The sequence below is a fragment of the Glutamicibacter sp. AGC46 genome (assembly GCF_053543715.1).
In genome coordinates this window covers 123,247-177,662 of the sequence record NZ_JBLVOJ010000012.1, presented here as the reverse complement: position 1 = coordinate 177,662, position 54,416 = coordinate 123,247, and the positions used below count along the sequence as shown (strand labels likewise).

General features: G+C 61.0%; 47 protein-coding genes, 2 pseudogenes and 1 riboswitch. Of the genes and pseudogenes, 29 read left to right on the top strand and 20 right to left on the bottom strand.

The annotated features are described in order from the left end of the window. The 6 genes and pseudogenes from ACNPM8_RS09010 to ACNPM8_RS08985 all read left to right on the top strand — a co-directional run. A pseudogene (locus ACNPM8_RS09010) lies at window positions 1-1,664 on the top strand (hypothetical protein); the annotation flags it as partial. A 90-nt stretch (window positions 1,665-1,754) separates the two neighbouring features. Continuing rightward, window positions 1,755-2,345 (top strand): annotated as a pseudogene (gene recR, locus ACNPM8_RS09005) (recombination mediator RecR); the annotation flags it as partial. A 409-nt stretch (window positions 2,346-2,754) separates the two neighbouring features. Further along, on the top strand, window positions 2,755-4,377 hold the full coding sequence (locus tag ACNPM8_RS09000; RefSeq protein WP_448939700.1) for an MFS transporter: 1,623 nt from the start codon (window positions 2,755-2,757) through the stop codon (window positions 4,375-4,377). An 8-nt stretch (window positions 4,378-4,385) separates the two neighbouring features. After that, a complete protein-coding gene (locus ACNPM8_RS08995; RefSeq protein ID WP_105657995.1) occupies window positions 4,386-4,862 on the top strand; it encodes a MarR family winged helix-turn-helix transcriptional regulator in 477 nt (158 codons plus the stop codon). Between the two features lie 416 nt (window positions 4,863-5,278). After that, window positions 5,279-5,830: a hypothetical protein gene (locus tag ACNPM8_RS08990; protein WP_133834345.1), complete on the top strand. Its 552-nt coding sequence runs from the start codon at window positions 5,279-5,281 to the stop codon at window positions 5,828-5,830. Window positions 5,831-6,011: 181 nt separating this feature from the next. Next, entirely contained in the window at window positions 6,012-7,298 is a 1,287-nt protein-coding gene (locus ACNPM8_RS08985; protein WP_105657993.1) for an aspartate kinase, read from the top strand. A 71-nt stretch (window positions 7,299-7,369) separates the two neighbouring features. Here the strand turns inward: ACNPM8_RS08985 and ACNPM8_RS08980 are convergent, their stop codons facing one another. Then, entirely contained in the window at window positions 7,370-8,977 is a 1,608-nt protein-coding gene (locus ACNPM8_RS08980) for an alkaline phosphatase D family protein (protein ID WP_133834344.1), read from the bottom strand. Between the two features lie 139 nt (window positions 8,978-9,116). On the opposite strand from ACNPM8_RS08980, the gene ACNPM8_RS08975 reads away from it, so the two are divergent. Beyond that, window positions 9,117-9,872: an aminoglycoside 3'-phosphotransferase gene (locus ACNPM8_RS08975; RefSeq protein WP_133834343.1), complete on the top strand. Its 756-nt coding sequence runs from the start codon at window positions 9,117-9,119 to the stop codon at window positions 9,870-9,872. Between the two features lie 12 nt (window positions 9,873-9,884). On the opposite strand, the gene ACNPM8_RS08970 is transcribed toward ACNPM8_RS08975, so the two are convergent. Beyond that, window positions 9,885-10,556 (bottom strand): response regulator, encoded by a 672-nt coding sequence (locus ACNPM8_RS08970; RefSeq protein WP_448939699.1) that lies wholly within the window; start codon window positions 10,554-10,556, stop codon window positions 9,885-9,887. Beyond that, complete coding sequence (locus tag ACNPM8_RS08965) at window positions 10,553-12,247, bottom strand: sensor histidine kinase (RefSeq protein WP_133834342.1); 1,695 nt, start codon at window positions 12,245-12,247, stop codon at window positions 10,553-10,555. The genes ACNPM8_RS08970 and ACNPM8_RS08965 overlap by 4 nt, the downstream gene beginning before the upstream one ends. 186 nt (window positions 12,248-12,433) lie before the next feature. Here ACNPM8_RS08965 and ACNPM8_RS08960 point away from each other — a divergent pair, with 186 nt between their 5' ends. The 4 genes from ACNPM8_RS08960 (at window position 12,434) to ACNPM8_RS08945 (ending at window position 17,196) form a co-directional block, all read left to right on the top strand. After that, a complete protein-coding gene (locus ACNPM8_RS08960; RefSeq protein WP_105657989.1) occupies window positions 12,434-13,858 on the top strand; it encodes a CitMHS family transporter in 1,425 nt (474 codons plus the stop codon). 335 nt (window positions 13,859-14,193) lie between these two features. Further along, the gene (locus tag ACNPM8_RS08955; protein ID WP_105657988.1) at window positions 14,194-15,087 is read left to right on the top strand and encodes a LysR family transcriptional regulator; all 894 of its coding nucleotides are present in this window, start codon (window positions 14,194-14,196) and stop codon (window positions 15,085-15,087) included. A gap of 167 nt (window positions 15,088-15,254) precedes the next feature. Next, window positions 15,255-16,655, top strand: a complete 1,401-nt coding sequence (locus ACNPM8_RS08950; RefSeq protein ID WP_448939698.1) for an LCP family protein — start codon at window positions 15,255-15,257, stop codon at window positions 16,653-16,655. Between the two features lie 160 nt (window positions 16,656-16,815). Next, the gene (locus ACNPM8_RS08945; protein WP_353653990.1) at window positions 16,816-17,196 is read left to right on the top strand and encodes a Sec-independent protein translocase TatB; all 381 of its coding nucleotides are present in this window, start codon (window positions 16,816-16,818) and stop codon (window positions 17,194-17,196) included. Window positions 17,197-17,426: 230 nt separating this feature from the next. On the opposite strand, the gene ACNPM8_RS08940 is transcribed toward ACNPM8_RS08945, so the two are convergent. The 3 genes from ACNPM8_RS08940 to ACNPM8_RS08930 form a co-directional block, all read right to left on the bottom strand. Then, entirely contained in the window at window positions 17,427-18,557 is a 1,131-nt protein-coding gene (locus tag ACNPM8_RS08940) for a ferrochelatase (RefSeq protein ID WP_133834340.1), read from the bottom strand. Window positions 18,558-18,710: 153 nt separating this feature from the next. Beyond that, on the bottom strand, window positions 18,711-20,060 hold the full coding sequence (locus ACNPM8_RS08935; RefSeq protein WP_105657985.1) for a TIGR01777 family oxidoreductase: 1,350 nt from the start codon (window positions 20,058-20,060) through the stop codon (window positions 18,711-18,713). Window positions 20,061-20,281: 221 nt separating this feature from the next. Next, window positions 20,282-20,836 carry a DinB family protein gene (locus ACNPM8_RS08930; protein WP_105657984.1) on the bottom strand — a complete coding sequence of 185 codons (555 nt, stop codon included), beginning with the start codon at window positions 20,834-20,836 and terminating at the stop codon, window positions 20,282-20,284. A 77-nt stretch (window positions 20,837-20,913) separates the two neighbouring features. Between ACNPM8_RS08930 and ACNPM8_RS08925 the strand changes: the two genes are divergently transcribed. The 3 genes from ACNPM8_RS08925 to ACNPM8_RS08915 are packed head-to-tail and all read left to right on the top strand — an operon-like array spanning window position 20,914 to window position 23,903. Continuing rightward, a complete protein-coding gene (locus ACNPM8_RS08925; protein ID WP_105657983.1) occupies window positions 20,914-21,813 on the top strand; it encodes a 3-methyladenine DNA glycosylase in 900 nt (299 codons plus the stop codon). Between the two features lie 32 nt (window positions 21,814-21,845). Then, window positions 21,846-22,277, top strand: coding sequence for a hypothetical protein (locus ACNPM8_RS08920; protein ID WP_105657982.1), 432 nt, complete (start codon window positions 21,846-21,848; stop codon window positions 22,275-22,277). A 48-nt stretch (window positions 22,278-22,325) separates the two neighbouring features. Continuing rightward, window positions 22,326-23,903 (top strand): cation:proton antiporter, encoded by a 1,578-nt coding sequence (locus ACNPM8_RS08915; RefSeq protein WP_448939697.1) that lies wholly within the window; start codon window positions 22,326-22,328, stop codon window positions 23,901-23,903. On the opposite strand, the gene ACNPM8_RS08910 is transcribed toward ACNPM8_RS08915, so the two are convergent. Then, window positions 23,900-25,030, bottom strand: a complete 1,131-nt coding sequence (locus tag ACNPM8_RS08910) for a methyltransferase domain-containing protein (protein ID WP_400343106.1) — start codon at window positions 25,028-25,030, stop codon at window positions 23,900-23,902. The genes ACNPM8_RS08915 and ACNPM8_RS08910 overlap by 4 nt on opposite strands. Before the next feature lie 179 nt (window positions 25,031-25,209). Between ACNPM8_RS08910 and ACNPM8_RS08905 the strand changes: the two genes are divergently transcribed. Then, entirely contained in the window at window positions 25,210-26,202 is a 993-nt protein-coding gene (locus ACNPM8_RS08905; RefSeq protein ID WP_388024565.1) for an ankyrin repeat domain-containing protein, read from the top strand. 3 nt (window positions 26,203-26,205) lie between these two features. Here ACNPM8_RS08905 and ACNPM8_RS08900 read toward each other — a convergent pair whose 3' ends face one another. Then, window positions 26,206-26,616 carry a YchJ family protein gene (locus tag ACNPM8_RS08900; protein WP_400343108.1) on the bottom strand — a complete coding sequence of 137 codons (411 nt, stop codon included), beginning with the start codon at window positions 26,614-26,616 and terminating at the stop codon, window positions 26,206-26,208. A 220-nt stretch (window positions 26,617-26,836) separates the two neighbouring features. Here ACNPM8_RS08900 and purS point away from each other — a divergent pair, with 220 nt between their 5' ends. The 5 genes from purS (at window position 26,837) to ACNPM8_RS08875 (ending at window position 32,135) form a co-directional block, all read left to right on the top strand. Next, on the top strand, window positions 26,837-27,088 hold the full coding sequence (gene purS / locus ACNPM8_RS08895) for a phosphoribosylformylglycinamidine synthase subunit PurS (RefSeq protein ID WP_102598679.1): 252 nt from the start codon (window positions 26,837-26,839) through the stop codon (window positions 27,086-27,088). Next, on the top strand, window positions 27,088-27,840 hold the full coding sequence (purQ, locus tag ACNPM8_RS08890) for a phosphoribosylformylglycinamidine synthase subunit PurQ (protein WP_402735279.1): 753 nt from the start codon (window positions 27,088-27,090) through the stop codon (window positions 27,838-27,840). Before purS ends, purQ begins: the two co-directional genes overlap by 1 nt. Further along, window positions 27,837-30,152 carry a phosphoribosylformylglycinamidine synthase subunit PurL gene (gene purL, locus ACNPM8_RS08885; RefSeq protein ID WP_448939696.1) on the top strand — a complete coding sequence of 772 codons (2,316 nt, stop codon included), beginning with the start codon at window positions 27,837-27,839 and terminating at the stop codon, window positions 30,150-30,152. The genes purQ and purL overlap by 4 nt, the downstream gene beginning before the upstream one ends. 243 nt (window positions 30,153-30,395) lie before the next feature. After that, complete coding sequence (locus ACNPM8_RS08880) at window positions 30,396-31,439, top strand: LLM class flavin-dependent oxidoreductase (RefSeq protein ID WP_448939695.1); 1,044 nt, start codon at window positions 30,396-30,398, stop codon at window positions 31,437-31,439. Window positions 31,440-31,472: 33 nt separating this feature from the next. Continuing rightward, window positions 31,473-32,135 carry an NADPH-dependent F420 reductase gene (locus tag ACNPM8_RS08875; RefSeq protein ID WP_448939694.1) on the top strand — a complete coding sequence of 221 codons (663 nt, stop codon included), beginning with the start codon at window positions 31,473-31,475 and terminating at the stop codon, window positions 32,133-32,135. Here ACNPM8_RS08875 and ACNPM8_RS08870 read toward each other — a convergent pair. The 3 genes from ACNPM8_RS08870 to ACNPM8_RS08860 all read right to left on the bottom strand — a co-directional run bounded on the left by ACNPM8_RS08870 (window position 32,118) and on the right by ACNPM8_RS08860 (window position 35,414). Next, window positions 32,118-33,500, bottom strand: a complete 1,383-nt coding sequence (locus tag ACNPM8_RS08870; RefSeq protein ID WP_448939693.1) for an FAD-dependent oxidoreductase — start codon at window positions 33,498-33,500, stop codon at window positions 32,118-32,120. The two genes, ACNPM8_RS08875 and ACNPM8_RS08870, sit on opposite strands and share 18 nt — an antisense overlap. A gap of 153 nt (window positions 33,501-33,653) precedes the next feature. Further along, window positions 33,654-34,283 (bottom strand): cysteine hydrolase family protein, encoded by a 630-nt coding sequence (locus ACNPM8_RS08865; RefSeq protein ID WP_105662391.1) that lies wholly within the window; start codon window positions 34,281-34,283, stop codon window positions 33,654-33,656. A gap of 60 nt (window positions 34,284-34,343) precedes the next feature. Beyond that, the gene (locus ACNPM8_RS08860; RefSeq protein ID WP_448939692.1) at window positions 34,344-35,414 is read right to left on the bottom strand and encodes an LLM class flavin-dependent oxidoreductase; all 1,071 of its coding nucleotides are present in this window, start codon (window positions 35,412-35,414) and stop codon (window positions 34,344-34,346) included. 88 nt (window positions 35,415-35,502) lie between these two features. Here ACNPM8_RS08860 and ACNPM8_RS08855 point away from each other — a divergent pair, with 88 nt between their 5' ends. Next, window positions 35,503-36,099, top strand: a complete 597-nt coding sequence (locus ACNPM8_RS08855; RefSeq protein WP_332728319.1) for a CGNR zinc finger domain-containing protein — start codon at window positions 35,503-35,505, stop codon at window positions 36,097-36,099. Window positions 36,100-36,234: 135 nt separating this feature from the next. Here the strand turns inward: ACNPM8_RS08855 and ACNPM8_RS08850 are convergent, their stop codons facing one another. After that, window positions 36,235-36,582, bottom strand: a complete 348-nt coding sequence (locus ACNPM8_RS08850) for a zinc ribbon domain-containing protein YjdM (protein WP_332595209.1) — start codon at window positions 36,580-36,582, stop codon at window positions 36,235-36,237. A 207-nt stretch (window positions 36,583-36,789) separates the two neighbouring features. Here ACNPM8_RS08850 and ACNPM8_RS08845 point away from each other — a divergent pair, with 207 nt between their 5' ends. The 6 genes from ACNPM8_RS08845 to ACNPM8_RS08820 all read left to right on the top strand — a co-directional run bounded on the left by ACNPM8_RS08845 (window position 36,790) and on the right by ACNPM8_RS08820 (window position 44,484). Beyond that, window positions 36,790-37,983 (top strand): siderophore-interacting protein, encoded by a 1,194-nt coding sequence (locus ACNPM8_RS08845; protein WP_448939691.1) that lies wholly within the window; start codon window positions 36,790-36,792, stop codon window positions 37,981-37,983. 112 nt (window positions 37,984-38,095) lie between these two features. Then, window positions 38,096-39,862: a lipase family protein gene (locus tag ACNPM8_RS08840; RefSeq protein WP_448939690.1), complete on the top strand. Its 1,767-nt coding sequence runs from the start codon at window positions 38,096-38,098 to the stop codon at window positions 39,860-39,862. A 154-nt stretch (window positions 39,863-40,016) separates the two neighbouring features. Next, the gene (fepB, locus tag ACNPM8_RS08835) at window positions 40,017-41,042 is read left to right on the top strand and encodes a Fe2+-enterobactin ABC transporter substrate-binding protein (RefSeq protein WP_286172249.1); all 1,026 of its coding nucleotides are present in this window, start codon (window positions 40,017-40,019) and stop codon (window positions 41,040-41,042) included. Window positions 41,043-41,184: 142 nt separating this feature from the next. Beyond that, window positions 41,185-41,892, top strand: coding sequence for an HNH endonuclease family protein (locus ACNPM8_RS08830; RefSeq protein WP_448939689.1), 708 nt, complete (start codon window positions 41,185-41,187; stop codon window positions 41,890-41,892). A 170-nt stretch (window positions 41,893-42,062) separates the two neighbouring features. Further along, window positions 42,063-42,275 (top strand): hypothetical protein, encoded by a 213-nt coding sequence (locus ACNPM8_RS08825; protein ID WP_105657967.1) that lies wholly within the window; start codon window positions 42,063-42,065, stop codon window positions 42,273-42,275. 175 nt (window positions 42,276-42,450) lie between these two features. Further along, window positions 42,451-44,484, top strand: a complete 2,034-nt coding sequence (locus ACNPM8_RS08820; protein ID WP_133834327.1) for a bifunctional metallophosphatase/5'-nucleotidase — start codon at window positions 42,451-42,453, stop codon at window positions 44,482-44,484. 70 nt (window positions 44,485-44,554) lie between these two features. Here the strand turns inward: ACNPM8_RS08820 and ACNPM8_RS08815 are convergent, their stop codons facing one another. From ACNPM8_RS08815 to ACNPM8_RS08780, 8 genes are all read right to left on the bottom strand, one after another. Then, complete coding sequence (locus tag ACNPM8_RS08815) at window positions 44,555-44,878, bottom strand: putative quinol monooxygenase (RefSeq protein WP_105657965.1); 324 nt, start codon at window positions 44,876-44,878, stop codon at window positions 44,555-44,557. Window positions 44,879-44,882: 4 nt separating this feature from the next. Beyond that, the gene (locus ACNPM8_RS08810; RefSeq protein ID WP_133834326.1) at window positions 44,883-45,302 is read right to left on the bottom strand and encodes an MmcQ/YjbR family DNA-binding protein; all 420 of its coding nucleotides are present in this window, start codon (window positions 45,300-45,302) and stop codon (window positions 44,883-44,885) included. Window positions 45,303-45,312: 10 nt separating this feature from the next. After that, a complete protein-coding gene (locus tag ACNPM8_RS08805; protein WP_133834325.1) occupies window positions 45,313-45,729 on the bottom strand; it encodes a CoA-binding protein in 417 nt (138 codons plus the stop codon). Between the two features lie 104 nt (window positions 45,730-45,833). Further along, on the bottom strand, window positions 45,834-47,252 hold the full coding sequence (locus ACNPM8_RS08800; RefSeq protein ID WP_105657963.1) for an NtaA/DmoA family FMN-dependent monooxygenase: 1,419 nt from the start codon (window positions 47,250-47,252) through the stop codon (window positions 45,834-45,836). 2 nt (window positions 47,253-47,254) lie between these two features. Next, the gene (locus ACNPM8_RS08795; RefSeq protein WP_448939688.1) at window positions 47,255-48,472 is read right to left on the bottom strand and encodes an acyl-CoA dehydrogenase family protein; all 1,218 of its coding nucleotides are present in this window, start codon (window positions 48,470-48,472) and stop codon (window positions 47,255-47,257) included. A 94-nt stretch (window positions 48,473-48,566) separates the two neighbouring features. Next, entirely contained in the window at window positions 48,567-49,439 is an 873-nt protein-coding gene (locus tag ACNPM8_RS08790) for a MetQ/NlpA family ABC transporter substrate-binding protein (RefSeq protein WP_105657961.1), read from the bottom strand. Window positions 49,440-49,482: 43 nt separating this feature from the next. Next, the gene (locus ACNPM8_RS08785) at window positions 49,483-50,199 is read right to left on the bottom strand and encodes a methionine ABC transporter permease (protein ID WP_105657960.1); all 717 of its coding nucleotides are present in this window, start codon (window positions 50,197-50,199) and stop codon (window positions 49,483-49,485) included. 16 nt (window positions 50,200-50,215) lie between these two features. After that, entirely contained in the window at window positions 50,216-51,022 is an 807-nt protein-coding gene (locus tag ACNPM8_RS08780) for a methionine ABC transporter ATP-binding protein (RefSeq protein ID WP_286134248.1), read from the bottom strand. A gap of 83 nt (window positions 51,023-51,105) precedes the next feature. Beyond that, a riboswitch (SAM riboswitch) is annotated at window positions 51,106-51,195 on the bottom strand. 283 nt (window positions 51,196-51,478) lie between these two features. On the opposite strand from ACNPM8_RS08780, the gene ACNPM8_RS08775 reads away from it, so the two are divergent. Both ACNPM8_RS08775 and ggt read left to right on the top strand, forming a co-directional pair. After that, window positions 51,479-52,342, top strand: coding sequence for an NAD(P)H-binding protein (locus tag ACNPM8_RS08775; RefSeq protein WP_448939687.1), 864 nt, complete (start codon window positions 51,479-51,481; stop codon window positions 52,340-52,342). A 215-nt stretch (window positions 52,343-52,557) separates the two neighbouring features. Then, window positions 52,558-54,381, top strand: coding sequence for a gamma-glutamyltransferase (gene ggt, locus ACNPM8_RS08770; RefSeq protein ID WP_402473709.1), 1,824 nt, complete (start codon window positions 52,558-52,560; stop codon window positions 54,379-54,381). The last annotated feature ends 35 nt before the right edge of the window (window positions 54,382-54,416 follow it).

Genomic DNA, 54,416 nt, shown 5'->3' with positions numbered 1-54,416 from the left:
CCCAACGCGAACAAGCTGAACGCGAAGCACAACAGCGCGCCGCACAAGAACAGTCCCAACGCGAACAAGCTGAACGCGAAGCACAACAGCGCGCCGCACAAGAACAGTCCCAACGCGAACAAGCTGAACGCGAAGCACAACAGCGAGCCGCGCAAGAACAGGCCCGACGCGCTCAAGCACCGCAACAGCAACAGCAACAACAACAACAGGGTGCTCAGCAACCTCAACATGGTGCCCCTAGCGGGATGCCGCAGAGCCAGCCAGCACCACAGGACACCGGCTCACCGGTGGCGATGTTCCAGCAAGCGTGGCCAACGATCTTGCAGCAGTTGCAAGGCAGCTCGCGCGTCCTGCATTCCATGGTTGCCACCTATGGCTCTGTGGCAGGCTTCGATGGCCGCACCCTCACCTTGGCGTTCAGCAATACTGGCCCAATCGTGAATCTGCGCAACCGGCCGGATCTGATGAATACGCTGACCGGGGTTCTATCCCAGGTCACCGGTGCACCGATCGAAGTGATCCTCACCGAAGGCGGCTCCAACCCCAACGGTGGTGGTTCCCCAAAAGGTGAGCGCCGGCCAATCCCGGCGCCAACCCCAGCACCAACTAAGTTCACCAAGGCTGTAAGTTCTGCTGGGGCGGCTGCGCGCGCTGCGGCACGGGCCCAAGCTGCCGCTCCGGCACCGCAGCAGCGCCCGGTATCCGCTGTGCCAAGCTCGGCACCAGTCGCGCCTGCACCACGCGCCCATGACGGGTACGACAACTCCTACGATGACGTCCCGCCTCCCGCGGATGAACCCTACTTCGACGAGCCACCGTTCCCGGATGACCCGTACTACGTGCCAGCTGGTTCTGTTCCGGAAGCGCAGCAGGTTCAGCCGCAGCAACAGGCTCCGGTCCCGGCCGTGGCTCCGCAGCCGACCCCGGCAGCGCCAGCGCCAGCGCCAGCGCCAGCGCCGGCGGCTAGTGCACCACGGAGTTTCGGTGGGCCTCCGGTGGCTCCCAAGCCCCGGATGACTGCTGGCATGACGGCGCGCCAGGCTGAGGGCGGTGTTCCGAACATTGCACGTCCGGTTTCTTCGACCCCGTTGCACCCGGAAAGCACCACCGATTCCTTCGGGAATCTAGCGGTTGGCGAATCCGGGCAGCAGGCTCCACAAGCTATGGCGCCATCAGCTCCATCGGTTCCGGAAGCCCCGGCGCCGCGGACTGCCCAAACGCAGCCGCAGGTCCGCCCCCAGCATCAGGAACAGCCTCGCCAGGAGCCGGCCGCACCGCTGCAACCCCCGGCAGCCCCGCAGCCGGCCCCTGAGTCCGCTCCGGGATGGGGCGCTCCACAGGCTGAACCGGCACCGGATCCTGCGGATTCGGCACGGGCGGTCTCAGGCCGCATGAGCCGATACCAGCAGCTGATGGACCAGGCGAAGAACGCACCCAGTGCGCCGGCGCCTGCCCAGGTGGCGCGCGGCTGGGGCGGTCCTGCTTCGGCTCCCGCGCCTGCTCCGGTGCAAGAGCCCGAGGAATTTGTCCCGAGCGACGATGATATCGAGGTCGAGGATTCGGCACTGATCGGTGTTCCAGCCGTGGAACGCCTGCTCGGCGGCATGGTCATCGAGCAGCGCGACGTCAACGGGAATGTAGTGGAAATCAAACGAAGCTTGTAGCCGGCACCACGGCGAACTGTCGGAGTGAGACACTAGGGTGTACCACGGAACAATTTCACGGTATTGAAGCAAGCTAGAAAGTAGGCGCACGTGTACGAAGGTGCTGTACAGGAACTGATCGACGAGCTCGGTCGCTTGCCTGGCATCGGCCCGAAGTCGGCTCAGCGCATTGCTTTCCACATTCTTGACGCCGATGCCGAGGACATGACCCGGCTCGCCGCCTCGATCCAGCTGGTCAAGGAAAAGGTGAAGTTCTGCGAGATCTGCTTCAACATCTCGGAGCAGGAAACCTGCGCCATTTGCCGCGATGAACGCCGCGATGGCACCAAGATCTGCATCGTGGAGGAGTCCAAGGACGTCCTGGCCATTGAGCGCACCCGGGCATTCTCCGGCAAGTACCACGTGCTCGGCGGTTCCATTAATCCGCTGGCAGGCGTTGGCCCGGAACAGCTGCACATCCGCGAGCTGGTAACCCGCTTGGCCGATGACTCGATCACCGAACTGATCCTGGCCACCGACCCGAATCTCGAAGGCGAAGCCACCGCCGTGTACCTGGTGCGCGCGCTAGCCCCTTTGGGCATCCACATCACCCGGTTGGCCTCCGGCCTGCCGGTGGGCGGCGATCTGGAATACGCCGATGAAGTGACCCTGGCCCGCGCCTTCGAGGGACGTCGCGCTGCCGGCCGCACCGCGCCGGGTCCGGCCCGCGCCAAGGCCCAGAAGCAGGGATCCGAGGAGCAGGCGCCGCAAGATCAGTCCGGAGAAGCTGCAGAGAAGCCAAAAGCCCAGCTATCCGAACCTCGCCTGCTGCACGTTGGCGGTGCGCCGGTACCTTCCAGCAACGCTGGCGAAGGGCCTTCGCATCCGGTAGTTCCCGAGATGGATAACCGTCGCAGCCAGTAGTTCTGGTTGCCTTGGAACGCTCTGCACTCTTCCGGTTCGCCGGCTTGAGCGCAGGGCGTTTTTCTATGCCCGCACGGTGATGTGGGGTGAAACACGCTTAGTTGATAATAGTCAACTATCGCCGTATAGTTGATATCAATCAACCATTCAGGCCCTCTACGCCTGACCCTAAATTTTTGGAGCTTCCATGACCGCAACCGCACCGGTCGCCAAGCCCAAGATGACTCACCGCGAAATCCTCACTGCCCTCACGGGCATTTTGATGGGCATGTTCGTCTCCATCTTGGCCAGCACCGTCGTTTCCAGCTCGCTGCCAGTGATCGTCTCCGATCTCAACGGCAGCCAGACCGCCTACACCTGGGTGGTCACCGCCACCTTGTTGGCGACCACCATCTCCACTCCGATCTGGGGCAAGCTCGCCGACCTGGGCAACCGCAAACTGCTGCTGCAGATCTCGCTCGGCATCTTCGTGCTCGCCTCGGCCGCCGCAGGTTTCTCGCAGGACACCAGCTTCCTGATCACCATGCGCGTTGTCCAGGGACTGGCCGGTGGCGGCGTTGGCGCCTTGGCGCAGATCGTCATGGCCGATTTCCTCTCCCCTCGCGAACGCGGAAAGTACATGGGCCTGTTCGGCGCTGTCATGGCCGTTGGAACCGTGGGCGGCCCGCTGATCGGCGGCTTCGTTACTGACACCATCAACTGGCGCTGGAACTTCTTCATCGCCCTGCCTTTCGCCATCGCTGCGGTCATCCTGATCCAGCGCACCTTGCACCTTCCGGCCATGGCCAAGCGCAAGGTCAAGATCGACTACTGGGGCATCGTCCTGCTTTCCTCCGGCGTCTCGCTGCTGCTGATCTGGATGTCGCTGGGAGGCTCGCAGTTCGAGTGGGCCTCGACGACCAGCTACCTGATGATTGCCGGTGCGGTAATCCTGCTGGCGCTGTTCATTCTGGTCGAAGCCAAGTCCTCCGAGCCGTTGCTGAGCCTGGGCCTGTTCAAGAACCGCACCTTCACCTTCGCGGTCATCGCCTCGCTGGCCGTTGGCGTCTCGATGTTCGGCACCTCGGTGTTCCTCAGCCAGTACATGATCATGGCCCGTGGCGCATCAGCCACCATGGCCGGCCTGATGACCTTCCCGCTGATGGGCGGCCTGCTGGTCATCTCCACCATCGGCGGTGCGATGATCTCGCGCACCGGCAAGTGGAAGGCACTGGTAGTCACCGGTTCGGCGCTGATCGTCGTTGGGCTGTTCCTGCTGGGAACCATCCACTACGACACCAACTACGCGTTGGTCGCCGCCTACATGTTCATCCTCGGCGCCGGCATGGGCCTTGTCATGCAGAACATGGTGCTGGTCGTGCAGAACTCGGTCCACGTCAAGGAACTGGGTGTAGCCTCCTCGTCCGTGAACTTCTTCCGCACCTTGGGCGGCACTGCGGGTACCGCAGGCCTGGGCGCCATACTGGCGACCACTGTGCCGAACATGATCGCCGACCGGCAATCCGATTTGGCCGCAGCCCTGGCTTCCCTGGGCGACCAAGCCAAGGAGCTGACCGCAGCATTGGGATCGGGCACCCTGCCTTCAGTTGCAGCGATGCCTGAACCGGTCCGCGTGATCTTCGAGTCCATCTACGGCGACGCAGTGCCTTCGCTGTTCACCATTGCCGCTCCGCTGTCGCTGCTCATCGTCGTGGCTGTCTGCCTGATCCCCAACCAGTCGCTGAAGACCCAGACTGCAAGTGAACGCATGCAGGAGCTGGCTGCTGAGGACCAGGACGCAGCCAAGGCAGAAACGCCAGCTGGCAACTAGGAGATCCGGTGCAGGTTTCAAGCAAAGCCGAAGACGTTCCCGCCGCTCAACGTCCCGATCTCTATGCCTCAGCCGAACAGGAGTTATTTTCACTGATCGCGCTGACGGCGCGTGCCAAGCGGGAACTGGCCACTCGGCTCGACAGCCGGCTCACCCCGGGATACCTGCCCGTGCTCGGGATGATTCTGCGCAGCCAACGCATCACCCAGTCTGAAATCTGCGAACACTTGCTGGTCGATAAAGCTGCGCTATCGCGCATGATCACCAAGCTGGAACAGCTGGCGCTGGTCAAGCGTGAAGTCGACCCGGAAGACCGGAGGGTGTTCCACATCCTGCCTACCGAGCTTGCGGTTGAAAGGTGGCATGAATGCTTCCAAGGGTGGCGTACAGAGCTCCGCTCGCGCATGACCAATTGGGACAATGAGGATCTGTCGGCACTCATCGACCTCCTGAGCCGATTGAATTTGGAAATCAAGTCCCTCTAGAGCGGTCCAATCCCAGGCCGGTCTTCTCGGAATTACCGAGAAGCCCCGGCCAGGGGCTTTTAAAGCCCACTACATGCACCGGCAGTTCACGGCTTCGCACAGCGCCCTCGCTCAAGGCCCATTCCCCGGCGCCAGACAGCGGCGCCGCGGCCACCTTGTTGTTGGAGCGCGCCAGGTTTCGGTACATGGGCACTTCACTGGGCAGATCAGGGAAAATCGAAATCCGCACTGGTTCAAGAGTGGAAGGAATGGGCAGGCATCATGGATGCCGCGGGCCTGCGCGACATGACGCAGAACGAATGGATTCAGAGGCTGCTTCCGCTGATGCAGGACCCGCAGAAAAGCGGCAGGCTCCTGCGGGCCCGGCGCATCGCTTCGGAGTACCGACAGCTCCAAGTCCGCCCTAGACTGTCCTCATGGCAACAAAAAGCAGCAACCTCCCGGCCATCGCCAAGGCCACCGGCATTGAATGGGATCAGTGGTGCGCCAAACTGCGCGCTGGCGGAGCCGATCAACTTACGCACAAGCAGATAGCCGAACTGGCTTTCACCCACATGCCCCCAACCGTCGATACTCCGGGCTGGTGGGCTCAATCCGTGGCTGTAGCCTATGAGCAGCACATTGGCCGACGCCTGCCCGGCCAATCCCAAGACGGCACCTTCCAAAGTTCGGTGAGCAGCACGATCGATGCTGATTTGGATACCGCGCTGGAACGCTGGATCGCCTGCGTCCAGGGGCGCCAGGAGTTCAACGGCCACCAGCTTTCCGAACCTGCACGCACCAGCGGCTCAGAGCGATGGCGCTATTGGCGAGCTGATTTCAGCGACGGAACCAAGACACAGGTAGACATTGGCCTCAAAGGTGGAAAATCCTCGGTTGCCATAAACATTACTAAGGCTGGAACACCTGAACAGGTGTCTGGATGGAAGGGCTTTTGGCGACAAATTTTGGCTGAATTCAAGGGGTAGCCAGTGTTTTTCAACAACCTGCATTGAGGTTCCTAGGCAATATGACCAATGGTTACCTTCACAACTAGGACATGTCGCCCCGTAGCTGTCACAATATTTATCTGGTAGATGTCTCGCGCCACAGTTCCATCAAAAACCACCGGCGGCGAGGCACAGCTTTCAACAGGTGGAGTGAGTGCCCATGGGCCTAATTGTTCAAAAGTTTGGCGGTTCTTCCGTTTCAGATGCCGAAGGCATCAAGCGTGTAGCGCGCCGAATTATTGATACTAAATCCAAGGGCCATGACGTCGTTGTCGTTGTTTCCGCAATGGGCGACACCACCGATGACTTGCTGGACCTGGCAGGCCAGCTTACCGATGATGCACCAGCCCGCGAGATGGACATGCTGCTCTCCGCTGGCGAACGCATCTCGATGTCGCTGCTGGCGATGGCGATCAACCAGCTCGGCGAGCAGGCTGCTTCATTCACCGGCTCGCAGGCAGGCTTGATCACCGACTCCACCCACGGCAAAGCCCGCATCATGGAGGTCTCCCCGCAGCGCGTACGCCGTGCCATCGACCGCGGATTCATCGCCATCGTCGCCGGTTTCCAGGGCATGAGCAAGGAATCCAAGAACATCACCACCATGGGCCGTGGCGGCTCGGACACCACCGCCGTCGCGCTGGCCGCCGCGCTGGGCGCCGATGTCTGCGAAATCTACACCGACGTGGACGGCATCTACACCGCCGACCCGCGCGTGGTCGCCTCGGCCAAGAAGATCGAGAAGATCACCAGTGAAGAAATGCTGGAAATGGCCGCCAGCGGCTCGAAGATCTTGCACCTGCGTTGCGTGGAATACGCCCGCCGGTTCGGCGTGCCGCTGCACGTGCGCTCTTCATTCAGCACCAACGAGGGCACCTGGGTGCTCCCGGATCCCGAAGACAAAATCAAAATTCAAGAGGGAGAACCCTTGGAACAGCCAATCATCTCAGGTGTCGCCCACGACCACTCCGAAGCCAAGGTCACCATCATTGGCGTTCCGGACATCCCCGGCAAAGCAGCACAGATTTTCGGGGTTATCGCCGCTGCGCAGGCCAATATCGACATGATTGTGCAGAACATCTCGACCCGCGGTTCGGGTGCCACCGATATCTCCTTCACCCTGCCGATGACCGAGACCAAGCATGTGCTTGAAGCACTGAACACCGCGAAGCCGGAGATCGGTTTCGAGGAAATCGAGCACAATGACGAGGTTGGCAAGCTCTCGCTGATCGGTGCCGGAATGCGCTCGAATCCAGGAGTCTCCTTCACCTTCTTCGAGGCATTGCACCGCGCGGGCGTGAACGTGGACATGATCTCCACTTCAGAGATCCGCATCTCCGTGGTCACCGACGCCGACAAGCTCAACGATGCAGTACGCGCTATCCACACCGCGTTCGATCTGGATACCGACGTGGAAGCCACCGTCTACGGCGGCACCGGCCGCTAAGCGCCGACAAGCTGAAAAGGAGAACGCCTGCGAAACAATTACTGTTTCGCAGGCGTTCTCCCAATTAACTGCTATTTATTCGGTTCCAGCGTCTTGGTGTAGACGATTTCGCCCAAGCCATTGCGCAGCGTGACGGTGAACAGGCCCTGCTCATCGAGGTCGACGTGGCCGAAGAACTGGCCCTTGCCATCGCGCGGCGACTGGTTGGTGCTGCCAGCCAGCGAGAAGTCCACGCGTGGTCCGAAAGTGCCATCCATTTGGTTCGGCCCGAAGGAACCGGCATTGACTGGACCGGCCACGAATTCCCAGAACTCATTGAACTCGCTGAAGGCTGCACGCTCTGGAGAGTAGTGGTGCGCCGCGCAATAGTGCACATCCGCGGTCAGGAAGACGACATTCTTGATGCCGCGGTCCTTAATGGCCTTGAGCAGGCGGGCAAGTTCCAGCTCGCGGCCTAGTGGTGCGCCGTGGTCTGCGTTGGAAATTGATTCCTGCGCCTTGCCGTCCGGAACAATGATGCCCAGCGGCAGGTCGTTGAGAATGACTTTCCAGGTTGCCTTGGACTTGGCCAAGGAATCGACTAGCCAATTCAGCTGCTCTTCGCCGAGAATTGAAGTGGACTTCTCTTCCATTCCGGCGGTGTTCTCGGACTTGTAGCTGCGCATGTCCAATGCGAACAGGTCCATTGCTGGACCACGCGAGATTTTGCGGTAGATGCGTGCTGCCTCGAATCCGGTGCCTGCGCGCATGGCGCGCGGGTCGGCGATCGGCTGGTATTCCTGCCAGGCCTGGCGGCCGCGGGCGGCAAGGGTGTTGATATCGCGCACCGTGTAGCGCTCATCTTCGATGACCTCACCCGGCCACCAGTTATTATGGGTCTCGTGGTCATCCCACTGGGCAATCACCGGAACCTCGGAATACATGGCACGCACGTTGCGGTCCATCAGGTTGTAGCGGTGCCGCCCACGGTACTCGGCCAGGGTTTCGGCCACCTTGGAGACTTCCTCGGTGACCAAGTTGCGCCAGATCTGGCCGTCCGGTTCCACAACTTCTGCGGCAATCGGGCCGTCGGCGTAGATGGTGTCGCCGCTGTGCACGAAGAAGTCCGGCTTGGTTGCATGCATGGCCGCGTAGGCGCGCATGCCACCGATTTCTTCGTTGATGCCCCAGCCCTGGCCAGCGGTGTCGCCGGACCACACAAAACTCTGGGCACGGGAGGCGTCGTGGTTGCGGCGACCGGTCAACGCCGGTGCGGTGCTGAACCAGCCGTTCTGAGTCTCGCCAAGGGTGCCGTTATCGTCCTCGAAACCGATGCTGACCGCGAAACGGGTACCGGCAGGCAGATGCTCGGCATTGATCTTTGCAGTGAAGTCAGTGGCCTCGCGGGCGTAGGCACCGCGCAAAGTCTTGGCGAAGGATCCACGGCCGCGGATGATTTCCCCCGCTTCGTCCACCGCACGCAGCTGCGCGCGCAAGCGGCCTTCCCCGGAGCTGCGAGCCCAGAGTACGGCATTGCTGGCAGAGACATCCCCCATGGAAAATCCGCTGGTCAATCCCAGGCGGGAACGCACGAGTCGGGGACTGCTGGAAGCCAGCGCTGTTCCAGTGGGCCCAACCAAGGTCAAAGCACCTGCGCCAATGGCGCCGGTGAGCAATTTGCGTCGCGAAATATTATTCATGTGATTCTGTGTTCACGACTTGATCAGCCATTTCCTTGAGCCCAGATGAACACCAAGAGAAATCGTTCGTGTCCAGTCCACACCACGAATCCAGAGATCCTGAACTCCAAAGCACGCCCATTACTGGCAGACTAGAAAAATGAGTTCACCTCAAGTCATTTCTGGCCCGCCGTCGGCTGGCCACCCAGTTCCTCCAGCTGTGCGCACTGCAGCCGGCCAGGCGGAAATCGAGGGTATCTGGCAGAACGCATTTGGCGGGATAACATACCGGCTTGGGCAGGGCGAGCCGATGCGCTTCGCCAAGTGGTCGCCGGGATGCCCTCCCGAAGAGGACGGCGATCTCCTGGCTGAAGCCCTGCGCATGCGGTGGGCGGGAGAATTCATCAGAGTCCCCGAAGTGCTCAGCTGCGGTCAATATGCTGACGGCCAGCTGCTCGTCACGGCAGCATTGCCCGGGCACAGTGCAGTCAGCGAGCTTGGCAAAAGCGATCCGGCGCGATCCGCGTATGCAGTGGGCGCCGGTCTGCGCCACCTGCACGATCGGCTGCCGGTCGACCAGTGCCCCTTCAGCTGGGATCTGGAATCCCGCATCCAGCACCTGCCTGACCAGGAGCAAGCTGCTTTGCTGGCTGAAATCCCGGAGCTTGATCTTGTGGCCTGCCATGGCGATGCTTGCCTGCCCAACACGATCATCACCGATAGCCATGATTTCAGCGCGCATGTGGATATGGGGAAATTGGGTCTTGGAGACCGCTGGGCGGATCTCGCCGTTGCCGCATGGAGCACCGAGTGGAATTACGGGCCTGGTTTCGAACAACATGTCTACGCCGGGTACGGAATCGAACCCGATGAGCGGAAGGCGTCGTTCTACCGAAAGGTCTGGGACGCAACCTAGGAGGCCAAGCCGCTAGCGTGCCACGTAACGGTGCTCGGGACGGCCACGAGTTCCGTATCCAAGCTGCAGCTCCAGGGATTCATTGGCCACCAGCGCCGCCAAATACCGTTGCGCTGTCGCACGGGCAACCCCAATTGCCTCCGCGACCTCGGCGACGCTCATGGGTTCGGTAGCATCCTTGACGCAGGAAAGAACTGCCTGCTCGGTGGGGGCGGCACCCACCGATGCGTTGGTTTCTTCGCACCCTTGAAGCGCCCGGTACAACCGGTCCACGCCCTGCTGGTTGAACTCCGCGGTCCCGGTCAATTGGCGACGATAGCGAGCCCAGCCTTTGAGCTTGGCGGCCAGGGTCTTGGCCTCAAAGGGCTTGATGATGAACGCCAGTGCGCCCGAGCGCAGCGCTTTGTCAATATTCTTCGGTTCAATCGCCGCGGAAATCATGATCGCATCAACATCGAGTTCTCTCAACAGCTCGATTCCACTGACATGCGGCAGGTAGAGATCCAGCAATACCAAATCAGGTTTCAGGCTCTGCACCATTTTGGGCACAACACGCGGATCCTGCACAGGCTCCAGGGCCTGGAACCCGGGGATGGCGTTGACCATCTCAGCGTGCAGCTCTCCTACCCGGAAATCGTCATCGACAATTAGCACCCGGTAGTTGCCGCTGGAATTCTCGCTCAATGTTGCGCTCCTTCAATCTCGTCGTTTTCCGTATTGGCTGGCTCCACCAGTACCGCCGGCAATCTTGCTGCGATAACTGCCCCGGAACCATCCGTCCCGCGGTCCGCTATCCAGACGTCCCCGCTGCGGGCTTGGGCGAGCCGTCTGATCAGCGGCAATCCGACGCCATGGCCATGATCGCCACCCAGATGGGACCCGGTGCTGACGTCCCGGGCGAAGATATCCTCGTCGGTGGTAATGCCGGGTCCAGAATCGGCCACGGCGATGTGCAAGGTGTTCCCTTCGGAGAGCAAGTCGATTTCTACCCAGGGTTCTGCATCTGTGCAAAGAGCTGCCGTGAAGGCGTTATCCAGCAGATTCCCCAGGACTGCGGTGGCGTCTTGGGCATCGTGGGCCGAGGCGATGTGTCCGAAAAGCATGGATTGGGCAGACACTCTCAGTTCTATGCCTTGTTCGTGGGCGCGCACCGCCTTCGCCGAAATAAAAGCCGAGAGGTAAGCGTCCTGGATGGCCTCCAGCCCGGGAACCCGAGCGATCTTCGGCCCGGATTCCATCACCTCACGCAGGTAGTCTTCTGCCTGTTCGATCTTGCCCAAGTTGATCAGCCCGAGGACTGCGTGCATCCGGTTGGCGAATTCATGGCGCTGGGCGCGCAGCGCATCGGCCATGTCCTGGACTGCATCGAGTTTGGTTCCCAACGCTTCAAGGGTGGTGACATCATGGAGCAGCACGACCAGTCCGAGGTCCACTCCGTCACGGTCGACCTTGGTCACGCGGGCTATGAGCGAGTTGCCATTGGCCGCAAAGCGCACCGGTGCCGGGTCGCATTCCTTGATCGCCCTGACCAGCCGGTGATCCAAACCAGCGGATTCAAAGTGGCGGCCGACCACGTCCTCCAATTCGGTGCGGTGCGGCAGTCCCAGCAATTGCCTGGCGGCCCTGTTGCGCACGGTAATTCGGCTATCGGCGCCAATGCCCATGACACCTTCGGTAACACCGTAGAGCACGGCCTGCTGGTCCCTGACAAGCTGGGCAATTTCGGCCGGTTCCAGCCCAAGGGTCTGGCGCTTCAAACGGCGTACGGTGACTCGTCCGGCAAGCACTGCCAAGGCTGCGCAAATCGCCGCAAGCAATACAATCCAGGCGAAGGACTCAAGCAGCGCCCCGGTCAAGGAGTCAGTGGTCACGCCCACGGAAACCTCTCCGATGACCGCACCCGCGGTACTGTAGACCGGGACCTTGGCGCGCACCGATTCACCAAGGGTTCCGTGTTCCCGGGAGACCGCTTCAATGCCTTCCAGCGCCACCGGGTCAGTAGAAACCATTTGGCCCAGTTCCTCGGGGTTCGGATGGCTCAAGCGCAGTCCGCGGTCCTCGGTAATCACCACGAAATACGCTTGCTCTTGCCCAATGACAGCGTTTGCCAGTTGCTGCAGTTTTCCATCGGCGAGCGCCTTGGCATCCAGCTCGTCCAGCTTTGCATAGTGCGAGACCTGCTCAACTACTTCCGGCAAGACGGCCACCGAACGAGCTATGGTCAGCGAGGTATCTTCGGCTTTTGAATAGACGCGGTCATAGCTGGCGAAAAGCGTTCCGGCGGTAACGAGAACAATCAGAACACCTACGACCAGGAATTGAAGCCGCATGATGCGTGATGCGAAATGCCGGGTGCCGGCGCCAGAACGGAACATGCCACCCAGCATAAACCCATCTTTCCACTCTCGTGATTTTAATGAGCAAAAAGTTGGCAAAGAACTTAAGCCTTCAACAATAAGCACAAGACGCGCAAAGTGAGCACCGACACGTACCTTGAATGGGTGCCCCTCCTAGCTTGTGGGGACTAAGGATTCACTCACACTGAAATGGAGGTCGGGTCAATGCTCGTTGTACTCGGATTCCTCATGGTCGCCACCTTCATGGTGCTGATCATGACAAAACGCATGACGCCGCTGCTGGCATTGATTCTGGTTCCAACCATCTTCGGCTTGTTCACCGGTGCCGGATTCGGCCTTGGCGACATGGTCATGGACGCGGTCAAGGACATGTCCAGTACCGCAGCCCTGCTGATGTTCGCCATCATGTACTTCGGCATCATGATCGACGTCGGCTTGTTCGACCGATTGGTCTCCGGCATCCAGAAGCTAGTGGGCAACGACCCCGCCAAGGTCGTCATGGGCACTTCGCTGCTCACCGGCGTAATTTCCCTCGATGGCGATGGCTCGACCACCTTCATTGTGGTTACCGCGGCACTGCTGCCGATCTACCAGCGCCTGGGCATGAGCCCAGTGGTCCTGACCTGCGTTGCAGGCCTGACCAATGGCACGCTGAACATCGTTCCCTGGGGCGGCCCAACGGCCCGCGCGGCAGCGGCACTAGGTGTTGACGCCTCGGAAATCTTCGTGCCGATGCTCCCTGCGCTGGGAATTTCCCTCATTGTCATTGCCCTGTTCGCATGGCAGATGGGCGTATCCGAACGCCGCCGCTTGCAGCGCGAGCGTCCGGAAATCTGGGGCACCGAACTCGGTGGCGGCAACGTTTCCACCCCTACCGGAGGAAAGAGCCCTGCTGGCACTTCCCCTGCCGGAGGCAACCTGGCCGTACTGGAATCCGTGGCTCGCAAGGGCGATGGCACCGAAGCTTCCACCTTGGACGGCACCGTCCTGGATCCGGATCGCGAGACCCTGCGCCCCAAGACCTTCTACTTCAACCTGGCGCTGACCGTCGCCATCATGGTGCTGCTGGTAGTCGATGTCACTCCGTTGCCCTACCTGTTCATGGTGGGTACCGCGATCGCCTTGATCGTCAACTTCCCCAAGGTCTCCGACCAGGTGAAGATGATCGCCGCGCACTCCAGCGAAATCATTGCCGTGGTCTCCATGGTGCTCGCCGCGGCAGTGCTCACCGGCGTGCTCTCCGGCACCGGCATGGTTGATGCCATGAGCCAGTGGCTGGTGGATGTCATTCCTACCTCCATGGGTCCATACATGGCAGTACTGACCGGGCTGATTTCGATTCCAGCTACCTTCCTGATGAGCAATGACGCCTTCTACTTCGGCGTCTTGCCAGTTCTCGCCGAAGCCGGCGCGCATTTCGGTGTACCAGCGGTGGATATGGCTCGCGCCTCCATCACCGGACAGCCAGTGCACATGCAGTCTCCGCTCGTTCCAGCCATCTTGCTGCTGGTGTCGCTCTCTCGTGTGGACTTGGGCGATCACCACAAGAAGGTGCTGTGGCGTGCGTTGGTGGTCTCCTTGGTCATGCTCGCTTCGGGCATGCTCCTTGGTGTCATCCACATGGGCTAACGCCCCAGGACCAAAGGTCCGTCGTCAGCCAGGCTCCGTGCCACCCGGACATTTCCAAGCGGGTGGCCCGGAGTCCGGTGTTTAACCCGGGCTGACCCTGTTGGCAGCCGGCCGGAGGCTGCCGCATGCAGCTATTCGAGCACCCAGTTGCTTCTTCCCGGCAGCCATTGACCATCTGCACAGGGCGCCGGTTCAGCAAGCACAGTTTCCCGTGAAAAACTGGAGGCAGGGCAAGACGTGCACAGCGCGTGCTTCCCCTGGACCGGATGGACCCGCCACTGGGCCACACCGCGAATTCGACCGTCTTCTCCCGACGCAAAGGAAGGCTCCAGCGCATGGAAAGAGAACCTCTGGACAACAGCATCTCCCTGGCCCAGCTCGAAGCGGTTGTCATGATTGTGGACTATGGTTCCTTCACCGCCGCCGCGGATATCCTTGGCATCTCCCAGCCCTCCTTGTCCCGGCGCATTAGCGCGTTGGAGCGCACTCTTGGCATGCCCGTGTTCCGGGCCGCTGGAAGGGACATGGTGCTGACCGAGGTTGGCCGGAGCATCATTCCTGCCGGCCGCCGGGCACTGCGTGAAGTCGCCGCGATCGGAACCATCGCCTCCTCCACGCGTGCATTGGCCACCGGATCCCTGCGCATCGCGGGGTTGCCCTCCCTGGTTGGAGGAATCATGCCCGAGTACATCGGCCCCTTCCATCGCCAGCACCCCGGTGTCCGGATAGAGATCCTGAGCGTGGAGGACGATGAGCAGCTTGCCGATGCGCTTCGCCTGAATCGTGCCGATGTGGCTTTTGGCGTGAACGAGCGCATCCCCGCGGACCTCATCGGCAAATCCCTGCGCGATCAGCAATTCTCGGCGGTCGTATCCGAGGATACCGAGGTGGACCCGGACACTGGGCTAAGCACAGAATTGCTCAATTCCCTGACTCTGGCCACCCTCCCCCAGGGCACCTCGATTCGCAAGATCACCGACGAAGTTTACCGGAGCTTGAAGGCCACCGCTCCGCGGCTCATCACCACAACGCAACGCGACGCATTGGTCCATCTGGGCATCGCCGCCGGCGGCATCACCTTGGTTCCACGGATCATGGCCAGCACCGCCGTGATCTTCGGCGGCAAGCAGGTCCCGCTGAGCTTGCCAGCCAGCAGGCCCCTGGGCGTCATCTACCGCCGCGAAGAATACCGCAATCCGGCGCTGGGCGAATTCCTCGAATACCTCTGAGACAGAGATCTCCAGGCGGTTTCCGCTCTCCTGAACCTGCGCGCGAAATCGGCCTTTCATGCGCTGCATGCATGGCTCTAATCAACCATGCTATTGGTTCCAGCGGCGTTCCACGTGGTCAGCTTGATGGGTAATCCGGCCATGGTCCTACCAAGGAGAGCAAGATCGTGAATTCCCAACGAACACCGTACTCTGCCAGGCGTAGTTCCAAACGGCCGCGGCGCCGGGTAGCTGCCATCATTGCAGCGGCGCTGGTGCTGGCAATAGTTGTGCCGACCAGCATTGCCTTCCTGCGCCTGCAGGGGAATATTTCCGTCTCGGCGCTCAGGGCTTCTGAAGCGGATGTCCCGGACTCCAGCGAAGGCCTGAATCTGCTGGTGCTCGGTTCCGATAGCCGGGATTTCAGCTCCACCGGCTTCGGCACGGATAACGGCTCCCGGCGCAGCGATTCCATGCTGCTTGTCCACTTGTCGCCAGGCAACGAGCGCATCGAGGCGGTCCAGATCCCACGCGATACCGTCTTGCAGCGCCCGGCCTGCGCGGATACCGGGTCCGGCGCTTATGCCGGAGGATACGGCATGATCAATTCTGCGCTGAATTACGGTCCCGCGTGCTCTGTCGCCGCGGTGGAAGCGCTCACCGGAGTTCACCTGAACCACTTCATTGAGGTGGATTTCGAGGGATTCATTTCAATCATCGACGCACTCGACGGGGTCAGCGTGTGCCTGGCCCAGCCAATGACCGATCCGAAAGCAAACCTGGATCTTCCAGCCGGGCTGCAGGAGCTGGACGGAACCGATGCGCTTGCCCTGGCCAGGACCCGCCATGCCGTTGGCGATGGAAGCGACCTCGCTCGGCTCGGAAACCAGCAGAAGGTCATGTCCGCAATAGTCCAGCGTGCCACCAGCAAGGAAGTTCTCGCACGCCCGGACCGGCTCTACTCTTTCCTTGACGCGATTACCTCCTCGATGACCGTCGACCCGGAACTGAGTTCGCTACCGGAACTTGCAGGATTGGCTGCGCGGGTCAAGGACGTTCCCACGGACAGGATCACCTTCATGACCATGCCGACCCAGCCTGCACCATCAAACGCCAACCGGGTGGTCCCGGCTCCGGACGCGCCCCTCATCTTTGAACGCATCAAGCAAGACATCCAGGTGAATCCGGATTCCGAGTCCGAATCCGGCTCCGAATCCGATGCAGGAGAAACTGCCACGGCGAAAGCCTCCGCCCGGCAGCTACCTGTCAGCATAGCCAACGCAGCGCGAGTGAGCGGACTGGCCGGCAAATTCGCCAACGAAGCCACGGAGCAAGGCTTCACCGTCACTTCAATCACTACCGCGGCGTCCTTGCAGGCGCAGACACGGCTGCTGATTCCGGATACTGATGCAGCCAGGAAAACAGCCGACGCATTCGCCAAGGCAGTCGATCTCGATATCAAGGCAACAGTCGCCGATGTCGAAAGCATCGAATTGATTCTGGGCCAGGATTACCAAAACCTGGAGCGGCCAGAAAAGCAGCCCGTCAAGGTGAACAGCCGCAAAGCAGACCAGAAACTCTGCGGCTGAGCCGGCCCCAAGGGCGGGCAGCTCCACCGGAACATCCTGCCATGCCGCGATGGCTGCCAGGCGAATCTCCGTTTGCCCGCGGCTGTTGGCCTTCGTATTCCGGTTGGGCTGCACCTGCCAATTCCGTTTGACCGCGTCCCTTGCAGCGAGGTGATTCACAGTGAGCATTGCAGGCATCAATGGCAATGAATTCATCGTGCTGGCCATTTTGGCGGCCGTGCTGCTCGGACCTGAAAAATTGCCGGACTACGCAAGGAAACTAGCCACGCTGACTCTCGAGTTGCGCAGACTCGCCTCTGGTGCCCAGGAACAACTCCGCGAGGAGCTTGGCGAGGATTTCGCGGACATGGATCTGAAGAAGTTCGATCCGCGGCAATATGATCCTCGAAGGATCATCAGCGAAGCGCTGCGAGATCAACTCGAAGAGCCGCCTGCCCAAGGATTCCCGGATTCTGCCCGCTCAAGGGGACCCGAGACCAAGAGTTCATCATCACCGCCAGCACCCTCCGGCCCAGCCCCTTTTGACGATGAAAGCACTTAGGACGCCACTGCTCCTTGCCGCAAGTGTCCGCTGGCCACGCGCGCAGTGAATACGGACCGGTGGACAGGACTCATTCATCGAAGTCCCCAAAGCTCCATCCGGTTCCCGCATCCGGATCGCACGGATTCCGGCATCTAGCCGCAATCGGCCCAGCTTAGCTGGTTCGTCGGCCAACCGTGATGGCCGGCCGAAAAAGGATTCCCGGGATCAGCCACCAGCCGGCTGCCGGCCTAGCTTGCAGGCACGCCGGCGCGCCAATTCGGAACAGTATTTCTACTAGTAGCGCCTTCACAGCAATTCAGGGAGCAGGCGCCACTGCCCGGGCCCAGCGCTTTGCTTCCGGCGATGGTCGATGACTCCGGCTGCTCGCCACGCACTTGCGCTGCCCGTTCCAGGACCAGATCGACCAAGCCGCTGACAAACGACGGTGAGGTGCCAACACTGCCGGCACGGAGAAACGCCATCCCCAACTCGCGCGCGGTATCTGCCGCCTCGGTATCCAGATCGAATTTGACCTCCATGTGGTCCGAAACGAATCCGAGGGGTACAACCAGAACGCCCTCAGTTCCAGTTTCCGCAAGCTCGCGCATGCGGTCATTGATATCCGGTTCCAGCCAGGGAGTGTGCATGGATCCAGAACGGGAGCAGTACACCAGTTCGGCATCCAGCTGCTCCTCACCAGCTAGTTCCCCGCCAATCCAGGCTATGAGCTCCTCATGCTGCCGCTGGTAGCCGGCGGTGAACTTCTGCGATGATTCTTGCATCGCAGTAGGGATCGAATGGGTGACATATAGGATCTTGTGCCGGTTGCGGTCCAGGCCGCCGACGAGCTGCTTGAATTCCTTCAATCCCTTCCGCACGCAGTCCAACTGCGCACGAGCGAATCCCGGATGATTGTAGTACTGCCGGACTTTATCGATCACCACCTCGAGGCCCTCTTCTTGCAGTGCCGCCACAGTTCCGGCGAAATCCTCCCGGTATTGCCGGCACGAGGAATATGAGGAGTAGGCCGACGTATCGATGGCCAGGAACCTTCTCGAGCCGTGCCTGCGCGCATGGTTTCCGACCACTTCGGTGAGGTACGGTTCCCAATTCCGATTCCCCCAAAGCAGCGGCGTATCGATGCCGCGGGCTGCAAATTCCTCTTGAACGGCTTGCTGCAAAGCCTGGTTCTGCTCATTGATCGGAGATTTTCCGCCGAACATGTAGTAGTGCTCGCCCACCTCTTCAAGGCGCTCGTCCGGAATCCCTCGTCCCCGGGTAACGTTTTGCAGGAAAGGCAGGACATCTTCGGGCTTTTCCGGCCCGCCAAAGGACATCAGCACAACTGCATCAAACGGCGCTACCTGCATGTTTCCCATCGGGATCCTCCACGCTTTCTTCTCGGGCAACTGCCGCCATGGGCAAAATCCCCCGGAGCAAGCAGTCGCAAGCAATTACCTAGATTAGCTTTTATCTAGCCAAGCTAACAATAATTGCTTTGCCTCCGAATCACCAGCGGGCGTCGCCGATTCCTAACGACTGCCCAGGCTATGAGCCAGTTCCAGCTCAATGCGCTCATTGCGGAACTGATGACCGGCATCGAGCAATTTGCGCGGGACAATTTTCTGATCAGCCATGGCCAGAAGGTGGGATCCTTCGGCTCCCAGCAGCAATTTGGGAGCCGCGGCAGGAACCGGAATGATGGCAGGCCGCCGCACTGCGCGCGCCAAGGCCCGGGTGAATTCGGCGTTGCTTACCGGCTGCGGTGCCACCGCATTGACCGGACCTGCCAATTGCGAATCCCATAGCGCGCGATGGTAGATGTCCAGCAGGTCATCAAGCCCGATCCACGAAAGCATCTGCTTTCCCCCTGCCAGGGGACCGCCCAGGCCTGCGGAGAATACAGGACGCAAAACGGCGAGCATCCCGCCTTTGGGGCTCAGCACGATACCGGTCCTGATCTGCACCCGGCGCATGCCGCTGTCCCCCGCATTCGCCGCACGTTCCCAGCGGTCCACCACGTCAGCCAGGAAATCCGGAGTCCCGGCCCGCGGGGAATCGGTCTCGTCCAATGGGTGCGGTCCGGCTGAAGCACCGTAGAATCCGATGGCCGAAGCGCTGATGAAGGTCCGGACACCTGAACGTGACGCCAGCAGGGCAAGGGATCGGGTCGGTTCGATGCGGCTGGAGAGAATTGCCTGCCGATGCGCTTGGCTGAACCGGCCGAAGATGCTGGCTCCGGCCAAATGGATGACCGCGTCGCAGCCATCGAGCAGGCCCGGGTCAGGATCCAGCGGATTCCAGCGCCGTTCGCTTGCCGATTCCGGCTCGTGCCGCACGAGCTTGACGACCCGGTGCCCGCCGGTGGACAAGAAGGCGCACAAAGCCTGTCCGACTAATCCGCTTGAACCGGTCAGCGCTATCACCAGCGGCTTCAACCCGGCCTGCGCCGCCCGCTGGTGTGCGGCAAAATCGTCTGCCAGCTGGCGGTGGCGGTATGCGAGCATCGATTCGATCTGCCGTCCTGGCATATTCGACTGGATGCAGTCACCCACGGTCGTGCACTGCGCGCCCGCGGGCTCGAAGTAATGCTCATGCCGCCACTGCACCACCCGGGCAGGAAGGCCGCGAACCCCTTCGGGTTCAAGCTGGTCGACGAAACTGCGGTTCTCCGCGAACCCCTCAGGCTGGTGCTTGGCATTCCACAGCACTCCGCCGGGAAGGCCCAGCACGGCCGTCCCGTCCTTCAGCGAACCGGCTTCTTCAATGACCTTCAGCGGAAGCCACGGTGGCAAGAGCCGCTGCATGGCCCCGGGTCGCGAGAACCAGTCAAAGACAACGGATGCAGATGCCGGAAGTTGGCTGGAGCGCTCAGTGTTCATGGCCCCATCCTAGAGGCTTCAGGCAGGCCGGTTCCCGAGGATGGGAAATTGCTGGATTCCGTCGCAATGTCTGGTCCGGCGCCGCAATGAATCCCTCGGTTTCCTGCAGCACGCTATCCCGGCAGACTTGGAGCAGGAACAAGAACTTCTGGACAGAGCTTGATTGCGGACAACTAACGGACCGGCTGTTGCCCGAAGCGGCTGCCAATGCAACCAGAAAGCTAGGCATACCATGCAGGAAGATAGTCGAAGGGAGGATCCTCGCCCACCCGCCCGTCGATGGCTTCACGCAAGAGATCCGCATGCCCTGCATGCCGCCCATACTCTTCAATCAGGTCGCAGATGATTCTGCGTATCGACGCATGCTTGCCTTCGAAGGCCAACCCCGAGCCCGTGTCCAGCTTCCTTTCCTCGATAACGGACTGCTGGATTCCTCGGCTTTTGGCCACGGCCCGGTCGTAGCGTTGATAAAGATTCTCCGGATCCTCTTCCAGATCAACCACGAAGTGCTCGCGCCCGTTGGCAGTGAACCCAAGGAGGACTTCAGGTCGTTGCCCGGCAATGAAGTAGGTGAATTTCTCATCTTCGACAAGGGCAAGATGCTGGAGCAATCCGCCCAGGCTGAGCTGGCTGCTGGGCAACTTGGTTGCCAGCTGTTCGATGTCCAGCCCGTCGGCCTTGTATCTGAAAGTGGCGCGCAGCCTGTCAAGCATCCCGAACAGATGCTGCTGGTCGGAGCCGCTCATTGGCGGTTCCCAGGGAGGCAGGATTTCCATGGCGTACCCCTTTGCGAGAAGTGTGAGTTGGCGTACCAAACTGGTTTCATCGGCCCATGAATTGAATAATTAGAAGTATGCCTCTGACCGCCGCCATTTTGGAACCCTCGCAGTGGATGCCGCATGCCGCTGAGCATGAAGCACGGGCTCGGGCCTTTGGCGAACCTTTCGTGGAACGGCGGATGAAGGGCAAGAAGCATCCCATCGAGGACTTCCTGTTCACCTATTACACGCAAAAGCCGGGCCAGCTCTACCGCTGGCATCCAGGGATGAACGTGGTTCTAGCCGGAGACGCGGCCCAAGAACGCGGCGAGTGGAAGTTCTACCGCAGAGTCCAAACCGGCCACGGTACGGGATACCACTTCGATGCGGAGGCATTCGGCAAGGCGCGTGCCCGGGCCATCGAGTTTGCCCGCATCATTCTGGCCGGCACCGCGCAGCGGCCAGGAAACTTCTCCTGCTTCGGCCTGCATGAATGGGCGATGGCCTACAAATCCGAGGCCAACGGCATCCGCCATGAATACCTCCCGCTGCGCTTGGGTGCGCAGGGAACCGACGAAGTGGTGGAAACACACAAGATCCGTTGCACCCACTTCGATGCATTCCGCTTCTACACTCCCCAGGCGATCGAGCTCAACGAGCTGCAGCCGACCAGGGAAACCCAGCGCGACCTGGAACAGCCCGGTTGCCTGCACGCCAACATGGATCTGTACAAGTGGGCCTATAAGCTCTCCCCTGCGGTGCCAAGCGACTTGGTCATGGACTGCTTCGAGCTCGCCTGGGACATTCGCACCATGGATATGCAGGCGTCCCCCTATGATCTGGGCGATTGGGGCCATGAACCCATCCGCATTGAAACTCCCGAGGGCAAGGCCGCGTACGTGAGATTGCAAAAGGAATTTGCCCAGCGTGCCGACTCGCTGCGCAATCAATTGCTGGAAGTCGCCAACAACCTGCCAATCTTCCCGGAAGACTAGAACTTATTCGCGGCCGCAGGCAAGATTGATCCATGGTTACTGCACGGGGCCTTCGCCTGATTCCGGCCGGTATCGCGCTCGGCTGCGTGAGCCTCTCGCTGGCTTCCTGCGCCACCAGCATCGGACAGGGGCCGCAGACCCAATTGGAAATCACCATTCGCGATGACGGCAGCGAAATTTCACAGCAGTACTCCCTGGAATGCACCGGCGAACAAGCCGCTGAATCCAGCACATTGCCGAACGCATCCAAAGCTTGCTTGCAGCTCGAGCTTGAACCCGGTGCCATTGCCGGAGAAGTTGATCCCCAGGAAATCTGCACCGAAATATACGGTGGACCGCAACGGGCCGAAATAAGCGGAACCCTGCACGGCGAGACGGTGAATACGAGCTTTTCCCGGCATAACGGCTGCGCCATCGATCGTTGGGATGCCGCCTCGTTTCTACTCGGTTCCGTGAAAACATGAGTCGATAACCCCTGAATAACTGCGCGGAGAAACTAGAATAGTAAGACTATGGAGTTTTTCCTGCTGGTTATCGCGCTGCTATTCGCCACGATCTTGATTGTCGGCATCGGGGAACGCATTAAATTGCCCTACCCGATCTTGATGCTGATTTTCGCGACGCTGGCAGGTTTCTTGCCGTTCATGCCCGAAATGCATATTGAGCCCGAGCTGATCCTGCCGATCTTCTTGCCGCCTTTGCTTTTCGCTACGGCCCAGCGCAGCAGTTGGTCGGTGTTCCGCTTCCGCTGGAAGGCCCTGATCCGGCTGGCCGTGGTGCTCATCGTGGTGACAGCAGGCACCGTGGCCGCTACCGCGCTGGCCTTCTCCCCCATCGCTTCCATTCCGCTGGCATTGGCGTTGGGCGCAGTAGTGGCCCCGCCTGACCCGGTCGCGGTGGATGCGATTGCCACCAAGGTGAAAATGCCGCGGCGCCTGACGTCCCTGCTGGAAACCGAGGGCCTGTTCAACGACGCAATGGCCATCGTGATCTTCCAGCTGGCCGTCCAGGCAACCCTGAATGGCTCGGAAGTCGGACTCGAAATCATTCCGCAGTTCCTGCTCGGTGCCGCAGGGGCGGTAGTCCTGGGTCTGGCCATGGGCTGGGCCATCGGCGCCTTGAACCGTTTCGTTCCCAACCTGGCAGCGCGTTGCGCGGCCACCTTGGTGGCACCTTATGCGGTCTACATGATTGCGGAGGAGCTGCATATTTCAGGGGTCATCGCAGTGGTGGTGACGGCCCTTGAAATGGTGCGGCGGGACCGCCCACAGGACTCTGCCGAACGCCTAACCCGGCAATCCTTCTGGGAAGTGCTCGAGCTACTGGCCACCGGCCTGGCTTTCGGCTTGATGGGCATCGAGATGAACCAGGTGATCCAGGAGGAAGGCAGCAACCTGATCGGCTTCATCCCGGGCATCGCCGCGATCTGCTTCGTGGTCATCGCAGTGCGTGCGCTGTGGATGCTGGCGACCTACTACCTGCCCAACCGCAGCAAGCCCAAGATTCCTGCGCGCAAGGATGCGCTGGTGCTCACTTGGTGCGGCATGCGCGGGCTGGCGACTTTGGCCTTGGCCCTGGCACTGCCCAAGGTCGCAGCGGATGGATCGGCCATCGAGGGACGCAACTTCGTGGTGGTCGCCGCTTGCTCCGTCTTGCTGTGCACTTTGGTGCTCCCGGGCCTGACCTTGCCAGCGCTGATGCGCGTGCTGAAGCTGCGCAACAACGAGCAAGATGCCAAGCGTGCCCGCCGGGCCCTGGCCCGTCGCGCCGCGGCTGTCGCACTGGCGGCGCTGCGCAAGAACGTGCAGCTCGAAGAGCGGCCGGAGAATTACCAGCAGGCAGTGCGCCGGCGCATGAACTCGCTGCATACCATCCTGGCCAAGGACCCGGATCCGCACGATGCGATCTCGGACGAAAAGTACACGCAGATTCGCGCGGTGATCGCCAAGGCCGATTCGATCCAGGCCATCGCCCTGGAAGCCGCCCGCGACGAGCTGCTCAAGGCCCGCCGCGAACCGAATATCGACCCGCACATCGTTGACGAGATTGTCGGCCGCCTTGACCGACGCACCGCAACCCTGGATCGCTAGGCGGCCTTGCGCTCCAGCTTCACGATGACTTCGTAGTGGCTGGTCTGCGGGAACATGTCCATGACGCGAGCCTGCTGCGGAGCGTAGTTCTCCAAACGCTCCAGGTCCCTGGCCAGTGACTTCGCGTTGCAGCTGGAGTAAATGATGTGCTGGACATCGGACTCGTTCAGCCACTTCGATAGCTCTGCGGAGATACCGCGGCGCGGAGGATTCACGATTACCGCCTCTGGCGCCCAGCCGGCACCCAGCGCGAATTCGGTTGCGTCTTGGACCCTGAAATGGATGTCATCCAGCTCCATGGTCTTGGCGCTGGTCTTTGCCGATTCAACGGCTTCCCCGCTGGTCTCGATGCCGTACACGGTACGGTCCTCGGTAGCGCAATGCAGTGCGAAACCACCCACCCCGCTGTACAGATCCCAAACGCTTTCGGGGTTGGCATCGTTGATCCATTGGCGGGCCTGCCGGTACAAGGCGGCAGCGATCTCGCTGTTGGTCTGGAAGAAGCCCTGGGGGCGCAGGTGCATCGGTACGCCGTTCAGCCCGAATTCCAAGGTGGTTCGGCGGGTAAGAATGATTTCTTCTTCGCCTTCCAGCACTGCCTTGTGCTCAGGCAAGAAGTTCACCGACACCACGCTGTGGCGTGGAAGCTGCTCAAGGAATTGCGGCAGCGAATCACGCAGTGCCACAAAATGCTTCTTGGTGCGCAATACCCAACGGACCATCACCGAACCGGTATCCGACAGGGTGAGAATCACATGCTTGAGTTCGCCCTTGCGCTTGGGAACGTCGTAGGGAATGAGCTTCAGATCATGAATGAACTGCTCGATGACCGGGAATACGGCACGTAGCGGTGCTGCGATGACTCCGCAGTTGCGCAGATCGACACCGTGGCCGTCGGCATCCAGGATGCCGATGGTCGGCTGGCCGGTGGTTCCGGAAATGACCATTTTGGCTTTGTTGCGGAAGCCCTGTTCGCTACTGGCTTGGGGCGGAAGGAATTCCAGGCCTGGGAAGCCGGCCAGCAGCTGCTGGCAATCCGCTACCTTAGATTGCAGTTGCTGGGCGTAAGGCACCGTCATCAAGGCGCATGAGCGGCAACGGGAGGCAGAAAAGTAAAGGCATTCCATGGTGCTTATGATTTTAGCGAAGATCGGCCGGCACCGAGCACAGAGAAATCTTGGCGCTGATTGACCGCAAATTTTCAGCTTTGGCCGCTAAGCTCGCAATTGATCAAAAGTTACTGAGCAGAATCCCTGCATGATGCGAAAGCCATACGGGGAAGGGTTGTTTAACCGCGAAAGGACAGATGGCACTTCATACCGGGCTATCCACGCATCGCCGTGGCATTGCATTGCTTGCACTCCCCCTTGCTGCCGTGATCGGCGCCTGCACGAGTTGCGCCGCTTCTTCACCCCAGGCTCATGAAGTTTCTTCCACCCCGGTTCCCGCCCCGTCTTCCAGCAGTGCCACCGAAAAATCCCTGCCCGCTCCGAGCAAGGCCGCAGCAAGCTCCAGCGTCCCGCTTCCGGCTCCAACCGGGAACAATGCCACTGCTCCCACCACGACTCCGAGCAATTCAGCCAAGCAGCCCGCCGGCACTCCGGCCAAGCCCGAAAGCTCCAAGACATCGCTGTCGCCCCTGGCCTCGGGTGCCAACACTGGTGCCTCCATCAAGGCGCTTCCCAGTTCAGCGGCCGAAATGTCCAAGGCCACCACGCAGCTGTTCGCTGCAGTGAATCGAGGCAAGCTGAAGGACGTCAAGGCGGCGCTCAAGGATGGAGCTGACCTCGACGCGCAGGACGAGGCCGGTCGCACCGCGCTGATGCGTGCAGTCATCAACAAGAACCCTGCCATCGCCAAGACCCTCTTCGAAGCAGGCTCGGATCCCGACAAGAAGGACGACTTCTACGAGTCGCCGTTCCTGCGCGCGAGCGCCAATGGCCAGGTTGAAACGCTGAAGCTTCTCATTGACGGCGGGGCCGACCTCACGGCGGTGAATCGCATGGGCGGGACCGCTTTGACCGTCGCCAGCGAGAATGGCCGGGTTCAGGCCGTGCGCCAGTTGCTCCGCACCGATATCCCGGTAGACCAGGTTAATGACCTGGGCTGGACGGCCCTGCACGAAACCATTGTCCTGGGCCAGGGCACCGCCAATGCCATCACCATCGCGCGTTTGCTGATTATCAACGGGGCGGACCCGCATTTGGAGGACCACTCCGGTTCTGATGCATTCAAGCTAGCGCGTGAACGCCAGCAGAGCCAGATGCTGACCATGCTGCAGGCTGCAGCCAAGCGCTGAATCCTAGAGGGCGTCGAGGTAGAACCAGGCGCCGTCCTGCTTCACGAAGGTGCTGACCTCATGCTGCTGCGCTTCATGCCGGCCGTCGCGATAGTACGCAGCGAATTCAACCACCCCGCGGGAGGCCGCCGCGCCGCCAGCACGGGTTGAAATGATCTCCAAGCCGGTCCAGCGCATCCGCGAATCCACGTCCAGTTCCTTGGGCCTCGTGCTCTCATGCCAGGTCGCCAGCAAATACTGCGACAGCCCCAGCACGAAGGCGCTGTAGCGTGAGCGCATCAGCTGCTCCGCGGTCTGCGGCAGCAAGGAGCCATCTTCCCTTCCGTCATGCAAGGGCTTGCAGCAGTTTTCGTAGGACGGCTTCACAGCGTCCAGGACTCGGCAGGCGCAGACGGTTTGACTAGCATTTTTCACAGTTTCAGCATACGCGTCGAGCGCGCTTCGACAACCCGTGAGCCTAAGATCACATGACTTAAACCGCAGGATATCGGTGCTATCGCGCACAGGGACGTTTTCCCCATCACATTCACGGGTAGACTATGAAGGCAAGCTCGCGGAGCGCCAAATCCCCCTGGTGTGAGACGGCATCTCCGTGTGGCATTTAACTTAACCTCGCCAACAGGAGATATGCCGGATGCCCCGCATCGTTGTAGATGTCATGCTCAAGCCAGAAATCCTTGACCCTCAGGGCAAGGCCATCGCGGGAGCTCTTCCCCGCCTAGGCTTCACCTCCTTCGAAGCTGTCCGCCAGGGCAAGCGCTTTGAACTGTCCGTGGACGGCGAGGTGACCGAAGAAATCCTCGCCCAGGCTCGCGAGGCTGCAGAAACCCTGCTTTCCAACCCGGTGATCGAAGATGTCGTCAACGTCGAGGTATTCGAAGACTAATGAGCGCCGAACTTCCCCTGATTGGCGACTATTCAACGCCAAGCACTGAACTTTCCGGAGCGCGCATCGGCGTGGTGACCTTCCCGGGCACCCTCGATGACCGCGACGCCGCTCGCGCCGTGCGCGCAGCCGGTGCCGAAGCGGTGTCCCTGTGGCACGCCGACACCGACCTGCAGGATGTCGACGCCGTGGTGATCCCCGGCGGCTTCTCCTACGGCGACTACCTGCGCGCCGGCGCGATCTCCCGCTTCGCACCGATGATGGCGAAGATCGCAGATGCCGCGAACTCCGATGCCAAGCTGCCCGTGCTGGGCATCTGCAACGGTTTCCAGATCCTCACCGAGTCGCACCTGCTGCCCGGATCGATGATCAAGAACGACCACTTGAAGTTCATCTGCCGCGATCAGCTGCTGCGCGTGGAGAACAACCAGACCGCATGGACCAACGGCTTCGAAGCCGGCCAGGAAATCACCATCGTGCTGAAGAACCAGGATGGCCAGTACGTGGCCGACGAGAAGGTCCTGGACGAGCTCGAAGCTGAAAACCGCATCGCGTTCTCCTACATGGGCTGGAACCCGAACGGCTCGCGCCGCTCGATCGCCGGCGTGAGCAACAAGGCCGGCAACGTTGTCGGCCTGATGCCGCACCCGGAGCACGCCATTGAGGCCGGCTTCGGCCCGGACCACCGCGGCACCGACGGGCTGGCATTCTTCACCAGTGTTCTGACCCACCTTGTTGGAGGCAAAAAGTGAGCCAGGAAGCCACTAAGGAATTCAATATCGACACCGTCGATAACGCAGCGGGCACCCCGGATGTAGAACTGCCATGGGCAGAGCTGGGCCTGAAGGACAACGAGTTCGCCGAGATCGTGAAGATCCTGGGCCGTCGTCCGACCGCCGCTGAATTGGCCATGTACTCGGTCATGTGGTCCGAGCACTGCTCGTACAAGTCCACCAAGAACCACCTGCGCCAGTTCGGCCAGAAGGTCACCCCGGAAATGAAGAAGGACCTGATGGTCGGCATGGGCGAAAACGCCGGTGTCACCGACCTGGGCGACGGCTGGGCCGTGACCTTCAAGATCGAGTCCCACAACTCGCCTTCCTACGTCGAGCCGTACCAGGGTGCCGCTACCGGCATCGGCGGCATCGTGCGCGACATCATCTCCATGGGCGCCCGCCCGATCGCCGTGATGGATCCGCTGCGTTTCGGCGCGATCGACCACGAGGACTCGCAGCGCGTCGTGCACGGCGTGGTCTCGGGCATCGGCGGCTACGGCAACTCGCTGGGCCTGCCGAACATCGGCGGCGAAACCGTCTTCGACCCGATCTACCAGGGCAACCCGCTGGTCAACGCACTGGCCGTGGGCGCACTGCGCCACGAGGATCTGCGCCTGGCCAATGCCTCGGGCGTGGGCAACAAGGTCGTGCTCTTCGGTGCGCGCACCGGTGGCGACGGCATTGGCGGCGCGTCGGTGCTGGCCTCGGAGTCCTTCGACGACACCAAGCCCTCCAAGCGCCCTGCGGTGCAGGTGGGCGACCCGTTCGCCGAGAAGGTGCTCATCGAGTGCTGCCTGGAGCTGTTCAAGGCCTCGCTGGTCGAGGGCATCCAGGACCTGGGCGCTGCGGGCATCTCCTGCGCCACCAGCGAACTGGCCTCCAACGGCGAAGGCGGCATGCAGGTCGAGCTGACCAATGTGCTGCTGCGCGACTCCACCCTGACCCCGGGCGAAATCCTGATGTCGGAGTCCCAGGAACGCATGATGGCCGTAGTCACCCCGGAGAACATCGAGGCGTTCGAGGCCGTCATGGCCAAGTGGAACGTGGAGTTCTCCTGGCTGGGCGAGGTCACCGACACCGACCGGTTGATCATCACCTGGAATGGCGAAGTCATCGTGGATGTGGATCCGAAGACCGTCGCCCACGACGGCCCGGTCTACGACCGCCCGTATGCCCGCCCCCAGTGGCAGGATGCGCTGCAGGCTGACACCTTCAAGTCCTCGGAAGCCGGCGCCAACCTGCCAGCTACCGGCGAAGAGCTGAAGGCCGCCGCCCTGGAGCTGATCGCCAGCCCGAACATGTGCGACAAGTCCTGGATCACCAACCAGTACGACCGCTACGTCGGCGGCAACACCGCGCTGGCCGCCCCGGATGATGCCGGCGTGATCCGCATCGACGAGTCCACCGGACTCGGCGTGGCCATCGCCACCGATGCCAACGGCCGCTACACCTACCTGGACCCGTATGCCGGCGCCCAGCTGGCGCTGGCCGAGTCCTACCGCAACGTCGCCACCTCCGGTGCGATCCCTGCGGCGGTTTCGGACTGCCTGAACTACGGTTCCCCGGAGGACCCCGACGTCATGTGGCAGCTGGCCGAGGGCATCCGCGGCCTGTCCGATGCGTGCATGGAGCTCGGCGTACCGGTCACCGGCGGCAATGTCTCGCTGTACAACCAGACCGGCGACAAGGCCATCCACCCGACGCCTGTGGTGGCGACCCTGGGCAAGTTCGACGACGTCGCCCGCCGCACCCCTTCGGGCTGGCGCGAAGAGGCCGACGGCCAGGCCATCTACCTGATCGGCACCACCGCCGATGAGCTGGACGGCTCGGAGTTCGCCAACCTGCGCGGCCACCTCGGCGGCCTGCCGCCAAAGGTCGACCTGGCAGCCGAGAAGGCACTGGGCGCAATCCTGATCAATGCCAGCCGCGATGGCATGATCGACGCCGCGCACGACCTGTCCGAGGGCGGCCTGCTTGCAGCACTGTCCGAGATGGTCCTGCGCTACGGCGTCGGTGCCCGCGTGGCCCTGGACGAGATCAAGCAGCGTGACGGCATCGATTCCTTCACCGCGCTGTTCTCGGAGACCCAGGCCCGCGCCTTGGTTGCCGTTCCACGCAGCGAAGAGGTCCGCTTCAACGACATGACCAGCGCCCGCGGTGTCACCGTGGCCCGCATGGGCATTGTCGATGCGCAGTCCGGCGCCCTGGAAGTCCAGGGCGAGTTCACCGTATCGGTGGACGAGCTGCGCGAGGCTTCCGAGGGCACCATGAAGAAGTACTTCGGCTAGTTTCTGGCCCACCCCTGGACGGCGGTTCTCCTCATCGAGGAGAGCCGCCGTTTTGCATGCCTGGATGATGTGGCGCTAAGCAGTGCTCCAAGATCCGTTCCGCCACGAATCCGATGCGTTCTGGCGCCTGTGCGGCTGGGCTGGAGACCGGTCGAGGCGCAATTTCCGGATGTAGTTGACACGTCAATAACTTTAAGTCATGATTGATGCATCAACAAAGTTCTGGACTACAGGGAGCACGCAATGAACGCCTTCGAGAACATCGAATTCGGCCTCGACACCTTTGGCGACGTACCCAGCGACAAGTCAGGCAAGCTGGTAACCCATGCCCAGGGCATCCGCGCCACGGTCCAGGAAGCCATCGCGGCCGATCAGGCCGGCGTCGATGTGATCGCTGTCGGCGAGCACCACCGCCCGGAATACGCCATCTCCAGCCCCGAGACCGTTCTGGCGGGCATTGCCACGGCGACCGAGCGGATCCGCCTCGGATCCGGCGTGACCGTGCTGTCCTCCGACGATCCGGTCCGCGTCTTCCAGCGTTTCGCCACCGTAGATGCCTTGTCCAACGGACGTGCCGAGGTCATGCTGGGCCGCGGCTCCTTTACCGAGTCCTTCCCGTTGTTCGGCCATGACATGGCTGACTACGAACTGCTTTTCGACGAGAAGATCGACCTGTTCCACAAGCTGCTCGACGAGAAGCCGGTGACCTGGCAGGGAACCAAGCGTGCACCGCTGGAGGATATGGAAGTCTTCCCGAAGACCGAGTCCGGCCGCCTGAACACCTGGGTGGGCGTGGGCGGTTCCCCGCAGTCGGTCATCCGCACGGCGCACTACGGATTGCGCATGATGCTCGCTGTCATCGGCGGGTCCCCCGAGCGCTTCGCACCCTACATCGACCTGTACCGCCGGGCCAACGACCAGTTCGGCCACCCAACCCTGCCGGTGGGCCTGCACTCCCCCGGCTTCGTGGCAGATACCGACGAGTTGGCCCGCGAGCACATGTTCGACGCCTACAAGGAACAGCGTGACCGCATTGGTGCGTCCCGTGGCTGGAGCCCAATGGGCCGCGGTGAATTCGAGCACGAGATCAGCGAAGGCTCGCTGTACGTCGGCTCGCCGGAAACCGTGGCCCGCAAGATCGCCAAGACCCTCAAGACCTTGGATATCGGCCGTTTCGATTTGATCTACTCCGGCGGCGCGGTAGAAGCTGGCGCCCGCTTGCGTGCCGTGGAACTCTACGGCGAGAAGGTCATCCCGCTGGTACGCGAAATGCTTTCCGAGAGCTAGACCCGGATTCGAAGACATGCCTGAAGGAGAGAAATGACACAGCAGACCATCGGCATCCTCGGCGCCGGGAAGATCGGCACGGTCCTGGCCCGCCGCGCCTTGCAGGCCGGCTACAAGGTGCTCATCGCCGGCTCCGGCGACCCCGGCGCCATTGCCCTGACCATCGAGATCCTGACTCCGGGCGCGCTGGCCGTGGATCCGGCAACCGCCGCGCGGGAAGCCGACATTGCCATACTGGCCCTGCCGCTGGGCAAGTACCGGAATATCCCGGTTGCCGAGCTCGAAGGCAAGCTGGTCATCGACGCCATGAACTACTGGTGGGAAACGGATGGCATCCGCGAGGACCTGAACGGCCCTCAGGTCTCCACCAGCAATTTGATCCAGGAGTTCCTGCCAGGTTCGCGGGTCGTCAAGGCCTTCAACCACATGGGCTACCACGACCTCGAGGACGAGTCCCGTCCAGCCGGCGCCGAGCGCCGCAAGGCCATCGCGCTGGCCGGCGATCTGGACTCCGACGTTGACCAGGCAGCCCGGATCGTTGATGATTTCGGCTTTGACCCGCTGCCGATAGGCTCCCTGGCTGAAGGCTTGCGCCTGCAGCCTGGCCAGCCTGCCTTCGGCGCGAACAAGCCGCGGGCCGAGCTCGCAGCGCTCATCGACGCCGCCCAGATCCAGGCCTCAGCCGAGCTGCGCTAGCACCTCGTTCAGCGCTTCGGTGGACGAGGGATGGGTGAAGATCTGGTCGCGCAGTGCAGCGGCAGTCATTCGCTGCCGCATGGCCAGCGCCACCAGATTCACCACTTCCTGGGAGTCCACGTGCATCAGCGCCGCTCCGAGGATCTTCTCGCTGCGCGCATCGACAACGAACTTGATGATGCCCCGCGGGTCGCCCACGATCTTAGGGCGTGGCATGGCGGCGATCTCGGAAACTTTCTTCACCGCGATCCTGACCTGCAGCCCCTGTTGTTCAGCCTGTTCCTCGCTCAAGCCGACGCGAGCCAGCGGCGGGGTGGTGAAGATGGTGTACGGAACAGCAACCCGGTCCTTGGTGCTGCGTGTTCCGTCTCCCAGCAGCCCGCTGGCCACGACCCGGTGATCGTCGAGCGAGACATAGGTGAACTGGGGACCGCCGTTGGCGTCGCCCAGGGCATAGATGCCCTGGACATTGGTGGACAGGAACTCGTCCACGACGACTTCCCCGCGGGTGCCCGTCCGGACCCCGGCGGCTTCCAGCCCCAGGCCGGCAGTATTCGGCACCCGCCCCAGGACAATCAGCACCGCATCCGCCTTCAGCTGGTGCATCCGGCCCTGGCGTTCGTAGCTGACGGTGGCGCCATGCTCGTCCTGGCTGATCGAACGCACCGAAGCAGAACTGGTGATCACGGCGCCGGCGTCTTCCAGGCAGGACTGGACTTCCCGGGCCACATCCGGGTCTTCCTTGGACAGTGCACGGCTTCCGCGATCCAGCACCGTGACTTTCGATCCGAACTGGGCAAACATGGAGGCGAACTCGATGCCGACATATCCCCCGCCCACCACAGCCAGGGTCTTGGGCAGCTGGGCATGCTGGATCGTTGTGGAATCATGGACCCGCCCGTCGATCTGCGCCCCTTGAATATCCGGGACCGCGGGAAGCGCGCCGGTGTTGATGATGATCTTCGCCGCGCTCAGCTCCAGCTCATCGGAACCGGCAGTGACCCTGACGCTTCGAGGTCCGGTGAATGCGGCCTTGCCGTTGACCAGCAGCACCGACTCCAGGTCGTCGAGCATGGAGAAATTCTTGGCGCGCATCATGGCAGTGAGCTTGTCCCGGCGCTGGACGGCGGCTTGGAAGACCTGCTGGTCGTATCCGGCGCCATCGCGGGATTCGGCATCGTGGATCAAGGCCTTGGTCGGCACGCAACCGATATTGATGCAGGTGCCGCCATGCATCTGGGTGGACTGCTCGATTAACGCCACCCGCTGCCCGGCCCGGGCCAGGGTGCCTGCCAGGGTCTTGCCGCCTTTGCCCCACCCGATGATGATCGCGTCGAGTTGTCCGTCCGCGCTTGCTGAACCCACGATGAACCCCTAGCTGTTGCCGCCTTGTCCTAGCACGAGTCTTGTTCGCGCAGGCCGCTTGCGTCAACCTTTGCCCGGACAGCCCGGAGATGAAAAATGGCGGACCACACCTTCTACAAGATGCGATCCGCCAGTTACAGGACGCTCACCTGGCTATTGGCCGGCACGGCCACGAGCAGCTGATTCGATGAGGTTATCGCCGGGCAGTGCAGCACCCGAGGCCACTGCCTCGATCCAGGTAGCGGTCGGGGCCACCGCAGCCCAGCTGGAATTCAGCACGGCCATCAGGGTTTCATGCACCTGCTGGGCGGGGATGGAACCGGCAGCGTTGACAATGTCGATCGCGCCGGTAGCATCGGAGAGCACTTCCACGGCGAACCCCAGCGGTTCGGCAGCCGCGGCAGAACCGATCACGCAGTTATTGGTCATGTAGCCCACCAGGGTCAACGTGGTGATTTCACGCTCGCGAAGCCACTCTTCCAGGCCTGTACCCGCGAAGATGCTGGCATAGTTCTTGGAGAATTGGTGCTCTGCAGCTTCCATCCGATCCTGGATCTGCGGGTGCAGGGCATAGGTAGCGGATTCCGGGGCGAAGACGGGGAATCCCTCGGGCGCTTGGTGCTGCACGACAACCACCGGGATCCCGGCCTTTGCCGCTTCGTCCATGGCATTGGCGATGGTGGCTACCGACTGCTCGCGATCCGGGTACTGGATCTGCAGCAGGCCATCAAAGTATTCCTGCTGTGCGTCGATGACGATTAGTGCTCTGCGTGGTGCGGACATAGTGAGTTCCTCTTTCCGATGTGTCGAGATGGCGCCATACGGCACCGGGTGTTTCAGGTTTTATTTAGCCGGCCGGTAGTGCTGGGCCATGAGCTGCACGGTTTGCACCGCTGCGCCAGGGGTGTGGCTGCCAAGGACCATCATCAACTCATCCGCTCCGGTCCGCTGCTGCAGCGCTTCCAGGCGCTGGGCCACTTCGGAAGGCGTGCCGGCCAGGGTGCGGTTGGTGTACATGTCAATGATCGCTCGCTCATTGAGCGTGGCCGGATATCCTGCGACCTCCTGGGCGGATAGCAGTGCAAAGGGTTCACGCTTGAACATCCGCAGCATGGCCATCGCCATGGTCGAGGCCTCGGCACGGGCGTATTCTGGATCCTCGGCCGCGATGACGCTTTGGCTGATGAGCACGTACGGACGGTCGAGCACTGCCGACGGCACGAAGTTCTCGCGGTAGATGCGCAGCGCGGTGTCGATATCGGCATCGCCGAACTGCAAGGCGAAGGCGTAGGGCCGGCCCAGCCGCGCGGCCAGCTGCGCCGAATACGGCGAGGAGCCCAGGATCCACAACGGGGTCTGCGTTTCCGGTGCGGGCAGGCAGTTCTGCTCGTTCTGCCACGGGCCGGGCACTGCATGGACTTCGCTGTAGGGGTGCCCTGCGGGGAAATCATCATTCAGGAATCCCACCAGCTCGGCCAGTTGCTCGTCGAAGGTTTCGTTGGCTCCGGTTCCGCGGCGCAACGCGGCCGCGGTGGCCCCATCGGTACCTGGCGCGCGCCCGACACCCAGGTCGATGCGCCCCGGAGCCAGCGCTTCGAGCATGCCAACCTGCTCCGCGACCACCAGCGGCGCATGGTTGGGCAGCATCACTCCACCCGCGCCCAACCTGATCCGCTGGGTGTCGGCGGTAAGCCGGGCCATCATCAGCAGCGGCGATGCCACGGACAGCGCGGGCATGGCATGGTGCTCGGACATCCAGAAACGGTGATATCCGGATTGATCCGCAGCCTTGGCGATATCGATGGTGTCCTGCAGGCCATCTTGGGCGGTTTGCCCTACACCGGGTCCGCCTCCGGTGTGAACCGACAGGGCGAAGGGAGCGGAGCCGAATCGTGGCACTGGCTGCAAGGCCAACCTCTTTTCTCATGTTATTTCAATTTTTTACCGTGATACACACACTAGCAGGTGATCACGGTAAAGCAATACTGATACCATGAGGAACATGTCCCAGATGCCCCTTCCCCCGAGCCCCGGAACCGCGCAGCACTGCAGCATCGATCTGGCCAACAGCGAAATCCAGCTGCCTGGCGGCAAGAGCTTCGACGCGCTGGCTAGCCCGGAGGACACCACGCAATGGCTCATCGTGCGGGGTCTCGTGCCCCAGGAAGCGGCGCTGCAAAGCTATTGCCAGAATCGACTGGTCACCCTTCGCAGCCAGATCAGGAAAGCTTTCCATGCCAGCGCAACGGGCACGCCCGTGGCCCGGGAAGTGCTGCAGGGCATCAACGCCGCACTGCTGGCAGCACCGAGCACCCCATTGCTGCACCATGAGCCGGGCAAAGGATTCTTCCGCGCATTGGAACACCCCGCCACGCAATTGACCGAGCACGCCATGTCGCGACTTGCCGAGGACGCCGCAGCACTGCTGAGCAGCGAAGAAGCGGGCCTGCTGGCCCAATGCGAGGCCGAGCCATGCACCCGCTACCTGCTCAAGACCCATGGCCGCCGGCATTGGTGCTCCACGCGTTGCGGTGATCGCGTGCGGGCGGCCCGTTCGTACGCCAAGAAGAAGAGCCAGCAGGATTCTTCTGCCGCCTAGCCCATGGCCTGAGGATTCCCGCCAGCGGCGCAGCCGAGCACCTTGCATGCCGTGGCACGTGCCAAGCAGCATGGAACACTAAAGGCTCCCACCATCCGTAGATGCTGGGAGCCTGAGGAACTGCGGGCGGAACGCCTAGATCTTCTTGACGATGGAAGACTTCAGTTCCATCTGGCCGAAGCCGTCCACCTTGGCGGCGATATCATGGTCGCCAGAGCCTTGGACCAAGCGGATATTGCGCACCTTGGTTCCGGCCTTCAGCGCACTCTGCGCGCCCTTGACCTTCATGGTTTTGGTGATGCTGACGGTATCTCCGTCCTGCAGCGCATTGCCGACAGCATCCTTGATCACTGCTTCGACAGCTTCGGCTACTTCGGCCTCAGCGTTCCATTCATGTGCGCACTCTGGGCAGACCAGCAGGGCATCCATTTCGTAGGTGTACTCGCTGGAGCATTCAGGGCACGGTGGCAAGGTATCAGACATGAAGCTGATTTTAGTGACCGGATATGCCCCATGTCGAATGAATCGGATATCGAATAATCCCCGGAATTCCGCGCTGGAAATGGCACGAACCCCAGGCCTTGAACACTTCCTGCCCTCCAGCTTGAAATTACTTGTTTTCCACGCCGGATATACCCCATACTCAGGCATACAGGCTGGTGCCCACACCGGCCGGGTTAGGGGCACACCATGTCTAAGCACCACAAGTACAAGAGCTACGGTCCGCAGTACACGGTGACGCCAAGGGAAGGGCTCACCCTGGAAATCCTCGCTCAGGCCGAAAAGGCCGGGGCAAAGGCAGGATACGCGATGGCCAAAGAGCAGCTGTACCGGAACATCGGCAACAGCTCTGTGCTCAACGAGCAGGAAACCGACGAATTGCTGGCCGCTGCCGAACGTGCCGGCGCCGCGGCGGCACTCACCGCGGCACGCAAAGTCCTGGATAAGACACTGCGCACCTCGTTCAAGCACTACCACCACTCAACGGCGCAGGGGCCCGCGCAGCAGCTTGCCCCGCAGCCATTTGCTCCTGCGCAGACGCGCAGCTACTCGGAAACCTACGAGGAGCCCTTGGCCCAGCACACCCCCGCCTTGGGATATCTGGATCCGCCAAGGGAAAAGGTGGATCAGCACATTCTGACCATCACCCGGGTAGAACAGCTGAACGCCCAGATGGTGCGCATCATTGCCGGCGCCCCCGATCTGGATGGCTACCGTTCCAACGGGGCGATTGATGAATACGTGAAAGTCTTTGCCGCTGACCCCGCCCTCGGATTAGAGCCTCCCTATGATCTGCGCGCCTTGCGGCAGCGCCTGCCCCGCGACCAGGTTCCGCGTTCCAAGTCGTACACGATACGTTGGATCAACGCGGTTGTGCCGGAAATAGCGATCGACTTCGTAGTTCATGGGGAGCCTGGGACTGTTGGCCATTGGGCCGGGACAGCGCAGCCCGGGGACCCACTGGTTATTTCCCCCTCACGGAGCAAGTCATCATTGTCGCTGAATGCCGACTACTACGTGCTGGCCGCGGATGAAGCAGGCATCCCGGCGATCTGCAAAGCCCTCGAAGTATTGCCCTCGGATGCGCGCGGTCTAGCGTTGCTCGAAGTTGCCGATCAGAACGCAATGTTTGACGTGAAACATCCTCCAGGCGTTGATTTACGCTGGGTGCCGCGTGACGGCGTTCCGGCGGGCCGCAGCTCACTGCTGGCCGATGAGCTCCGTTCCTTGCCGCTGCCCCATCTGCGGCTTGGGCTAATCGCTCATGCCGAGCGTTCCACGGTCAAAGAGATCAGCCAAGTTGCGCGGCACTGGCACCTCGACAAGCGTTCCTCCCACATTTCCTCTTACTGGACCCTGCGCGAGGGGAGATTACGCCGCTAAAAGCTGGATCAGAGTGATCCGCAGCATCACAACGGCACGCACAGGGACAAGCTCTTTAACTCCGGATAACCTTGGAAGCATCGCATCCGCACTGGTTATCCGAGGAGTGTCCATGGCTCAGCCCGATAGCACCAGCAACTTCGCGCGCTTTCTCGGCGGTGTTTTGCTGATTGCCCTCGGACTCGTCCTGATGCTCAACTCGGCGAGCGCGGTCCGGCTGATTATTTGGCTGCTGGGCGCTGGCCTGTTGATTGCGGGCCTGGTGCGCCTTGCCGAGGCTCAACAGGACTCCGTTCGCCGCTGGCCAGTGATGCTTTCTGGCGGCCTGCTGGCGCTCAGCGGGGTCGCCCTCCCGCTCTGGCATCGCGCCAGCTTGCCGGTCCTGGCTTTGGCGACTTCACTGGTTCTTCTCCTGGGCGGAGTGCTCAGACTTGCAGCGGTGCTCCGCGGGCAGCGGCAGCATTCCTTCCGCGGCGCTCTCACAGCACTTGCCGGTGTCTTTGGCGCGGCTCTGGTGATGTTTTGGCCCAGGCTTTCCTTGTGGGTGCTCGGCGTCGCTTTCGGCGGCTGGTTATTCCTTTTGGGAGTCCACTGCTTGTGGTCTTTTCTCCGGCCTCGCCTTCCGGCAATTCCTGGCTGGCTCCGCGCTGCGCGTAGCGCTAGCCTGACAGGATTGAGCGCCATTGGCCTCGTCGCCGTGCTCGGACTCGGAACGATCACCGCTTTTCTGCATAGCCAAAGCGATACGGCCGCCGCGGATGATTTCTATTTGCCGCCAGCTAGCGTTCCTGCTGCCCATGGCCAGTTGCTGCGCGCGGAACCGCTGGCCAAGAGCACTCCGCCGAACACTCTCGCCTGGCGAATTCTGTATACGACGCAAGGTCACGATGGCACTCCCGCAATAGCTTCGGGCGTGGTGACCGTGGCCGAGTCCGCCACGGGAACCCTACCTGTCATCTCATGGGCCAATGGGACCAAGGGCGTCATGTCCCAGTGCGCGCTGTCCATGGGACCGAATCCTTATGATGATGGTCCAGCTGCTGCCCGTGAAACCATGTTGGCTGGCGGATGGGCAGTAGTCGCTACCGATTACGTCGGCTTGGGCACCGCCGGCCCTCATCCCTATTTGATTCCGGCCGCCGAGGCGTACGCGGTGCTTGACGCGACCCTTGCTGCAGGTCAGCTGCAAGACCTGCATTCACGCGGAGTCCGGCTAGGACAGTCCAGCGTAGTGTGGGGCCATTCCCAGGGCGGGCATGCGGCTCTGGCTACGGCTGAAGCCGCCGGGGACTACGCTCCGAACCTGGAGATTCTCGGCATCGCCGCCATGGCCCCGGCAACCAACCTTCCGGAATTGGCCGAGTCGGTTGCTGATACCGCGGCGGGAAAAATCATTTCCAGCTACATTGCCGCCAGCTGGAACCAGCTGTATCCGGATCTGGGCATCGACGAGCGGTTGACGACCCGTTCTCGCATGGCGGTAAACCAGCTATCCCAGAATTGCTTTTCCGGTACGGGCGCGCTGACCGGCTTGGCCCAGGCCAGCCAGCTCTTCGAACCGATTCTCAGTTCCGAGGCTCTCGACGGCCAGCTGCACTCGGTGCTGAAACGCAATTCGTCCATCGTTCCGGCGGGCTACCCGGCGTTCATTGCCCAGGGCGCTGCTGATTCATTGGTCTTGCCCTCGATGCAGCGCGAGTTCTTCAGAAGTTCTTGCACCCCGGATGCCCAGATTGGTTACCTCGAGTACTCCGGACTGGACCACATGCCGCTCGTCGGGGCAGACTCGGCACTCAATGAAGATCTTGTCGCCTTCACCCACTCGCTGCTTGAGGGGAAGCCAGCTTTCCCTGAAGGCTCCACCCTGTGCAGGAAATAACCGTTTGCGATGCCACTCTGATTCCTTTTGTTCTTGTACCAGCGCACGGGCCCGTGTCTGGGGAACATAAAATAGGTTCGGAAAGACTTCCAGTAATTCATTGCCGTTCAATGCCGCCTAGCCATTTTCTGGCCGTCGGCCCAGGAGAATCCTAGTGCGTCCCAGCTTGTCCCGAATCGCAGTTGCCTTGTGCCTTGGCATCTTGGCCTTTTCCCTTGGCTCTTGCGCGGCGTTACCTGACGAGCAAGGGAGAGATGCGGGCACCGCGGCATTTGAAGCCGGGCATTGGCCACGCACCTTGACTGATTCAATGCATGACCCCATACGGATCCCGGCAAAACCTGAACGTATCGTCTCGACCTCGGTAGGACTCACGGGTTCACTGCTGGCCCTGGACGCGCCGGTCATTGCCAGCGCAACGGCGCCGGCGGGGCCTGATACCGATGGCGACGGTTTCTTCAAGCATTGGGCTGATGTTGCCTCGGACCGCAAAGTTGATCCGCTCTACGAGATCGGGAAGTTCGATCTGGAAGAAATCGAGGACCAGAAACCCGACCTCATCATCGTGGCGGCAACAGGAGCAGACTCCGAAGTCGACAACGTAGGTGCGCTGAGGAAGATTGCACCAACCATTGTCGTGGACTACGCAGATAAGGACTGGAACGAACTTTCAAAGCTGCTCGGGGAAGCCACTGGTACCGAAGAACGAGCACAGCAGAACACTGCAGCCATTAACGAACGGGTTTCAGCACTGAGAAGCATGCTGGCAATCCCCTCCGGAACCACGGCTTCAATCATTTCCTACGCAGCCCATGGCATATCCCCGATCGCTAAAACCACCGGGCCGCATGCGCAGCTGTTCAGAGGACTCGGCTTCACGGTGGTATCCACGCCAAAGAAGTTCGACACTTCCACACAGCCAAGGGAAGATTTCAGTTTCGTCAGCTACAGGGATCTGCCAGCAACGCTCACTGGAGATGCCACCTTCCTCTTGGCCGCAAACAAGAAAGCGACCACGGCATTTACCTCGGATGAATCACTAGCCCAGCTGCCATCGGTGCAGAGCGGCAGCGTCTTCCCGCTCACCACTGCCCACCTTCTGGACTACTACGCAACCCAGAAGATCTTGGACTATTTCGAACACGATTTTCCAGGTCTGGGCTCTTCTGAGCTCGAGTAGCAGCATTCCTTGAAGCCGGTACATCCGACCTCACGCCACAACACGGATCATGGACGGCTAAATGGTCCGCTCCACTGCCTATAGTTCAAGTCAGAGCATCTTCTAGCTCAAGCACCAGCCACCTTAGGAGTAGTACTACCGCATGCGTTCGCTGCGCCGCACCTTATCTTTGTTCGCCCTCCTGTCCACCCTGGCTCTGAGCTCGTGCTCTTCATTGGAGACCATTGAGTTCCCGCCCCTTCCTGATGCCCAAGCCGCACCGACGCCAAGCACCGCAGAACAACGAGATATCTACGCAGAATCCCTTGAACTGCTCAATGAAGTTACGGTCAAAGGCCGCGCACCAAAAACCGGCTACGACAGAGCGGAATTCGGCAAGGGATGGAAAGATCCGGACCGCAATGGATGCGATGCGCGCAACGACATCCTCTCGCGCGATTTGGTGGACGTGACATATAAACCGGCCACGCGACCCTGCGTTGTATTGAGCGGAACGTTCGATGATCCCTACACGGGCAAGACCATCGAATTCAAGCGCGGCCAAGGCACCAGCACCGCCGTGCAAATCGACCATGTTGTCGCCCTGTCCGATTCCTGGCAAAAGGGCGCGCAGCGCTGGGATGCCGAGATCCGCTTGGAATTTGCCAATGACCCGCTGAACCTGCTGGCTTCCGATGGCCCCACTAATGCTTCCAAAGGCGACAAGGACGCGGCATCATGGTTGCCACCCAACAAGAGCTTCCGTTGCACTTACGTCTCGCGGCAGACCCAGGTAAAAGCCAAATACGACGTTTGGATGACCAAGGCAGAGCACACCGCGATCGGGAACATCCTCAAATCCTGCATCTAGCAGTCAGGCAGCTTCGCCGGCCCTCATAGCCGTACGCAGGACATCGCACGGAAACATCCACCTTAAGGCTTATCGTCAAATCGATGGACTTGTGGCAAAATGGATATTATTCAACACGTTAGCGATTATGTTCTGCGATGGCTTGGCCTAATCCTCTACTGCAAGGGCGCATGATGAAGACACGAATCCCCGGAGTCCTCCTACTGGTTTCCAGCGTGTGCATCTTCAGTTTTGCACTGACCACCACGCAGCGCGAGGCAGCCACTGCCTGCTGGGTCGTCTCCACCCTCATGTTCATTGGAGCAGCCATGCTGCTGCTGAGTGCGATCCTTGGAACTTCCACCGTCACCGCAGGTGACCCGCGGCATAAGCGTCAGCAATAACTGCATACTCCTCTAATCAGAAGCAACCTCTTGGCCTATGGCTGGGAGGTTGCTTCTGTTGAATAACCGACAGTACTTGTACTTCTGCACCTAAATTTAACGCCAAAGCATCGACAGGTTCATTCAGATGCGATAGACATATGTCTTGTCACACTCGTCACTTTTAGGAGTACCCATGCCTGCATTCAGGCAGATAAGAAAACTCGGTCTCGCTTCGCTGGCAACGATTTCGCTGGCCGCCACCGGTGCCGCAACAGCTCAGGCTACATCCACGCAGAGTGCTTCCCTGTCGCCAGCTGCGGGTACTGAAGCCGTCACCATTGATCTAGTTGGCATCAATGACTTCCATGGCCGCATTTCTGCTGACAGAAGCTCTGCCGGCGCTGCTGTGCTGTCCGGTGCTGTAGATGGAATGCGTGCAGAAAACGAAAACACCCTATTCGTCTCCGCCGGCGATAACATCGGCGCCTCAACCTTCGCTTCCGCCTCGCAGGATGACGAACCAACCATCGCTGCCCTGGGTGCTGGCGGCCTGGATGTCTCGGCAGTAGGCAACCACGAGTTCGACAAGGGATTCGCGGACCTGACCGGACGCGTCATCGACAGCTACGCCGATTCCAGCGGTGTCAACGGCGCAGACTTCGCACTGGGCGCCAATGTCTATGAAAAGGGCACCACGGCTCCTGCCCTCCAGGAATACGCGATCCGCGAGATCTCCGGTATTTCCGTGGGCTTCATTGGCACCGTTACCGAAGACATGCCTTCACTGGTTTCCCCAGCTGGCATCGCCGACCTGGATTTCGGCAGCGAACTGGAAGCAGCGAACCGTGTAGCTGAGCAGCTCTCCGATGGCGATGAAGCGAACGGCGAGGCAGATGTAGTGGTGCTGCTGACCCACAACGGTTCCGCTGGCGATCAGTGCGCAGATATTGCCGAAGAAGACAGCGCCTATGGCGAGCTCGTTCGCGAGGCCAGCAACGAGATCGACGCGATCTTCTCGGGCCACACCCACCAGTCCTACGACTGCGAAATCGCGGGCCGCCCGGTGATCCAGTCCCACCAGTACGGCACCACTTTGGGCAAGGTTTCCTTGCAGGTAGATCCTGAGACTGGCGAAGTCACCGAGGCCGCTACCGAGCGCATCGCCTTGGCAACCGAGGGCGCTGACGGCGAATGGGTGGGCAACTTTGATGCCAATGCCGAGGTCGCAGAAATCGTTAGCGCCGCTGAAGCGGAAGCTGAAGTGGTCGGCAGCGTGAAGATCGGCGCCATCTCTGAAGACATCCTTCGTGGTGGAGAAGAACCCGGCCAGGACCGAGGCGTTGAATCCACCCTGGGCAACACCGTAGCCGACATCCACCTATGGGCTACCTCTAATGAGGATTTCGCCAGCGAACCAGCCGAGATCGCATTCATGAACCCAGGCGGCCTGCGTGCCGACCTGCTCTACGGCCAAGATGGCACAGTGTCCTACAAGGCCGCAGCCGAGGTCCAGCCATTCGCCAACACCCTGATCACCTTCAACCTCACCGGGGAGCAGATCCGCGAGGCCCTGGAGCAGCAGTGGCAGCCTGCAGGTTCGGAACGCAACAAGCTGCATCTGGGCATTTCCGAGGGTCTCGCCTACACCTACGTCGAGGATGCTGCCCAGGGCGAGCACATCAAGGACATCACCTTCAAGGGCGAGCCGCTGGACGAGGAAGCAACCTTCCGTGTCGCAGCCAATGCATTCCTGGCTACCGGTGGCGATAACTTCGCCGCGTTTGCCGCCGGCACCGATCATGCTGACTCCGGCCAGATCGATTTGGACGCCACCGTGAACTACTTCAAGGCACATGACGTTGTTGAGCCGGCTCCGCTGGGCCGCGCGGTCCTGCAAGAGCCTGTTGCGCCAACGCAGTCGCCGGATCCTTCGGATGAGCCAACCGGGGAGCCAACTGAATCGCCGGAACCATCTGAGGATGCAACCGACGACGCGACCGAAGAACCTACCAGTTCGCCAGAGCCAACTGGGGACGCGACCCGGTCCCCTGACTCGTCTGGCGAGCCTAAGGACGAGCAGAAGGATGATTCCCAGAACCGGGACTCCGAAGATCTAGCCGATACCGGATTCGGCACCAGCTGGATCGGCATCGTCGCCGGTGTCGTTGTCCTGGCAGGCATCGCGTTGGTACTGATACGCCGCTTCGGCAACAAGGCCGGACGCTAGAGCCCAAGGGCAAAGATAAAGGCAAAGGGAAGAACCAAGAGGTTCTTCCCTTTGCCTTTGTCCCAATAACTTAGTCGATGACCAGTTCGCCCATGGAATCCCAGCCTTCGCCGTCTACCTTGCGGGAAACGATCTTCGGGGTGGAGACCAGGTGTGGTCGCATGGACTCAAGACCGGCTGCGAAGTGGGCGGAGTTCACGTGGTTTGCCGCGGCTTCGTCATCGCGGAAGGCCTCAACCAGGACGAATTCGTTGGGGTCTTCGACGCTCACGGACCAATCGAAGAAGATGTTGCCCTCTTCGGCGCGGGTTGCCGCGGTGAATTCAGCGACATGGCCCATGAAGTTCGGGGTGGATTCTGGCTTTACTTGGTATTTAACAACGATGAAGTACATGTCTCTAGTCTAGGGTTCCCTTGTTAATTGCGCCTTGCAAACGAATGTATTCTTTATCCCTTAGGGGCATGCCGTCGACCACTAAATCGTATGAATCCTCGATGAGCTCGCCCATCAGTTGCGGGTCGAGTCCTGCACGAACCGAATTCCAGTGCTTCTTATTCATGTGATAGCCCGCGGTGATCTGCGGATGCTCGCTGCGCTGCTGGTCTGCCAGAGCCGGTTCGCATTTCAGGTTCAGCACCAATTCGCCTTGCAGGTGCATGAGCAACCCAAATATTTTGCCTTTGCCCGGATCCCTGCCCGCCACCTTGAATACGGTGCTGTCAGGGCCAAAGGGATAATCGGCGTAAGCGCACGGCATGCGCAGGCACAGCTGCGTCCACGCATTTTCCAATTCTTCTTGCCCAGCTGTTGTTGCCATCAATGCCTCGCTAGCGAAATGGGTACTCGATCTTGGGACAGGTATCCATCACTACATCCAGTCCCGCATCCTTGGCCCGTCGGGCGGCGGCTTCGTCAATGACGCCCAGCTGCAACCACACCGCCTTCGCTCCCACGGCGATGGCTTGGTCAACGATGTCTCCCACCTTGGAAGAGTTCACGAAGCAATCCACCACGTCAATGGGGCCTGGAATGTCAGCAAGCTTCGCGAAGCCCGCTTCGCCCATTACAGTTTCCGCGCCTAACGACACCGGAATAATCTGCATCGACAGTTCATCACGCAGGAAACGGGCGATGGACGGAGCTACGCGAGCAGGGTTGTTGGTCAGCCCGACAACCGCCCAGCGTCCAGGCGTGCTCAACAGCCTGCGGATTGTTGCCGAATTATTTACGTGCTGCGTGTCCATGCACGACACCATACCGCGTCGCTGGCACTTTTGGCGTCCAGGTACTGAAGTTCGTCCAGTTGGCAGGACCCGCCCATGCCACTGGCCTTCCAAGCGTTCGGAATTCACTGCTGCAGCTGAACCGCTTTCCCAGTGGCTGCCGCGCTGTTCTGCGAGAACGCCCCGCGGTGCTTAGCCGCCGGATGATGCGCGGGCAGGTAATCGCCACGGCCAAAGACCTTTTGGCGCAGGCTGCCCTCGGCATATCCACTTTGGGCCAGGCCACGGCGGCGCAGTTCGGGCAGCACTCCGTCAATGAAGTTGTCGTAGGAGCCGGGAAGAACATGATTCATCACGTTCAGGCCATCGATACCAGCATCCTGCCAGCGTTCGAGCTCATCGACAATTTGTTCCGGGGTCCCCGAAATCTGCTGTGCCTTGGCGCGGTAGTAGGCCAAGTCGCGCAGGGTCGGATTGCCGCCGGGCACCGAAGCCCGGGCTGCTTCAAGTACTCCCTGCGCGCCCTCGGTCTGGATCTGGCCGATCGGGGTATCCAGGTCCAGTCCGCCCAGATCCACTCCGATACCGCCGCCGATGTGCGCGATGATGGCGTCCAAGTCCAGGTACTCGTCGTATTCGGCTTCCAATGCCTTGGCTTCAGCTTCCGTGGAACCGACGAGGAAGGACAAGCCGGCAAAGACCTTGATGTCATCGCGGCCGCGTCCGGCAGCAGCCAGGTGCTCGATCAGCTGGGCATTCTTCTTCGCCACGTACTGTGCGTGCGGGGCAAAGAGGAAGGTCGCCTCGGCGTGAGTGGCCGCGAACTGCGAACCGCGTGCCGACGAACCAGCCTGGAAAAGGAACGGGGTGCGCTGGGCACTTGGCAGTGCCAGGTGCGGACCGTCAATGGAGTAGTAGTCGCCGCGGTGGTTGATTTTGTTGACCTTGGCCGGATCTGCGTAGATTCCGGAAATCTTGTCGGCCAGCAAGGCGTCCTCTTCCCAGGAGCCCTCCCACAGCTTGTAGGCGGCGTCGACGTATTCTTCGGCCCAACCGTAGCGGTCATCATGCCCGACCAGTTCTTTCCCGCCGAAATTGCGGTGCGCATTTTCCAGTACGCTGGTGACGATATTCCAGGCCACACGCCCCTGCGAGAGGTGATCCAGGGTGGAGATCTGCCGGGCAAACTGGAATGGATGGGATTGGATGACCGAGCTGGTCATCGCCAGGCCGATGTCCTTGGTGCTGGCGGCCAATGCCGAAAGCAGGACCAGCGGATCATGGCTGGGGACCTGCAGTCCCTTTCGTACGTGCGATGCCCAACCACCCTCATGCTCGCCGTAAAGGCCAACCACGTCAGCGAAGAACAGCGAATCGAACTTTGCCTCTTCCAGCTTCTTGGCCAGGTCAACCCATAGGCCCAGTTCATGGAACCGATGCTGCTGCGCTTCGGGGTGGCGCCACATTCCGCCAAGGATATGGCTGGAGGTGTTCATCAAGAAGGCCGAAAGCAGCAAGCGCGGGCGTTCGTTGAAAGTACCCATGATTATTTTCCTGCCTTTGCTTCGCCGATCGAGTTCAAACCAGTAGGAATGCTGCCGTTGATGAAGTAGTCCCCCACCGAGCGTGCCTTGAAGGCCACCGGATTGTGGGTGGCCACCGTGCGGGCATTGCGCCAGAAGCGGTCCAGCGACTTGGAGGTCGAAATCGCCGAGGCCCCGGTGACGTCGAAGAGCTCGCTGGTGGCGTCCAGGACCAGCTTCGGCGTGGCCACGTGGGCTTGCTGGACGGCAAGCTCTGCGCGCAGGTAGGCCGCTTGCGGGTCCAAGCCCAGATCCTCGTCGAGCGCCGAATCCAGTTCCCGGGCTGCGGTGACCACGATGCTCTCTGCAGCGAAGACATTGGCCGCCAAACGGCCGACAAGTTCCTGGATCTGCGCGTCATCCTTGAACAGCGCGCCGGAGCCGGTGTTGAAGGTTCGCGTGCGGTTGGCAACGATGCCTGCTGCGGCATTGCGGGCCCCCTTGCCGATACCTGCCAGTACGGCGAGCAGGCACAGCTGGAAGAAGGCAGGTTCGAGGGTGGAAGCTATCTTGCGCTGAATGATATTGGCTTCTTCCACCGCAACGTCAGTGAATATCGCGGTGCCGGTACCGGTCAGCGGCTGGCCGAAGCCATCCCAGTCGTCAAGGATCTCCACGCCCTCGGCATGGCGATCGACGATGGCGTATTGGCGCCCCTCAATCCCGTCGGTGGTCGCCATGACCACTACCCAATCGGCGAAGATCGAGCCAGTGGTGTAGTACTTCTCGCCGCGCAGCACCCAGCCTTGCCCGGTCTGGACCAGCTTGGTATTGGTGGTGCCAAGGGCATTGCCGCCACGCTCGGTCGCAGCGTTGCCGAAGATTTCCCCGGCAAGCACCCGCGGGAACCAGCGGTCCTGGAACTCTGCCGGCTGCAGGGAGATGGTTTCGACGAAGGAGAAGTGGCTGCGCAGCAGGTGCGCTACATTCGAGTCCGCCGCGGCCAGCTCGATCAGCAAGCGGAACAGATGCTCGTGGCTGATAGGCGAACCGCCATGGCTTTCTGGCACACGCAGCGTGGTGAAACCGGCATCCTTGAGCCACTGCACCTGCTCGAAAGGCAGGATGCGCTGCTGCTCGCGTTCACAGCTTCCTTCAGCAATTCTGGCAAAGACCGCTTGGAATCGCTCCAGAAGTCCCTGGTAGCGGCTTTCGATTGCGGGCGCGGCGATCATCGTCATGGGTTCTCCCTGCAGAACGTCGATACTTTGAGTAAAGGAGTCGGAAAATGTGGTGCCCCACAACGCCGAAGTTCAGCGTCGTGGGGCCAAGGGCCTACTTATTCCAGGTGGCGAAGTCCGCTTCGAGATCGCGGTCCCAAGGAGTGCCCAATGCACCGTCGAGGTAGCTCGCGTACCATTCGCGCACCTCATCGGAGTGGTAGGCCTCTTCCAGCGCCTTGCCCTTTTCGGTGTCCGTAAACCCTGGCTTTGCGCCGATGATGTTGATGTACGGGAGCGCTTCTTCTTCCTCTTCAAAGAGCAGTGCGTCCTTCGGGTTCAGTCCGATCTCGGCGCCGAGCCGGGCGAAAAGGAACCCGGCATCCACGTCAGGCAGGGTCTTTGAGAGCGACTGCTGATCTACCTCAACGAACTTGAAGCCCTTGGGGTTCTCCAGGATGTCGTTCTGCGACAAGTGAATCACGCTCTTGCCCTCAGCTACCTTCAGGACACCGGCCTTATCCAACAGGGCCAGCGCGCGTCCGTTGTTGGCGGTATCCACAGGCAGTGCGATGGTCGCACCGTTGGGCAGGTCCTTGATGTCGTCGTATTTCTTCGAGTACACGCCGGCAGGCGAGCTGTACATGTAGAAGGCCGGCTCCACATCGACGTTCTGATCCTTCTTGAACTGTTCCAGGTAAGCGCCGTGCTGGAAGAAGTTGGCATCGTATTCGCCATTGGACACCACGTGGTTCGGCTGCACGATGTCGGTGACATAGGTAGCTTCCAGAGTCCAGCCCTTTTCGGCCAGCAGCTTCTGGGCGATTTTGGTTGGTTCCTGCGATGGGGCCGATTCGGTGACAATAACCTTGATGGTCTTGTCACCGGTGCCGGCCGCCTGTCCACCTGCCAGGCCGCAAGAAGCCAGCGCGAGAAGTGCGGCGGAGCCGGCGGTGAAAGTTAGGAAGGTGCGGCGAGAGAATGCCATGGTGTTGTCCTTTGCTGAAATGCGAGTTGAGCGGGTTTTGTGTTTAGCGCTTGTCAGCGGCGCGCGATAGCCGAGTTCCGACGAACTGAACTGCATGCACCAGCAGGATCATCAAGACGATGGCTAGCAGCATGACTCCGGTTTCATAGCGGTAGTAGCCGTAGCGGATTGCGAAGTCGCCGATACCGCCTCCGCCGACCAGTCCGGCCATGGCCGAATACGAGATGAAGCTGACGGTCATGATGGTGATGGAAGACAGCAGTGCAGGCTTGGCTTCGATCAGCAGCACTTCACGGATGATCTGTCCCCGGGTGGCGCCCATGGCCTGCGCTGCTTCGACAACGCCATTGCCAAGCTGGCTGATGTTCTGCTCCACGAACCGGGCGAAATAGGGGATCGCGTTGATGGTCAGCGGAACGATAACCGCCGCGGTGCCAATGGTAGTTCCCACAACGAATCGGGTGAACGGGATGATGGCGATCAGCAGGATGAGGAATGGGAAGGAACGGATTGTATTGACCAGCCCGTCAACGATTCGGTGCAGTCGCGGACGTGGGCGCAAACCGTTGGGAGACATCGAGTAAAGCCAAATGCCCAGCGGGGTTCCCAGGAGAATCGCGATCGGGATGGAAACCAGCAGCATCGCAAAGGTCTGCGCCATGGCGACCCAGATTTCCGGGGCAAGTTCGATGATGCGGTCAAAACTGAAAGCTGCTGCGTTGCCGTTGCTCGTGGCTAGCACTACTGATGTGAAATTCATTGGTAATCCAGGTTCTCTATACGCGGGCTACGGTGGCAGCGACGGCTTGGTCCTGCTTTGGCTGGCGGTTAAGCGTGAGTTCGTCACTGATCAGGTAGCGGCCGATTGGCGTCACTGGTTCAAAGCCTGGTTCTCGCAACGAACTCAGGGCGAACTCTTCAACTACCGCTCCGTCTTCCATGACCGAAACCTTGTCGGCAATGGCCTTAATAACGTTCATCTCGTGGGTGACGATGACTGTGGTGATGCCAAGGCTGGCGTTGATGTCACTGAGGTATTGCAGCACCGACGTTGTCGTTCTAGGATCCACGGCACTGGTTGGCTCATCGCACAGCAGGACCTTGGGCTCGGTGACCAGCGCGCGGGCAATGGCGATGCGCTGTTTCTGGCCGCCCGAAAGCTGTCCTGGATAGGCGGCAGCCTTGTCAGCGAGGTCCACTATGGACAGCGCTTCCAGCGCACGTTCACGGCGTTGCTTTTTCGGAACACCAGCGAACTTCAGATTCAGCTCGACGTTCTGTTGCGCGGTGCGATTGTTCAGCAGGTTGAAGTGTTGGAAGATCATCCCGATCTCATGACGCTGCTTTCGCAGGTCTCCTTCACTGAGCCCGGTCAGTTCGACGCCATCCACGATGACCTGGCCCGACGTGGGACGCTGCAGCAAATTGATATTGCGCAATAGCGTTGACTTTCCCGCACCGGAAAATCCGATAATTCCATGGATGGTTCCGGCCTGGATTTCCAGCGAGACATCCTTGACGGCCGTGAATTGATCTTGGCCCTTGCCGAAGGCGGTCGTTACGTTTTCAAGACGAATCATCATCGCTCCCTTGGTGCTTGGTTATGCGGAGCGCACTTCGCGAAAATCATCTGCGTTCCACAGATTTTCCGTCGCGAAGTGAAAGTACTCCATCGGTTCTGGCTGTAGCACCGCTCCCTCTCGGGTGGTTGCTGCGACGTCGTTGAGCCAGATCTCTCAGTCGCTCTGGATGGTGTGCGTTCGGTTGTACGAGCCGAACAATTCAAGTCTGGAGTCCACGCCCGCAGGCCGGCAAACGTTACTTCAATCGGCGTCATCAAGTCATAGTCCGGACGGATCCACGCTGAAATCACGCAATAATCCACGTAGCAATCTGACACATTTCGCTACTTCCCCTCTTTGTGACGAAAGCCTTGCAGTTTCTGCCCATCTCTCGCTGGCTTGTGCCAGCAATCTTGGGTGGGGAATTCAGCGATGCCTACGGTGGTTGTAGCAGATGCAGACCAACGAGAGGACCCCATGAAGATCGCAATTACCGGTGCCACCGGACAGCTTGGAAATCTAGTCATCGAGGCGCTGCTGGCGCGCGGGGCGAATGCCGCTGATCTGGTCGCAATTGGCCGCTCCGAGCAGAAGCTGGAACCGCTGGCAGGCAAAGGCCTGGAAACCCGCGTTGCCGATTACAACGCCCAGCCAACTCTCGTGTCCGCACTCGAAGGCATAGACAAGCTGCTGCTGATTTCGGCCAGCGAGGTGGGCCAGCGCGTTGCCCAGCATGAGAACGTCATCAATGCCGCCAAGCACGTGGATGTCTCGCTGATCGCCTACACCTCAATTGCCAACGCCCTGTCCGGCGGCATGAAGCTCGCCGAGGAGCACATCGCCACCGAACGGCTGCTGGCCGGATCCGGCATCGACTACGTGCTGTTGCGCAATGGATGGTACATCGAGAACTACACCGACCAGTTGATGGGCTACCTCAACAGCGGCACGGTGCTCGGTGCCGCCGGCGATGGCAAGATCAGCGCTGCCGCCCGTGCAGACTACGCGGATGCCGCTGCGGCCGTGCTGCTTTCCGAAGAAAACCAGAACGGCAGGATCTACGAGCTGGGCAGCGACAAGCCATTCACCCTCGCCCAGCTTGCTGGCGCGGTTGGCGCTGCCGCCGGCCAGGACATCGCCTACCAGGAAATGGATCCCGGGCAACTGGAAAAGATCTACGCTGATGCCGGCGTCCCCGGACCGTTCGCGCACATCCTCGTCGATACCGACATGCGCATTCGAGAAGGAGCGCTGGAAGTGGACTCCGGGGAGCTGGCTCAGCTGATCGGCCGCGCCCCGGCTTCCTTGGGCAAAGTCATCAAGGACAACCTGGACAAGTAGCCCAGGTGCACTAGGGTTCCAGCGGGCAGGCATTGGCGGCGATCGAGGCCGCGGTGCCTGCCCGCCGCTTTAACGCGTCACAACCCGGAATATTCGCGCGGCAATGCCGAAATTGCCGCGCAAACCCATGGTGCTGCGTGTCACAACCGCGTGGCGAGTTCCCGCTCCCGTAAATTTGCGCATACTTCATCCCCACCTGCAGAGGAGATCAAAGCATGCCACGAGTACGTTTAAGATCAGTTGCCTGCGCGGCAGCCATCGCCTTGGGCCTGGGAGCTTTCTCAGCGCTTCCGGCGAGCGCCGAACCACGGCACACCCAGAAGGACCCGACCGCCATCGGCACTGGAGGCGCAGTCTCGTCGGTCGATCCGGAAGCCACCGCTGCCGGCATCGAAATCCTGCGCAAGGGAGGCAACGCCGTCGATGCGGCTGTGGCAACCGCGGCGGCACTGGGCGTCACCGAACCCTATAGCGCAGGCATTGGCGGCGGCGGATACTTCATGCACTACGATGCGAAGTCGGGCAAGGTCAGCACCATCGACGGCCGCGAAACCGCCCCGGCAGGCATTGGGCATGATGCCTTCATCGATCCTGGAACCGGCGAGCCGTATAACTTCACCCCGGACCTGGTCACCAGTGGTGTGGCCGTAGGCGTGCCCGGGACAGTGGCCACCTGGCAGCGCGCACTGGATAATTGGGGTTCGCAGAACCTGAAACAGGTTCTGCGGCCGGCGACCCAGATCGCTTCACGCGGCTTTGTCATCGACGAGACGTTCCGCGAGCAGACCCTGGACAACAAGGAACGGTTCGCCGCGTTCACCTCCACGAGCGAATTGTTCCTGCCCGGCGGAGATGCTCCGGAAGTCGGGAGCATTTTCAAGAATCCGGATCTCGCACACACCTACCGGATGCTGGCCAAGCAAGGCATTGATGGATTCTATGAGGGCGAACTGGCTGCCGACATCGCCCAAACGGTACAGGCGCCGCCAAAGAGCGAAGACACCACCCTCCCGGTTCCCGCAGGGCAGCTGGGCACCGCCGACCTGGCCGGCTACGAAGTGGTGGAGCAGGCACCGACAAAGGTGAACTACCGGGGCTACGACGTCTTCGGCATGGCTCCTTCTTCCAGTGGCGGAACGACCATCGGCGAATCTCTGAACATTCTGGGCGAATTCGATTTGCCAGCCATGGAAGAACCCGATGCCTTGCATCATTATTTCGAGGCAACTGCGCTCGCCTACGCTGATCGCGGCAAGTACGTCGGCGACCCCGCGTTCACCAGCGTCCCGACCCGGACCTTGACGGACAAGTTATTCGGCGCGGATCGTGCCTGCGCCATTGATCCGGATCAGGCCGCAACGAAGCCGGTCGCTCCGGGCGACCTTGAAAACTATGATGGCCAATGCCCTGCGGCCACCAGCGAACCGGTAGTGGAGCAGGATACGGAGAACATCTCCACCACCCATCTATCGGTCGTGGACCGTTGGGGCAATGCCGTTTCCTACACGTTGACCATCGAGCAGACCGGCGGCTCGGGCATGGTGGTCCCCGATCGCGGTTTCCTGCTGAACAACGAGCTGACCGATTTCTCCACGGTGTACGACCCGCAGGATCCGAACCGCATTGAACCTGGCAAGCGCCCGCGTTCCTCGATGGCTCCGACCATTGTCCTGCAGGACGGCGAGCCGGTGCTGGCCATTGGCTCCCCCGGTGGTTCAACCATCATCACCACGGTGCTGCAGACCCTGGTGAACCGCATTGATCTGGGCATGGACATCAGCGAAGCCATCGCCGCTCCACGTGCTTCCCAGCGCAATACGGCAGTGGTCACGGCGGAACCGGAGTTCATCCAAGCCCACGGTTCGGCGCTCGAAGCCTTCGGGCACAAGCTCGCGCCAGCTGGGGATTCCTTCACTCCGCAGGCGGAAATCGGGGCGGTTGAAGCGGTGGAAATCGCTGCCGACGGCACACTCACCGCCGCGGCCGAGCCCACGAGGCGCGGCGGCGGTTCAGCCATGGTGCTGCAGCCAACCGAATAGGCCCGCAGGCAGACGACGGCCCCCGGCAACTTCAT

Excerpts from the sequence above, each read along its gene's own strand:
- ACNPM8_RS08865 (WP_105662391.1), bottom strand. The coding sequence starts at position 34,283 with ATGTCCGCACCACGCAGAGCACTAATCGTCATCGACGCACAGCAGGAA.
- ACNPM8_RS08830 (WP_448939689.1), top strand. The coding sequence starts at position 41,185 with ATGCGTTCGCTGCGCCGCACCTTATCTTTGTTCGCCCTCCTGTCCACC.
- ACNPM8_RS08800 (WP_105657963.1), bottom strand. The coding sequence starts at position 47,252 with ATGGGTACTTTCAACGAACGCCCGCGCTTGCTGCTTTCGGCCTTCTTG.
- ACNPM8_RS08985 (WP_105657993.1), top strand. The coding sequence starts at position 6,012 with ATGGGCCTAATTGTTCAAAAGTTTGGCGGTTCTTCCGTTTCAGATGCC.
- ACNPM8_RS08960 (WP_105657989.1), top strand. The coding sequence starts at position 12,434 with ATGCTCGTTGTACTCGGATTCCTCATGGTCGCCACCTTCATGGTGCTG.
- ACNPM8_RS08780 (WP_286134248.1), bottom strand. The coding sequence starts at position 51,022 with ATGATGATTCGTCTTGAAAACGTAACGACCGCCTTCGGCAAGGGCCAA.
- ACNPM8_RS08965 (WP_133834342.1), bottom strand. The coding sequence starts at position 12,247 with ATGTTCCGTTCTGGCGCCGGCACCCGGCATTTCGCATCACGCATCATG.
- ACNPM8_RS08880 (WP_448939695.1), top strand. The coding sequence starts at position 30,396 with ATGAACGCCTTCGAGAACATCGAATTCGGCCTCGACACCTTTGGCGAC.
- ACNPM8_RS08775 (WP_448939687.1), top strand. The coding sequence starts at position 51,479 with ATGAAGATCGCAATTACCGGTGCCACCGGACAGCTTGGAAATCTAGTC.
- ACNPM8_RS08930 (WP_105657984.1), bottom strand. The coding sequence starts at position 20,836 with ATGGAAATCCTGCCTCCCTGGGAACCGCCAATGAGCGGCTCCGACCAG.
- ACNPM8_RS08805 (WP_133834325.1), bottom strand. The coding sequence starts at position 45,729 with ATGGACACGCAGCACGTAAATAATTCGGCAACAATCCGCAGGCTGTTG.
- ACNPM8_RS08925 (WP_105657983.1), top strand. The coding sequence starts at position 20,914 with ATGCCTCTGACCGCCGCCATTTTGGAACCCTCGCAGTGGATGCCGCAT.
- ACNPM8_RS08855 (WP_332728319.1), top strand. The coding sequence starts at position 35,503 with ATGTCCCAGATGCCCCTTCCCCCGAGCCCCGGAACCGCGCAGCACTGC.
- ACNPM8_RS08875 (WP_448939694.1), top strand. The coding sequence starts at position 31,473 with ATGACACAGCAGACCATCGGCATCCTCGGCGCCGGGAAGATCGGCACG.
- ACNPM8_RS08820 (WP_133834327.1), top strand. The coding sequence starts at position 42,451 with ATGCCTGCATTCAGGCAGATAAGAAAACTCGGTCTCGCTTCGCTGGCA.
- ACNPM8_RS08810 (WP_133834326.1), bottom strand. The coding sequence starts at position 45,302 with ATGGCAACAACAGCTGGGCAAGAAGAATTGGAAAATGCGTGGACGCAG.
- ACNPM8_RS08845 (WP_448939691.1), top strand. The coding sequence starts at position 36,790 with ATGTCTAAGCACCACAAGTACAAGAGCTACGGTCCGCAGTACACGGTG.
- ACNPM8_RS08825 (WP_105657967.1), top strand. The coding sequence starts at position 42,063 with ATGATGAAGACACGAATCCCCGGAGTCCTCCTACTGGTTTCCAGCGTG.
- ACNPM8_RS09000 (WP_448939700.1), top strand. The coding sequence starts at position 2,755 with ATGACCGCAACCGCACCGGTCGCCAAGCCCAAGATGACTCACCGCGAA.
- ACNPM8_RS08905 (WP_388024565.1), top strand. The coding sequence starts at position 25,210 with ATGGCACTTCATACCGGGCTATCCACGCATCGCCGTGGCATTGCATTG.
- ACNPM8_RS08975 (WP_133834343.1), top strand. The coding sequence starts at position 9,117 with ATGAGTTCACCTCAAGTCATTTCTGGCCCGCCGTCGGCTGGCCACCCA.
- ACNPM8_RS08935 (WP_105657985.1), bottom strand. The coding sequence starts at position 20,060 with ATGAACACTGAGCGCTCCAGCCAACTTCCGGCATCTGCATCCGTTGTC.
- purQ (WP_402735279.1), top strand. The coding sequence starts at position 27,088 with ATGAGCGCCGAACTTCCCCTGATTGGCGACTATTCAACGCCAAGCACT.
- ACNPM8_RS08815 (WP_105657965.1), bottom strand. The coding sequence starts at position 44,878 with ATGTACTTCATCGTTGTTAAATACCAAGTAAAGCCAGAATCCACCCCG.
- ACNPM8_RS08920 (WP_105657982.1), top strand. The coding sequence starts at position 21,846 with ATGGTTACTGCACGGGGCCTTCGCCTGATTCCGGCCGGTATCGCGCTC.
- ACNPM8_RS08955 (WP_105657988.1), top strand. The coding sequence starts at position 14,194 with ATGGAAAGAGAACCTCTGGACAACAGCATCTCCCTGGCCCAGCTCGAA.
- ggt (WP_402473709.1), top strand. The coding sequence starts at position 52,558 with ATGCCACGAGTACGTTTAAGATCAGTTGCCTGCGCGGCAGCCATCGCC.
- ACNPM8_RS08980 (WP_133834344.1), bottom strand. The coding sequence starts at position 8,977 with ATGAATAATATTTCGCGACGCAAATTGCTCACCGGCGCCATTGGCGCA.
- ACNPM8_RS08990 (WP_133834345.1), top strand. The coding sequence starts at position 5,279 with ATGGCAACAAAAAGCAGCAACCTCCCGGCCATCGCCAAGGCCACCGGC.
- ACNPM8_RS08790 (WP_105657961.1), bottom strand. The coding sequence starts at position 49,439 with ATGGCATTCTCTCGCCGCACCTTCCTAACTTTCACCGCCGGCTCCGCC.
- ACNPM8_RS08850 (WP_332595209.1), bottom strand. The coding sequence starts at position 36,582 with ATGTCTGATACCTTGCCACCGTGCCCTGAATGCTCCAGCGAGTACACC.
- ACNPM8_RS08785 (WP_105657960.1), bottom strand. The coding sequence starts at position 50,199 with ATGAATTTCACATCAGTAGTGCTAGCCACGAGCAACGGCAACGCAGCA.
- purS (WP_102598679.1), top strand. The coding sequence starts at position 26,837 with ATGCCCCGCATCGTTGTAGATGTCATGCTCAAGCCAGAAATCCTTGAC.
- ACNPM8_RS08910 (WP_400343106.1), bottom strand. The coding sequence starts at position 25,030 with ATGGAATGCCTTTACTTTTCTGCCTCCCGTTGCCGCTCATGCGCCTTG.
- ACNPM8_RS08915 (WP_448939697.1), top strand. The coding sequence starts at position 22,326 with ATGGAGTTTTTCCTGCTGGTTATCGCGCTGCTATTCGCCACGATCTTG.
- ACNPM8_RS08940 (WP_133834340.1), bottom strand. The coding sequence starts at position 18,557 with ATGGGAAACATGCAGGTAGCGCCGTTTGATGCAGTTGTGCTGATGTCC.
- ACNPM8_RS08840 (WP_448939690.1), top strand. The coding sequence starts at position 38,096 with ATGGCTCAGCCCGATAGCACCAGCAACTTCGCGCGCTTTCTCGGCGGT.
- ACNPM8_RS08795 (WP_448939688.1), bottom strand. The coding sequence starts at position 48,472 with ATGACGATGATCGCCGCGCCCGCAATCGAAAGCCGCTACCAGGGACTT.